Annotated in this window: 57 protein-coding genes (1 of these 57 running past the window's edge); 26 read left to right on the forward strand and 31 right to left on the reverse strand. The window is 59.4% G+C overall.

Going from position 1 to position 56,244, the window contains the following annotated elements; genetic code table 11:
• Together G494_RS0104155 and G494_RS0104160 are read left to right on the forward strand one after the other, a co-directional pair.
• Positions 1–608: the 3' portion of a pseudouridine synthase gene (locus tag G494_RS0104155; protein WP_028583523.1), read on the forward strand. It extends 133 nt beyond the left edge of the window; only the last 608 of its 741 coding nucleotides appear in the window; the start codon falls outside the window, past its left edge; the stop codon is at positions 606–608.
• A 103-nt stretch (positions 609–711) separates the two neighbouring features.
• A complete protein-coding gene (locus G494_RS0104160) occupies positions 712–996 on the forward strand; it encodes an HU family DNA-binding protein (protein WP_028583524.1) in 285 nt (94 codons plus the stop codon).
• Between the two features lie 15 nt (positions 997–1,011).
• On the opposite strand, the gene rimO is transcribed toward G494_RS0104160, so the two are convergent.
• The 7 genes from rimO to hemL all read right to left on the reverse strand — a co-directional run bounded on the left by rimO (position 1,012) and on the right by hemL (position 6,257).
• Positions 1,012–2,358: a 30S ribosomal protein S12 methylthiotransferase RimO gene (rimO, locus tag G494_RS0104165; RefSeq protein WP_028583525.1), complete on the reverse strand. Its 1,347-nt coding sequence runs from the start codon at positions 2,356–2,358 to the stop codon at positions 1,012–1,014.
• A complete protein-coding gene (locus G494_RS0104170; RefSeq protein WP_028583526.1) occupies positions 2,355–3,080 on the reverse strand; it encodes a nucleoside phosphorylase in 726 nt (241 codons plus the stop codon). The genes rimO and G494_RS0104170 overlap by 4 nt, the downstream gene beginning before the upstream one ends.
• 76 nt (positions 3,081–3,156) lie before the next feature.
• The gene (gene atpE / locus G494_RS0104175) at positions 3,157–3,414 is read right to left on the reverse strand and encodes an ATP synthase F0 subunit C (protein WP_035245358.1); all 258 of its coding nucleotides are present in this window, start codon (positions 3,412–3,414) and stop codon (positions 3,157–3,159) included.
• 65 nt (positions 3,415–3,479) lie between these two features.
• Complete coding sequence (gene atpB, locus G494_RS0104180; protein WP_028583528.1) at positions 3,480–4,202, reverse strand: F0F1 ATP synthase subunit A; 723 nt, start codon at positions 4,200–4,202, stop codon at positions 3,480–3,482.
• Positions 4,203–4,205: 3 nt separating this feature from the next.
• A complete protein-coding gene (locus G494_RS0104185; protein ID WP_208597629.1) occupies positions 4,206–4,610 on the reverse strand; it encodes an ATP synthase subunit I in 405 nt (134 codons plus the stop codon).
• A gap of 40 nt (positions 4,611–4,650) precedes the next feature.
• Positions 4,651–4,884 carry an AtpZ/AtpI family protein gene (locus G494_RS0104190; RefSeq protein ID WP_028583530.1) on the reverse strand — a complete coding sequence of 78 codons (234 nt, stop codon included), beginning with the start codon at positions 4,882–4,884 and terminating at the stop codon, positions 4,651–4,653.
• An 83-nt stretch (positions 4,885–4,967) separates the two neighbouring features.
• Positions 4,968–6,257: a glutamate-1-semialdehyde 2,1-aminomutase gene (gene hemL, locus G494_RS0104195; protein ID WP_028583531.1), complete on the reverse strand. Its 1,290-nt coding sequence runs from the start codon at positions 6,255–6,257 to the stop codon at positions 4,968–4,970.
• Between the two features lie 433 nt (positions 6,258–6,690).
• Here hemL and trxA point away from each other — a divergent pair, with 433 nt between their 5' ends.
• Positions 6,691–7,020 (forward strand): thioredoxin, encoded by a 330-nt coding sequence (gene trxA, locus G494_RS0104200; protein ID WP_028583532.1) that lies wholly within the window; start codon positions 6,691–6,693, stop codon positions 7,018–7,020.
• Positions 7,021–7,220: 200 nt separating this feature from the next.
• The gene (locus tag G494_RS21825) at positions 7,221–8,030 is read left to right on the forward strand and encodes an outer membrane protein assembly factor BamD (RefSeq protein WP_051305368.1); all 810 of its coding nucleotides are present in this window, start codon (positions 7,221–7,223) and stop codon (positions 8,028–8,030) included.
• Positions 8,031–8,117: 87 nt separating this feature from the next.
• Here G494_RS21825 and G494_RS0104210 read toward each other — a convergent pair whose 3' ends face one another.
• Positions 8,118–8,744, reverse strand: coding sequence for an AAA family ATPase (locus tag G494_RS0104210; protein ID WP_028583533.1), 627 nt, complete (start codon positions 8,742–8,744; stop codon positions 8,118–8,120).
• Entirely contained in the window at positions 8,731–9,753 is a 1,023-nt protein-coding gene (locus tag G494_RS0104215) for a hypothetical protein (RefSeq protein ID WP_028583534.1), read from the reverse strand. Before G494_RS0104215 ends, G494_RS0104210 begins: the two co-directional genes overlap by 14 nt.
• A 217-nt stretch (positions 9,754–9,970) precedes the next feature.
• On the opposite strand from G494_RS0104215, the gene larB reads away from it, so the two are divergent.
• The 5 genes from larB (at position 9,971) to G494_RS0104240 (ending at position 15,520) form a co-directional block, all read left to right on the forward strand.
• Entirely contained in the window at positions 9,971–10,726 is a 756-nt protein-coding gene (larB, locus tag G494_RS0104220) for a nickel pincer cofactor biosynthesis protein LarB (RefSeq protein WP_028583535.1), read from the forward strand.
• Positions 10,727–10,862: 136 nt separating this feature from the next.
• Positions 10,863–13,421, forward strand: a complete 2,559-nt coding sequence (locus G494_RS0104225; RefSeq protein WP_028583536.1) for a protein translocase subunit SecDF — start codon at positions 10,863–10,865, stop codon at positions 13,419–13,421.
• Positions 13,422–13,427: 6 nt separating this feature from the next.
• Complete coding sequence (locus G494_RS0104230; RefSeq protein WP_028583537.1) at positions 13,428–14,162, forward strand: YkgJ family cysteine cluster protein; 735 nt, start codon at positions 13,428–13,430, stop codon at positions 14,160–14,162.
• 34 nt (positions 14,163–14,196) lie between these two features.
• Complete coding sequence (locus G494_RS21830; RefSeq protein ID WP_051305369.1) at positions 14,197–14,889, forward strand: HD domain-containing protein; 693 nt, start codon at positions 14,197–14,199, stop codon at positions 14,887–14,889.
• Entirely contained in the window at positions 14,882–15,520 is a 639-nt protein-coding gene (locus tag G494_RS0104240; RefSeq protein WP_028583538.1) for an HAD family hydrolase, read from the forward strand. The genes G494_RS21830 and G494_RS0104240 overlap by 8 nt, the downstream gene beginning before the upstream one ends.
• A 90-nt stretch (positions 15,521–15,610) precedes the next feature.
• On the opposite strand, the gene G494_RS0104245 is transcribed toward G494_RS0104240, so the two are convergent.
• Positions 15,611–16,243 carry a DUF4388 domain-containing protein gene (locus G494_RS0104245; RefSeq protein ID WP_028583539.1) on the reverse strand — a complete coding sequence of 211 codons (633 nt, stop codon included), beginning with the start codon at positions 16,241–16,243 and terminating at the stop codon, positions 15,611–15,613.
• A gap of 225 nt (positions 16,244–16,468) precedes the next feature.
• On the opposite strand from G494_RS0104245, the gene G494_RS0104250 reads away from it, so the two are divergent.
• The gene (locus tag G494_RS0104250; protein WP_028583540.1) at positions 16,469–18,862 is read left to right on the forward strand and encodes a ubiquitin-conjugating enzyme E2; all 2,394 of its coding nucleotides are present in this window, start codon (positions 16,469–16,471) and stop codon (positions 18,860–18,862) included.
• A gap of 64 nt (positions 18,863–18,926) precedes the next feature.
• On the opposite strand, the gene G494_RS0104255 is transcribed toward G494_RS0104250, so the two are convergent.
• From G494_RS0104255 to dnaG, 11 genes are all read right to left on the reverse strand, one after another.
• Positions 18,927–19,898, reverse strand: coding sequence for a KpsF/GutQ family sugar-phosphate isomerase (locus G494_RS0104255; protein WP_028583541.1), 972 nt, complete (start codon positions 19,896–19,898; stop codon positions 18,927–18,929).
• Positions 19,895–20,902 (reverse strand): YhdH/YhfP family quinone oxidoreductase, encoded by a 1,008-nt coding sequence (locus tag G494_RS0104260; RefSeq protein WP_028583542.1) that lies wholly within the window; start codon positions 20,900–20,902, stop codon positions 19,895–19,897. Before G494_RS0104260 ends, G494_RS0104255 begins: the two co-directional genes overlap by 4 nt.
• Positions 20,903–20,916: 14 nt before the next feature.
• A complete protein-coding gene (locus tag G494_RS25090) occupies positions 20,917–21,666 on the reverse strand; it encodes a biotin--[acetyl-CoA-carboxylase] ligase (protein WP_051305370.1) in 750 nt (249 codons plus the stop codon).
• 119 nt (positions 21,667–21,785) lie between these two features.
• Positions 21,786–22,031: a dissimilatory sulfite reductase D family protein gene (locus tag G494_RS0104270; RefSeq protein ID WP_028583543.1), complete on the reverse strand. Its 246-nt coding sequence runs from the start codon at positions 22,029–22,031 to the stop codon at positions 21,786–21,788.
• Positions 22,032–22,105: 74 nt separating this feature from the next.
• Positions 22,106–23,245: a dissimilatory-type sulfite reductase subunit beta gene (gene dsrB, locus G494_RS0104275; protein ID WP_028583544.1), complete on the reverse strand. Its 1,140-nt coding sequence runs from the start codon at positions 23,243–23,245 to the stop codon at positions 22,106–22,108.
• 63 nt (positions 23,246–23,308) lie between these two features.
• Positions 23,309–24,595, reverse strand: coding sequence for a dissimilatory-type sulfite reductase subunit alpha (gene dsrA / locus G494_RS0104280; RefSeq protein WP_028583545.1), 1,287 nt, complete (start codon positions 24,593–24,595; stop codon positions 23,309–23,311).
• 209 nt (positions 24,596–24,804) lie between these two features.
• Positions 24,805–26,403, reverse strand: a complete 1,599-nt coding sequence (locus G494_RS0104285; protein ID WP_028583546.1) for a glucose-6-phosphate isomerase — start codon at positions 26,401–26,403, stop codon at positions 24,805–24,807.
• A gap of 22 nt (positions 26,404–26,425) precedes the next feature.
• The gene (gene rpe / locus G494_RS0104290) at positions 26,426–27,088 is read right to left on the reverse strand and encodes a ribulose-phosphate 3-epimerase (RefSeq protein WP_028583547.1); all 663 of its coding nucleotides are present in this window, start codon (positions 27,086–27,088) and stop codon (positions 26,426–26,428) included.
• 148 nt (positions 27,089–27,236) lie between these two features.
• Positions 27,237–28,376, reverse strand: a complete 1,140-nt coding sequence (gene dprA / locus G494_RS0104295) for a DNA-processing protein DprA (RefSeq protein WP_028583548.1) — start codon at positions 28,374–28,376, stop codon at positions 27,237–27,239.
• A gap of 4 nt (positions 28,377–28,380) precedes the next feature.
• The gene (locus tag G494_RS21840) at positions 28,381–29,982 is read right to left on the reverse strand and encodes a sigma-70 family RNA polymerase sigma factor (protein ID WP_084456381.1); all 1,602 of its coding nucleotides are present in this window, start codon (positions 29,980–29,982) and stop codon (positions 28,381–28,383) included.
• Between the two features lie 233 nt (positions 29,983–30,215).
• Positions 30,216–32,000, reverse strand: a complete 1,785-nt coding sequence (dnaG, locus tag G494_RS0104305) for a DNA primase (RefSeq protein WP_028583549.1) — start codon at positions 31,998–32,000, stop codon at positions 30,216–30,218.
• Between the two features lie 189 nt (positions 32,001–32,189).
• Here dnaG and G494_RS21845 point away from each other — a divergent pair, with 189 nt between their 5' ends.
• Both G494_RS21845 and G494_RS0104315 read left to right on the forward strand, forming a co-directional pair.
• A complete protein-coding gene (locus G494_RS21845; RefSeq protein WP_051305371.1) occupies positions 32,190–32,915 on the forward strand; it encodes a hypothetical protein in 726 nt (241 codons plus the stop codon).
• 6 nt (positions 32,916–32,921) lie between these two features.
• The gene (locus G494_RS0104315) at positions 32,922–33,875 is read left to right on the forward strand and encodes a calcium/sodium antiporter (RefSeq protein ID WP_035245363.1); all 954 of its coding nucleotides are present in this window, start codon (positions 32,922–32,924) and stop codon (positions 33,873–33,875) included.
• 75 nt (positions 33,876–33,950) lie between these two features.
• On the opposite strand, the gene G494_RS0104320 is transcribed toward G494_RS0104315, so the two are convergent.
• On the reverse strand, positions 33,951–35,393 hold the full coding sequence (locus G494_RS0104320; RefSeq protein WP_028583551.1) for a DNA integrity scanning protein DisA nucleotide-binding domain protein: 1,443 nt from the start codon (positions 35,391–35,393) through the stop codon (positions 33,951–33,953).
• 361 nt (positions 35,394–35,754) lie between these two features.
• On the opposite strand from G494_RS0104320, the gene G494_RS0104325 reads away from it, so the two are divergent.
• The 5 genes from G494_RS0104325 (at position 35,755) to G494_RS0104345 (ending at position 38,433) form a co-directional block, all read left to right on the forward strand.
• Complete coding sequence (locus G494_RS0104325) at positions 35,755–35,979, forward strand: hypothetical protein (RefSeq protein WP_028583552.1); 225 nt, start codon at positions 35,755–35,757, stop codon at positions 35,977–35,979.
• A 301-nt stretch (positions 35,980–36,280) separates the two neighbouring features.
• Positions 36,281–36,475: a hypothetical protein gene (locus tag G494_RS0104330; RefSeq protein ID WP_028583553.1), complete on the forward strand. Its 195-nt coding sequence runs from the start codon at positions 36,281–36,283 to the stop codon at positions 36,473–36,475.
• A gap of 62 nt (positions 36,476–36,537) precedes the next feature.
• Positions 36,538–37,296, forward strand: coding sequence for a DUF1538 domain-containing protein (locus G494_RS0104335; protein WP_051305372.1), 759 nt, complete (start codon positions 36,538–36,540; stop codon positions 37,294–37,296).
• 8 nt (positions 37,297–37,304) lie between these two features.
• A complete protein-coding gene (locus G494_RS21850) occupies positions 37,305–38,102 on the forward strand; it encodes a DUF1538 domain-containing protein (protein WP_051305373.1) in 798 nt (265 codons plus the stop codon).
• Positions 38,092–38,433, forward strand: coding sequence for a P-II family nitrogen regulator (locus G494_RS0104345; RefSeq protein ID WP_028583555.1), 342 nt, complete (start codon positions 38,092–38,094; stop codon positions 38,431–38,433). Before G494_RS21850 ends, G494_RS0104345 begins: the two co-directional genes overlap by 11 nt.
• Before the next feature lie 136 nt (positions 38,434–38,569).
• Here G494_RS0104345 and G494_RS0104350 read toward each other — a convergent pair whose 3' ends face one another.
• Positions 38,570–39,826: a uracil-xanthine permease family protein gene (locus G494_RS0104350; RefSeq protein ID WP_051305374.1), complete on the reverse strand. Its 1,257-nt coding sequence runs from the start codon at positions 39,824–39,826 to the stop codon at positions 38,570–38,572.
• Between the two features lie 108 nt (positions 39,827–39,934).
• Positions 39,935–40,561: a uracil phosphoribosyltransferase gene (upp, locus tag G494_RS0104355; protein WP_028583557.1), complete on the reverse strand. Its 627-nt coding sequence runs from the start codon at positions 40,559–40,561 to the stop codon at positions 39,935–39,937.
• Positions 40,562–41,007: 446 nt separating this feature from the next.
• On the opposite strand from upp, the gene G494_RS0104360 reads away from it, so the two are divergent.
• The 5 genes from G494_RS0104360 to G494_RS21860 are packed head-to-tail and all read left to right on the forward strand — an operon-like array spanning position 41,008 to position 46,100.
• A complete protein-coding gene (locus tag G494_RS0104360) occupies positions 41,008–43,584 on the forward strand; it encodes an ABC transporter ATP-binding protein/permease (RefSeq protein WP_028583558.1) in 2,577 nt (858 codons plus the stop codon).
• A complete protein-coding gene (locus tag G494_RS0104365) occupies positions 43,562–44,104 on the forward strand; it encodes a cyclic nucleotide-binding domain-containing protein (RefSeq protein ID WP_028583559.1) in 543 nt (180 codons plus the stop codon). Before G494_RS0104360 ends, G494_RS0104365 begins: the two co-directional genes overlap by 23 nt.
• The gene (locus G494_RS25095; protein ID WP_153305756.1) at positions 44,091–44,735 is read left to right on the forward strand and encodes a hypothetical protein; all 645 of its coding nucleotides are present in this window, start codon (positions 44,091–44,093) and stop codon (positions 44,733–44,735) included. Before G494_RS0104365 ends, G494_RS25095 begins: the two co-directional genes overlap by 14 nt.
• A 60-nt stretch (positions 44,736–44,795) precedes the next feature.
• Entirely contained in the window at positions 44,796–45,677 is an 882-nt protein-coding gene (locus G494_RS0104375) for a hypothetical protein (RefSeq protein ID WP_028583560.1), read from the forward strand.
• A gap of 24 nt (positions 45,678–45,701) precedes the next feature.
• Positions 45,702–46,100: a PqqD family protein gene (locus tag G494_RS21860; protein WP_028583561.1), complete on the forward strand. Its 399-nt coding sequence runs from the start codon at positions 45,702–45,704 to the stop codon at positions 46,098–46,100.
• A 26-nt stretch (positions 46,101–46,126) separates the two neighbouring features.
• Here G494_RS21860 and G494_RS25100 read toward each other — a convergent pair whose 3' ends face one another.
• The gene (locus G494_RS25100; RefSeq protein WP_153305757.1) at positions 46,127–46,966 is read right to left on the reverse strand and encodes a uracil-DNA glycosylase; all 840 of its coding nucleotides are present in this window, start codon (positions 46,964–46,966) and stop codon (positions 46,127–46,129) included.
• 77 nt (positions 46,967–47,043) lie between these two features.
• Here G494_RS25100 and G494_RS0104390 point away from each other — a divergent pair, with 77 nt between their 5' ends.
• A complete protein-coding gene (locus G494_RS0104390; RefSeq protein WP_028583563.1) occupies positions 47,044–47,259 on the forward strand; it encodes an FmdB family zinc ribbon protein in 216 nt (71 codons plus the stop codon).
• Positions 47,260–47,410: 151 nt separating this feature from the next.
• On the opposite strand, the gene G494_RS25105 is transcribed toward G494_RS0104390, so the two are convergent.
• Both G494_RS25105 and tatC read right to left on the reverse strand, forming a co-directional pair.
• Entirely contained in the window at positions 47,411–47,740 is a 330-nt protein-coding gene (locus G494_RS25105; protein WP_051305376.1) for an FtsB family cell division protein, read from the reverse strand.
• A gap of 90 nt (positions 47,741–47,830) precedes the next feature.
• On the reverse strand, positions 47,831–48,523 hold the full coding sequence (gene tatC, locus G494_RS21875) for a twin-arginine translocase subunit TatC (protein WP_232362479.1): 693 nt from the start codon (positions 48,521–48,523) through the stop codon (positions 47,831–47,833).
• 363 nt (positions 48,524–48,886) lie between these two features.
• Here tatC and serS point away from each other — a divergent pair, with 363 nt between their 5' ends.
• Positions 48,887–50,161 (forward strand): serine--tRNA ligase, encoded by a 1,275-nt coding sequence (gene serS, locus G494_RS0104405; protein WP_028583564.1) that lies wholly within the window; start codon positions 48,887–48,889, stop codon positions 50,159–50,161.
• A 19-nt stretch (positions 50,162–50,180) separates the two neighbouring features.
• Here serS and G494_RS0104410 read toward each other — a convergent pair whose 3' ends face one another.
• Complete coding sequence (locus G494_RS0104410) at positions 50,181–51,113, reverse strand: D-alanine--D-alanine ligase family protein (RefSeq protein WP_028583565.1); 933 nt, start codon at positions 51,111–51,113, stop codon at positions 50,181–50,183.
• Between the two features lie 473 nt (positions 51,114–51,586).
• Between G494_RS0104410 and rpsU the strand changes: the two genes are divergently transcribed.
• Positions 51,587–51,778: a 30S ribosomal protein S21 gene (gene rpsU / locus G494_RS0104420; protein WP_369125042.1), complete on the forward strand. Its 192-nt coding sequence runs from the start codon at positions 51,587–51,589 to the stop codon at positions 51,776–51,778.
• 54 nt (positions 51,779–51,832) lie between these two features.
• Complete coding sequence (xerD, locus tag G494_RS0104430) at positions 51,833–52,735, forward strand: site-specific tyrosine recombinase XerD (protein WP_028583568.1); 903 nt, start codon at positions 51,833–51,835, stop codon at positions 52,733–52,735.
• A gap of 34 nt (positions 52,736–52,769) precedes the next feature.
• On the opposite strand, the gene G494_RS0104435 is transcribed toward xerD, so the two are convergent.
• The 3 genes from G494_RS0104435 to pnp form a co-directional block, all read right to left on the reverse strand.
• Positions 52,770–53,543, reverse strand: coding sequence for an MBL fold metallo-hydrolase (locus G494_RS0104435; protein ID WP_028583569.1), 774 nt, complete (start codon positions 53,541–53,543; stop codon positions 52,770–52,772).
• Between the two features lie 12 nt (positions 53,544–53,555).
• Entirely contained in the window at positions 53,556–54,014 is a 459-nt protein-coding gene (gene dut, locus G494_RS0104440; protein WP_028583570.1) for a dUTP diphosphatase, read from the reverse strand.
• Between the two features lie 97 nt (positions 54,015–54,111).
• Positions 54,112–56,199, reverse strand: a complete 2,088-nt coding sequence (gene pnp / locus G494_RS0104445; protein ID WP_028583571.1) for a polyribonucleotide nucleotidyltransferase — start codon at positions 56,197–56,199, stop codon at positions 54,112–54,114.
• Positions 56,200–56,244 lie beyond the last annotated feature (45 nt).

Genomic DNA, 56,244 nt, shown 5'->3' on the forward strand with positions numbered 1-56,244 from the left:
AGCAGGATCAGGTCAGCTTTGACAACGCTCCGATCCGGCTGGAGGAGAAGCTCTATATCCTGCTCAACAAACCGGCCGGTTACGTCACCACCCTCTCCGACCCCCAGGGCCGCCCCATTGTCAGCGACCTCCTTCCCGGGATCAGCAGCCGACTCTTTCCGGTGGGCCGCCTGGATCTGGATACCGAAGGGGCCCTCCTGATGACCAACGACGGCCAACTGGGCAACTACGTGCTCCACCCCAGCTATGAGGTCAACAAGACCTACGAGGCCACGGTCAGGGGACTGCCTTCGCCGGCCACCCTGCGCCGCCTGGCTGCAGGTATTCGTCTTGAAGGAGGAATGACCTATCCGGCACAGTTACGCATTCTGAAACAATTCAAAGACCGCACCAGGGTGGAGATCATCATCCATGAGGGCAAGAAACGGCAGGTACGCAAGATGTTTCAGGCGGTGGGCCACCCGGTACTCGGACTGAAGCGCACCGCCTATGGCCGGCTCCGCCTGGGCAACCTGGCCAGCGGCAAATATCGTATTTTAACCAAAAATGACCTAAAAAAACTCTTTACAGGCAAAATTCCCTTTACAATCAAAAACATACCTGCTTAAATTTCTCTAAGCTATAACAAAACCAACCATTGTAGATTTTTCTCCCAGGCATTTGACCGGAGAGCTTTTTTCAGGGAACCACCTACCACATAGGGAGACAACAATGAATAAATCGGAACTCATAGAAGCCTTAGCCGAAGAGATGAACATACCCATCCGTGAGGCGGCATCGATTACCAATACCATCATCGACACCATGAGCGACGCCCTTGCCCGTGGCGAGTCCATTGAAATCCGCGGCTTTGGCAGCTTTGTGGTCAAGGAATATGAATCCTATACCGGCAGGAACCCAAAAACCGGGGAAAAGATCCAGGTCTCTCCCAAAAAGCTGCCGTTTTTCAAGGTGGGCAAGGATTTACGCGAACAGGTCAACAAGCATAAAGAGTAGACAGCCCCTGGCCGGTCAGGGGAGCTCAGCTGCGGAGACAACCTCCCCAACCAGATCGTAGGGATGTGCCTCGGTGATCCTGACCGGCACGATATCCCCGGGGTTGACCTGGCCACTGGTAATGTAGACACAGCCGTCAATATCCGGCGCCTGGAACCTGGTCCGTCCTTCCAGCAGCAGGTCACTCTCCCGGCTGAGCCCCTCCACCAGGACCTCTTCCACCCGGCCGACCAAACGTTGCTGTCGTTGCAGACTGATCTTTGCCTGTAGTTCCATCACCCTCTGATAGCGCACCTCCTTCTCCTCCTCCTCCACCTTGCCGTCCAGGCGGGCGGCAGCGCTGCCCTCCTCGTCCTGATACTGAAAGACGCCGACATGGTCAAACTGCCACCTGGCCAGGCACTCCAGCAGCAGCTCCACATCGGCCTCGGTCTCGCCGGGGAAACCCACCAGCATGGTGGTGCGCAGGGAGCACTCGGGCACCATGGTGCGGATCCGGGAGACCAGCTCATTCAACTCCCGGGTGGTATAGCGACGATTCATCCGCCTGAGCACCGGATCGCTGGCATGCTGGAAGGGGATATCCAGATAGGGGAGAATCCTGGGCTGCGCAGCCATCAATGCTAAGAGATCGTCCCCAAGGGAGGAGGGATAGAGGTAGAGCAGCCGAAACCAGGGGATGGAGGTCTCTTTCAGCAGGGCCTGGAGCAGGGTCACCAGGGAGGCCTCCTCGCCAAGGTCGTCCCCATAGGCGGTCAGATCCTGGGCAATCAGGGTCAGCTCCCGCACGCCCAGCTCCTCCAGGCGCATCGCCTCGGCCACCAGGTCGTTCACGCCCCTGCTGCGCAGCGGGCCCCGAATGGAGGGGATCATGCAGTAGCTACAGTGATTATCACAGCCCTCGGTGATCTTGAGGTAGGACCGGAACAGGGGGGTGGAGATCGTCCTGGGTACGGTGGCGTCCATGATATAAGAGGAGGGCCCGCTGGCAAGAGCCAGAGGCCTGCCCTGCTCATGGGCCCGCAGGTGTTCGACAATCAGGGGAAAATCATCGACCCCCAGGAAGAGATCCACCTCTGGCAGTTCCCGGGCGAGCTCGGCACCATAGCGCTGGACCATGCAGCCGGTGACCACCAACAGCTGTGCCGGCCGCTCTTCCTTGACCGCAGCCAGACGCAGGATCTCATCCACCGCCTCTTCCACAGCAGGCTGAATAAAGCCGCAGGTGTTGACCAGAACCAGATCCGCTGCTGCAGGTTCCTCCACCACCGTATACCCATCGGCCTCGAGCAGGGCCAGCATGATCTCGCTGTCCACCAGGTTTTTCGGACAACCGAGACTGACAAGATGCAGATGTTTCATGGATTGCATAATCCTCCGGAATCAAGCTCCTCACAGAGGAGGGATAACATTTTTTTTGAGGCAGATCGAAAGGACTTTCTGCCGACCAGGGAGCGCCACTGCTGATGATAGAGCTCATCGGAGACCATCATCACCGTGGCCAGGGCCGCCCCACGAAAAGCGGCCACCCCACTCAGGGCTGTATACTCCATATCCACGGCCAATGCTCCCTGTTCTTGATGGTGCGCCACCTTGCTCCTGGTCTCCCGGTAGAGGCCATCGGTGGTCCAGATGATCCCCTGGTGGAGGAGATGGCCGGAGCGTTCCAGGGCGGTGTTGAGCCGGTTCTGGAGTTGTTGATCCGGGGGGAATCCCGGATGGGGGGGATAGTGAGGACTGGTCCCCTCTTCACTGATACCGGAGTCTGCCACAAAGAGTCCCCCCCCCTTCAGAGAGGGAGCCAGGGCGCCGCACCAGCCGTAGAGGATGATCCGGCGAGCCCCCAGGGCGATCAGTTTCTCCAGACAGATCACCGCCATGGGCGCACCCACCGCCGGTCCGGCCAGAAAAAATGATGGCGAGGCAAAGAGTTTGGAGTGAAAGAGAAACTGCTGATTGAGATGGTATCGTTTCGCCAGGCCGGGAAAGGCCAGGCTGTCGGAGGGGCTAACGGCAAAGATGCCCGCCGGTGGCAGGGGGGATTCTCCCTTGCCCTGGCTGGGTTCGATAAGACAGGATTCCATGGAAAAATGGCAAAAAAAAAACTGCGGCACCCGGAGGTGCCGCAGCTGTACTTCCCTATCCGCGTGATCTGGAGGCTTACAGCCCCAGAGCCGCCTTGAAGGGGTTGGCGTAGAGCAGGATAAAGGCGATAACCAGGCCATAAATGGCGATGGACTCACAGAGAGCCATACCCAGGATCATGGTGGTGGTGATGGCACCTTTTGCTTCAGGGTTACGAGCAACACCGTCACAGGCGCCGCGCAGACCGTTACCCATACCGACACCGGCACCGTGACCAGCCAAACCAATACTGAGAGCAGCACCTATACAAATCAACGCGATACTAAGTTCCATTGTCACATTCCTCCATTAAAGATGATATATAATTGGCCTTCTTCGTTACTACGGTTACGTACTGATCAATGGGCGTGTTCCATGGCGCCGGCACAGTAGAGCACTGCCAGCAGCACAAAGACCACCGCCTGAATCACACTCACCAACACCCCGAGACAGAGAATCGGCAGAGGGGCAAAGTAGGCGCCGGCCAGCATGAAGAGTACGGCCAGGAGCACTTCCTTTGCAAAGATATTTCCAAAAAGACGCATGGAGAGCGAGATGAGTCGGGCAAAGTTACTGATGATCTCCAAGAGAAACATAAACGGTGCCAGGGCCTTGCTCGGTCCCATGAAATGCTTGTAATAGCTGAGTCCGTGGTATTTGAAGCCCAGCACGTGATGGGTAACCCAGACAATCAGGGTCATCCCCAGGGTGATGTTCAGATTTGAGGTGGGAGACATGAAACCGGGGATCAGGCCGATCATGTTGGCCAGGATGATGTAGAGAAAGAAGGTGGCCATCATCGGAAAGAGCATCTTGGCCCCGTCCTCGCCCAGGTTTTCGGTGAAAAAATCCATCAAACCGCCCACCATCACCTCCCAGAAATTCTGGCCGCTTCCCGGCACCATCTCCAGTTTGCCCATGGTCAACTTGGGCACGATGATCAGAAAGGCCATAACCAGCCAGGTATAGGTCATGTAGGGGGTACAGAGCTGCTCCAGCAGATTATGCCCGGTGACGGTATGCGGCACCGGCAGACCAAGTTTTTCCAGAATAATCGAAATGAATAGTATTGGATGTTCCATAACCTACACGCTCCTCAAACTTTGCACGGAATAAAATGATCTGCCCCTGCTCAACACAACCACAATCACACTGAGCATAACCGTTGCCAGGCCAAGACTTAGTCCAATCATATGGATCGAGAACTTGGAAACCAGCAAAATCAACAATAAGCCCAAGATAACCAAGCGGGCATAAAACTTTATAAAAAAGCGAATCTTTTCAGTCTGGGAAACGGCCGCAGCCGCTCCTCCAGCCTGGCTGACCTTGGTGAACAAGCCTTCCAGGTCCTTTTTCAACAGCAGAAAGCTGACATTGGCCAACACCCCGCCAGCCACGACAGACACCCCAAAGGAAGCACTGTACAGATACCAGCCGCCTCCGCTGAACAGGACCAGCAGCAACCAGCTGAAAGCGATGATGGAGCGCATGAGCAGGCGATCGCTATCCCTGCTCTGGTTCTCTGCCTTCTTACTCTTTTCCATTGGAAATCTTCTTGGTCAAGTCCCAGAGATTTTTAAATCCGGCCACAATCCCAACCCCAAGGAAGATAAAGGTCAGATAGGGGGTGGTCTTACCGGCAAAAACCTTATTATCCAAAAACCAACCGATCCCGAAACCGATGACAATGGAGAACACAAAGGTCATGCCGATCTGGCTGTACTCGGCAAGCTGTCTGATCATTTCTCGACGATCTTCCGACATCGGCTGAACCTCCTCAACCTGACAGGTTCCATAATTGCAGATACAGGTATCATGGGCAACGGTCAAAGGCAAGATTTTTTTATTCAAATCATCAATTTTTTGAATGACGATTCAGTCATCTTTAAAGCTTTTTCCAAATGAACACGGTCATGTGCTGCAGATATGAACGCGGCCTCGAACTGCGAAGGTGCCAGCCAGACCCCCTGTTCAAGCATGTTGCGATAGTGGGCGCCGTAGCGGTTGGTATCAGCCTCCATGGCGGATACAAAGTCGGTCACCGGCTTGGAGGTGAAGAAGAGGGTGGACATGGAGCCGATCCGGTTGACCACGACCTCCAGCGGCGAGGCAGCGATGATCTGCTCCAGCTGGCCGGCATACCAGTCGCTCTTCTCTTCCAGGGCCTGATAGAAGCCGGGACGACGGAGGATCTTGACCATGGCCAGACCGGCAGCCATGGCCAGGGGATTGCCGGAGAGGGTGCCGGCCTGGTAGACTGGTCCATCCGGGGCGATCTGGTCCATGATCTCCTGCTTGCCGCCATAGGCACCCACCGGCAGGCCACCGCCGATGATCTTGCCCAGGCAGGTGAGATCAGGGATGATCCCAAAACGTTCCTGGGCCCCACCCAGGGCCAGCCTGAAACCGGTGATGACCTCATCAAAGATCAGAACGATCCCCAGTTCCCGGGTCAGCTCCCGCAGCTTCTTTAAAAAACTCATCTCCGGGACCACCACCCCCATATTGCCGGCCACAGGCTCAAGGATCACGCAGGCGATATCCAACTGCGGATCCCGGAGGGTCTGCTCCAGGATCGCCTCATTATTATAGGGAATGGAGAGGGTATTCTTGACGATGTCCTCGGGAACCCCGGGGCTGCCCGGGATACCGAGGGTGATGACCCCGGATCCGGCCTTGACCAGGAAGGAATCGGCATGGCCGTGGTAGCAGCCGTCAAACTTGACCACCACGTTGCGACCGGTATAGCCCCTGGCCAGGCGAACGGCGCTCATGGTTGCCTCGGTTCCCGAGTTGACAAAGCGGATCTTTTCCAGGGAGGGGACCGAGTCACAGACCAGCTCGGCCAACTCTACCTCCAGGGGGGTGGGTGCGCCGAAGCTGGTGCCGTCCAGGGCAGTCTTGCGGATGGCCTCGATCACCTCAGGCTGGGCATGCCCGGTGATCATGGGGCCCCAGGAGCCGACAAAATCGATAAACTCATTCCCGTCCACATCGGTCACCGTGCAACCGGCGGCCTTCTGGATGAAGAGTGGGTCACAGCCCACGGATCGGCAGGCTCGAACCGGGGAGTTAACCCCCCCGGGGATGACCTGTTGAGCTTGGGGAAAGAGAATGGCGGAACGATCAGTAATCATGGATATTTACTCCGAAAGATGAATTAAAAAACAGCGTACCGTCTCTGCTCCGACTGTCGGCAAGAGACCCAGCCCGACCAGGAGGCGGTCTGGACGATAAACAGGGTCAGTACCCTTCTCACAGGCAGCTTCCATCAGCGGGCGGGCAGGAACAGCAGGGCTGCCGAGCCGGCAGGCAACCGCTGTTTCCCCTTGCAGCTCCCTGCTCTGCTGAAAAGCAGGGTCTAACATAGCACCCACCCTTTTTAGATGCAAAATGAAAACTTCTTTCCCGCCTTGACAGAGCAAGAAAGATGATAATTTTCTCTTGTCACCATTCAGTGCTCAAGGTAAAATGGCCGCAGACGTGGCTAACTTTCACATAACCATCGAGAATACCAATACTTTTCAGAACGACCTCACCTCTTGATGGACCCAACAAGGAGATAATACAATGGCAAGTGACAAGGTAATGCACGTATCAGACAGCGAATTTGACGCCAAGGTCGTTGGCAACGATCTTCCCTGTCTGGTGGACTTCTGGGCCCCCTGGTGTGGTCCCTGTAAGGCTATCGGACCGGTGATCGATGAGCTTGCCGATGAGTTTGACGGCAAGCTGGTCATTGCCAAGATGAATGTAGATGACAACCCTGCCACCCCCGGTAAATTCGGGATTCGGGCCATCCCTACCCTGATTCTCTTTAAGGGCGGTGAAGTCGTTGACCAGATCACCGGAGCCGTAGGCAAGAGTCAACTTCAGGACCTGATCAATAAAGCCGTTTAACCCTGAATGACTGAAAACGGTTCTCTGGCCGATGTGCAGAGAACCGTTTTTTTATGCACCGTCCTCCAGATCCCCGGGGAAGCATCCGGCAGCTGACCGCCTGGATGGCCCTCGGCCGTCGTGTCCTTTCAGCGGTCAACCTTCCCCTGGGCCACCTACAGCTTGTCCCCCCTTGACGGATCATGGTGACAGGAGATCCTATGAAGCACTACCCACACTCCCCCCCTGGCCTCACCAGTCTCGCCCTGATGCTCGTCCTGGCCTGCTCCCTTGCCGGCTGTTCCACCTTTGACGGTATGTTTGACAGCGTCACCTTTGGTGAGACCGAAGTGCTGAGCGGCTCCCCGGAATTCCTGATCAGCGAGGGGATGGAGGCCTACAACTCCGGCGACTATACCCAGGCGATCCGCGCCTTTGAACAGATCCTGGACGAACATCCCTTCAGCCAGCAGGCCATGCTGGCCGAGCTCAAGGCAGCCGATGCGCACTATTACAACGGCTCCTACCTGGAGGCAAAGCTGCTCTACCGGGAGTTTGAAGAGCGTCACCCCACCAACGAGGCCATCCCCTATATCATCTTTCAGATCGGCATGTGCGACTTCAGCCGTTCCGACCGGATAGACCGGGACATCACCGGTGCCCAGGATGCCATCAAGTCCTTTGCCAGGCTGGTGCGGACCTTTCCCGATTCGCCCTATACCAAGGAGGCCCAGGCCAGAATCCGGGCAGCCCGCGAATTCCTGGTTAACCACGAATACTATGTTGCGGTCTTTTACGTACGCACCGAAAAGTATGATCAGGCCATCCACCGCCTGCGCTACCTGCTCAAACTCTACCCCGACTCCACCATCGCCCCCACGGCCCGGAAGCTGTTGGCGCGACTCAAGGCCGGGGAGCCGCCCAGATGGGGACTGTCCAAGTGGTTGCCTGAGCTGGCCATGCCGGACTGGACCTTCTGGGAATCTGAGCAGCAGGGGCTTACCAAGGAGCCTGAGGAAGAGGGGAAGTAGCCCCTTCCCCCGGGCAAGGCCCGGCCCAGGGGTGCAGCAGCCCCTCTTCTCTACTCCCTGGCCAGGCTCCCTGACCGGGATTCTAGCTCATCCAGCCGAGAGATCAGCCAGGAGACTGGCCAGGCGAGCCTCCAACTCGGCCTCCACCCGGGCCAGCTCCTTATCCGTGTCCAGGGTGAGGTGGCAGCCATCCTCCCCTGCAGCCGGTCGCTCAAAGACGGCCAGCTGATGTTGATAGATCTCCCAGCGGCCGTCACTCACCGCCTGCTGCTCGGCGGCCCGCAACTCCAGGCGCCGCTTCACCTCCACCTCGCCACAGCGACAGTAGATGAACACCACCCTGGCCCCCTGCTGTCCGGCCATGTCCACCACCTCCTGACGGTCACGCCGCAGGCCGTAGGAGCCATCCAGCACCACTGCCGCCTGGCCGGCGGCAAGGTCCAGCCTGGCCTTCTCCACCAGGGTGGTATAGGTCTGCCTGGACAGGCCCGGCGAATAGATGCCCTGGCCGACATCTTCAGGACAGCGGTCCGTGGGCTCGAGCCCTGCCAGAATCTTACGTTCCCGGTCGGTGTTGTACCAGGAGAGCCCATGGCTCTGGGCATAGGCCCGGGCCAGGGTCGATTTGCCGGAAGCCGTCATCCCGAAAAATACCACCACCAGGGGGGGCAGGCTGCCCGGCTGCATGGCCGGGCCTGTCTCAGGCCTCTGCATAGCCTTGGGCCAGCTTGAAGTAACGAGCAGCACTCTTGAGGCAGTCGGAACGGACCGATTCGTCCACGGCCGGATCAGCAGCGGTAAACAGGCCGATTTTGCCGCGCACATAGGCCCGGTAGCACTGATAAAAGGGGATCATCCCGGCCAGGCCGGCATCTCCCGAGGCCTCGGAAAAACGGCGAACCAGGTAGCGGCTCAACTCAGCTAAGCCGTGGTAGTCCAGGTCCATGGCCAAAAAACCGATATCACTGGCCACATCACCGTAGCGGAAACGATCGTTGAACTCAATACAGTCATAGACATAGACCTGGTTGGCCAGGCAGATGTTGGCCGAGTAGAGGTCGCCGTGGCAGTCGCGGATATAGCCGCCGCTGATCCGCTCCTGAAAGCGATCCTCATCCGCCAGCACGGCCTGGGAGTAGCGGACAATGGTGTCAAACTGCTCCTGCTCAAGGGCGCCCTTGCCGATGAACGACCTGGTCTGCTCGAAATTTTCCAGGACATTGACCCCCACCGCTGCAGCGGTCCCGAACTCGGCCAGCTCTGCCCCACCGGCGGCAGCCTGGTAAAAGGGCACCAGGGTCTCCACCAGCTGATCGAGATGACGCCGCTCCAGGGCCCCGGCCTTGATCAGGTTGACCATCATCGCCTCCTCGGGCATCCGTACCATCTTGATCCCGTACTCGACGATCTCACCCTTGCCGTTGAGTTGATAATCACCAGCATCCAGGGTGAGGGTCACCAGCTCCAGATAGATCTCGGGACAGAGACGGCGATTGAGCAGCAGCTCCTGCTCACAGCAGCGCCTGCGCTTCTCCAGATCAGAAAAATCCAGAAAACCGAAGTTGACCGGCTTCTTGAACTTATAGACAAAGTCTCCAGCCAGAAACACATAGGAGATATGGGTCTGGACCAACCCGACCTCCTGGTCCGGGTTTACCGGGTGGGGATAGATGCCGGCTCGGCAGAGTGCTTGGACAAAGGCAGGGAGCGTACTTTGGGACATGGGGACCTCTTGGTGTAATGGTGTAATATGGGTAAGAACAGAAGAAATAGAGTAGTCTCTTAAAAAAAACGGTCTTGCAGCCTCTCGCTCATCAGCTGCACGCGCAAAAACAGCCACGGCTCAACCGCCCACTCTACCAAACCATGATCAAGGCGTAAACGGTTTACCCGACGACCTCTTCATGGTACATAGGGTCAACCCTTATCCCCCATCTGCCATGAATGAAACGCATCTACGAAAACTCCTTTCCAGCCTCCAGGACGGCACCGTTGAGCTGGAGCAGGTTCTGAACCAACTCCAACGCCTGCCCATCGAGGCGGTGAACCGTCACCAACTGGATCATCACCGCAGCCTCCGCACCGGTATCCCGGAGGTCATCTTCGGCCAGAACAAGAGCAGCCAACAACTGGTGGAGATCATCAAACGGATGCTGGAGCAACCGACCGTGGTTCTGGCCACCCGGGTCTCGGCAGAGAAGGCGGCCCAGGTACGGCAGCACTGTCCCCAGCTACGCTACCATCCCGAGGCCGGCATGCTCACGGCCAACGATCGCCATATCCCCGGAGACCAGGGACGCGGAACCGTGGTCATCACCACTGCCGGCTCCTCTGACCTGCCGGTTGCCGAAGAGGCCCGCCTCACCCTCCACTACCTGGGCCACCAGGTGGCCTGCATCCATGACGCCGGAGTCGCCGGCATCCATCGCATCCTCTCCCGGGTGAACACGCTCCAGGAGGCCACGGTGGTCATCGTCATCGCCGGCATGGAGGGGGCCCTGCCCTCGGTGGTGGCCGGGATCACCGCTGCCCCGGTCATCGGGGTACCGACCAGCGTGGGCTACGGCACCGGAGCCGGAGGCTACTCGGCCCTGCTGGGTATGCTCAACAGCTGCTCACCCGGATTGGCGGTGGTCAATATTGACAATGGTTTCGGGGCCGCCTGCATGGCTGCCGCCATCAATCGAAGCCGCTGAAGTCGGGTCCGGAGCTGTTCTTTTTCTCAGCGGAAAAGACCAACTGGCCATTGCATGATCACGACTATCGGCGTATAATCGATGGTTTTATGTGTCCTTACCCCCATACTCCTTTTTCAAACAAGGCATAATTTCAATGAATACCTCCCTGAAGCTGAAGATCGGGCTCCTCCTGACCCTGATACTTTTTTCCCTGATGACCCTGGCCCCCTCCTTTTATCCCAGCGCCCCGGAGTGGTGGAAAAAATATCTGGCCCCGGAAGGACTCAAGCTCGGACTGGACCTCCAGGGAGGCATGCATCTGGTCCTCCAGGTGGATCTGGACAAGGCCATTGAAAACTCCCTGGATCTCTCTGCCGCCGATTTCAAGGACGGCCTGGCCGAACAACAGATCTCAGCGGTGAGGATGAAGTCCGACAACCCGGCGCAGGTGATCTTCACCCTGCCCAACATCGGCGCGGTGGACACGGTCCAGGAGCTGGTTGCTGCAGATTTCCCCAATCTGGATGTGGAGGTGGTCGCCGAAGAGGGCAGCTTTCCCCGGATCAGCCTGCAGCTCAAGCCCGAAGAGATCGACTTCATCCGCAAGAATGCGGTCAACCAGTCCCTGGAGATCGTCAGGAACCGCATCGATCAGTTCGGGGTGACCGAACCGGTGATTCTCCGCCAGGGCGAAAACGAGATCGTCATCCAGCTTCCCGGGGTCAAGGATCCTGATCGGGCCATGGGCCTGATCGGCCAGACTGCCCAGCTGGAGTTCAAGCTGGTTGCCGATGCCCAGGGGGTGGATCTCAGCCGCCTGCTCAGTGATGCCCGGGCCGCCGGCCAGTGGAGCGAGGGTGAGAGCAGGAAAAAACTCAACCTGGCCCTCCAGGGACGCATTCCCCAGGGGACCGAGGTCTACTTTGAGCGACGGATCAACAACCAGACCAAGGTGGAAAGCCAGGTGCCCATCCTCCTGGAGAGCCAGGTGCTGATGACCGGGGAGATGGTCAAGAATGCCCAGGTCCGCATCGGCGGCAGCTTCAACGAGCCCTATGTCAGCCTGGACCTGACCGGCAGGGGCGGCAAACTCTTTGCCCATATCACTGAAAAGAACGTCAACCGCAGGCTGGCCATTGTCCTGGACGAGGTGGTTCGCTCGGCACCGGTGATCCGTGAACGGATCCTGGGCGGCAGCGCCCAGATCTCAGGCAGCTTTTCCCATGAGGAGGCCACAGACCTGGCCATCGTCCTCCGGGTAGGTGCCCTGCCCGCACCGGTGGAGATCATCCAGAACCTGACCGTCGGCGCCAGCCTGGGGCAGGACTCCATCAACAAGGGGCTGACCTCCGGCCTGTTCGGCGCCCTCCTGATCCTGGTCTTCATGGTGATCTACTACCGTCTCTCCGGGGTGATTGCCGACATATCCCTAACCCTGAACATCCTCTTCCTCTTCGTGGGCCTGGCCATGCTGGGTGCAACCCTGACCCTGCCGGGCATCGCCGGTATCATCCTCTCCATCGGGATGGCGGTGGATGCCAATGTCCTCATCTTCGAACGGATGCGCGAGGAGTTTGCCCTGGGCAAGTCGATCAAGTCCGGGGTGGATTCCGGTTTCAGCAAGGCCTTCTGGAGTATCGTCGACTCCCAGGTCACCACCCTGATCACCGCCCTGGCCCTGTTCATGTTCGGTACCGGCCCGATCAAAGGCTTCGCCGTTACCCTCTCCCTGGGTATTATCTTCAACCTCTTTGCCGTGCTCTTCTGCAGCCGCCTGATCTACGACAGCCTCTACACCGGTCGTCGCCTGAAGAAGCTGACCTTCATGCGTCTGATCAAGAAGCCCAACTTTGACTTCATGAAGGTCCGCAGACTGGCCTTTGTCTTTTCCACAGTCCTGGTGCTCATCGGCTGCGCAGCCTTTGTCCAGATCCTCCGCGGTCAGGCCAACCTGGGGGTAGACTTTTCCGGCGGTTCCCTGCTCCAGTACCATGCCCAGCAACCCTTCAGCCTGGAAGAGGTCCGCGGGGTGCTCAACAGCAACGGCTATCCTGACATCGACCTCCAGGAGGTCACCGGCGAGAATCGGTTGATCGTCAAGCTGAAGAAATCTGAAGAGACCGTCGCCAACCTGGGTGAGCAGCTCAGCGTCCTCCTGGACCGGGAGCAGAGCGACAAGGCCTTCCAGCTGGAGAGCCAGTCTGAGATCGGCTCCTCCATCTCTGCAGTGCTCCGCAACAAGGCCATCCAGGCCATCGCCATCTCCCTGATCGGGGTGCTGTTCTACCTGGCCATCCGCTTTGACTTCAGCTTCGGCCTGGCTGCCGCTGCAGCGACCTTCCACGATGTCCTGGCCGTACTCGGCCTCTGCTGGTTGATGAACATGGAGATCACCCTCCTGATCGTCACCTCCCTGCTCACCCTGGCCGGTTACTCCCTCAACGACTCGGTGGTGGTCTTTGACCGCATCCGCGAGAATCTGAAGAAGGAGGAAGAGCCCAGTTTCTACCAGCTCATCAACACCAGTATCAATCAGGTCCTCAGCCGTTCGGTGGTCACCTCCCTGACCACGGCCATGGTGCTGCTCTCCCTGCTGGTCCTGGGTGGCTCCAACATCCATGACTTTGCCCAGACCCTGCTCATCGGCGTGTTGATCGGAACCTACTCCTCCATCTTCATTGCCAGCCCACTTCTATCCCTGAAATCAAGGTAACAGACCGTGACTGATTCACTCACCAACCCATATCGCCCCATTAGCCCGGATGAAAAGTTCGCCTTCTGCTGTCATCCCGGTGTGCCCTGTTTCACCGAATGCTGCCGGGAACTGGATCTGGCCCTGACGCCCTACGATGTGCTCCGCCTGAAAAACGGACGCAAGACCCACTCCGGCCGCTTCCTGGAACAGTACGTGATCATCGAGTGGGACGAGCAGCAGCTCTTCCCCACCTGTTACCTCACCATGGTGGATGACGGCCGGGCCAGCTGTGTCTTTGTCAAGGAACAGGGCTGCAGCGTCTACCAGGATCGGCCCAGCAGCTGTCGGGCCTACCCGGTGGGTCGGGGGGCCGCTCGCAAGAGCGACGGCTCCATTGAGGAGTCCTTTGTCCTGCTGCGGGAACCCCACTGTCAGGGCTTTGCCGAACAGCAGCAGCAGGATGTAGGCAGCTACTTCACTGACCAGGAGCTGGCCAGCTATAACCGCTTTAACGACGCCCTGTTGGCACTGCTCCAGCACGAGCAGATCCAGCAGGGCTTTCGGCCCTCCAGGGAACAGCTCGACCAGTATATCCTGGCCCTCTACAACCTGGATATGTTCCGCCAGGAGATGGCCGACGGCCGCCTCTCCATGCAGCGCCCCCTGACCGCCTCCGAGCTCCAGGGGCTGGCCGGAGATGACGAGCAGCTGCTCCTGCTGGGGATCCAGTGGTTGATTCAGGAATTTTTCAGCGCCTGAAACAGCGCCTGGCCCGGAGGGAGTCCCCTGCACCATGAGTAAAGATCAACTGGAGCCGTACCTGGACCAGCTGCTGGCCATCAGCGGCCGTTACTGCCGCCGGGAGGGCGGTTCCCACGGCCCGGATCACAGTGAACGGGTCTTCCATTCCGCCATGGCCATGGGCCGGGCCCTGGAGGCCCGGCTGCTCATCCTGGGCACAGCAGCCCTGCTCCATGACATCGGCAGGAACGCGGAGAGCCGCAGCAGAGGCGCCGTCTGCCATGCCCGCCAGGGGGCCGTACTGGCCAGACCCATCCTGGAGGAGCTGGGGTACCAGCCAACAGATATCGAGGCCGTCTGCCACTGCATAGAGAGCCATCGTTTCCGTCGGGGCTCTCCACCGCAGAGCCTGGAGGCCCGAATCCTCTTTGATGCCGACAAACTGGACTCCATCGGGGCCATCGGCATCGGCCGGGCCTTTCTCTTTGCCGGTCAGATCGGGGCCTGCCTCCACAATCCGGAGACCAACCCGGAACAGACCAGCCCCTACTCAGCGGAAGACACCGCCTACCGTGAATTCCAGGTCAAGATGTCCCGGGTCAAGGATCAACTGCTCACCGGGCTGGGCCGGCAGTTGGCCCTGGAGCGTCATGCCTTTATGGAAACATTTTTTAGTCAACTCAATCAAGAAATATACGGCGTTGAAGCCAGCATCGCCGAATGTATGAGAAAAAAACATGCTTAAATTGGTCGTATTCGATTGTGACGGGGTCATGATCAACTCCAGAGAGGCCAACCGGGTCTACTACAACCACCTGCTCTCCACCTTCTCCTGCCCGCCCATGGATGAGGCAGAGGTGGACTATGTCCACATCCACAACGTGCTGGAATCGACCCAGCACATCTTCCGCCATCACCGGGAAAGGGTGGATCTGGCAGCTGTGGACCGCTACCGTGAAGAGTTGGACTATGCACCCTTTCTCCGTCATGCCGAGTTGGAACCGGATCTCCACGAGTTCCTGGCGTGGCTGAAGCCGGCCTACCGCACCGCCATCTCCACCGCCCGGATGAACACCATGGACCTGGTCATGGACATCTTTGAGCTCCGCCCCTGGTTTGATATGGTGGTCACGGCCAGCGATGTCCCCAACCCCAAACCCGCACCCGACGCCCTGGAAATGATCCTGAAACGGTTTCGACTCCAAGCGGAAGAGGTGATCTACATCGGTGACTCAGGGGTCGACCGGGACCACTGTGCTGCGGTGGGGATAGAGCTGATCGCCTTTAAGAATCCTGAGCTGGAGGCGCGATTTCATGTGGATGACTTCATGAGCATCACGACCCTCCCCCCTTTCTCTGCCCCCAGCCGGGGGTGAGCCGGGCTCCCTGCCGTGCCGATCGGACTTCTGAGCACATCAGACAGAGCCGCCGCAAAGCCCAAGCCTGCCCCCCTCTGAGGAGCGCGGCTAGCCGCGCTCCTCGTCCTGCCGCTTCAAACCCTCCATCAGGATCATCATAAAATCCCCGATCTCCCGGGCCCTCATCAGGGGCTCGGGGAGTCCGGGAACAAAGCGGAAGCGCCCTCTATCCAGGGAGAGGATGGCATAGATGGCCTCCTGATTATCCAGTTCAGCGAAGCGGGCCGCCAACAGCCCGCCCTCGCGAAAGGTGACCCGGGCCGGCCCCTTGCCGCTCTCCAGGATCAGACGACCGGTCTTTTGATGCATATGAAAGACCTGGAGTAACTCTGCAGGTGAAATCGCGGCTATATCGCCACTCATCACGGCCTCAGGTTCCTCTGCCCCAGCCACGGGCCGCTGCTGTCCAAGGTTGACGGCGTCTTCAGTGAGTTTGAACTTGATCAGGCCGGTGCAGCCGCCGCAGCTGAAGAGGCTCTCCTGATAGGGGGCAAAACCACTGGCCTGATGGGGGAGCAGGGTGACCAGTATTCCGGTCAGTTCCCGCAGGAGGATGAGACAGGAGGGGCGTCCCAGGGCCAGCTCAACCGCCTGATCACTGAGGATAAAGCCTTGGTTGCGGTCATAGAATGGGCAGTGGCGTTCTTCAACGATGACAAATTTGGCAGAGAAAGGTGGCATTACTCCCCGGGGATGCTAGAGATGAATTTGGCCTATTGTACACCCTCCAGACCCACACTCAAAGAAAAGTTCCCTGCCCAGTTGCCCATCTCCCCCTTTTTTCCGCCTCCCTGCTTAATGGCAGCTTGTTTCAGTTGGATAAATAATATAGTATAAGCGCTGGCTGAAAGAATATGTCAATCAAGCTGCTGCATTTACTTTCCTATAACGGTAACAGGTACTTCCATGACCAGCGGTTCTCAACAGTTTGGCGATGACTACGAACAGTTGCAAAGCGATCTCGAACTGTATCCGAAAATCACGATCACCGCTACCGAGGGGCAACCACCTGACAGTTACGAGATCGAATACGCCCTCAAGGGCTACACCAAGGAGGCGGACGGTAGCATCACGGTAAGCCGGCTTCATCGGATCCAGATCAGCCTGCCTTTCGGCTACCCCCATTTTGCGCCCACGGTCAAACCACTGACCCATATCTTTCATCCCGACGTTGACCCGGCAGCCATCCGCATTGCCGGGCAGTGGCAACAGAATCCCTCCCTGGCAGACCTGATTCTCCATATCGGCGAGATGATCAGCGGTAAGGTCTACAGCCTCACCGATCCATTCAACCAGGAGGCTGCCGACTGGTACCAACAGCACCAGCACGAACTCCCCCTGGACGCCCTGAGTATCGTCGACCTTGAGGAGTCCCCCCGGGACATCGACTCCCTGGTGGATGACACCTTTGCCGCCCTGGGCTTGGAGACCGATGATTTCCTGGAGCCTGCCAAAGAGGTCGACCCGGGCGATATTGCCCAGATCCAGACCCTGGTCCAGGAACAACGGCTGTCCACTGCCAGCCAGGCCCTGGCCGACCTGCCTGCAAGCGCCCAGCAGCCTGAACAAAAGGGGCTCCAGGAGAGTGTTGACAGGGGCCTGCAGAAGGCAGAGCAGCTCTACAGCCTGGCCCAACAGCTGGAAGATCTGGGCAAGCTGGATGAGGCCCTGGAGGTCATGGACAATCTCTATGCCCTGACCAGCGACTACCCAGGCAGCGAGGAACTTCTCTCCCGGCTGCAGCAAGCCCACGCCCTGGTTCCAGGAGCAAAGGGACAGGCGCCCAGCCAGGAGACTGCCCCTCCAGCCAAAAAAAAAGCAGCTACCACTCCGGCCCCGGCCAAAGCCGCAGCCGGCAGGGCAAAGAAAAAATCACGGCCCAGCCTGCACTTTAACATTCCACTCAAGTTCATCAGCATTGTGGCCATACTCCTGGCTGTCTGCATCGGGGTACTCAGCCTCTATTTTAAGGATCAGAATATCCTCAGCCGCTCCCAGGCCAACCTGCTGAAAAGCCAACTGCTGATCGACAAGAAACAGTTTGACCGCGCCCAGGAATCCCTGCTCTCTGCACAAAATATCCTCAGCAGGCTGACGGTGCTGCGTTTCAGGAAGGCAAAGCTTGAAGAAGAGATTGCCGGCCAGCTCTCCTCCCAGGAGTTGCAGCAGGGGCTGCAGGGTCGGGTGCTCTACCAGGGAAAATACATCCCCCTGAGCTCGGCCAAGGCCATGCGAGAGCTGGAGATTCTGATGGAACAGGGAAGGTATCTCAAAGACAAGAATAAACCTGCCGAGGCCCTGGTCATCTTTCGCCAGGGACTGCAGTATGCCGACGATCATGGTCTCAGCGAAAAGATGGTTGAGCTGGATGGGGTGATCAAGGGTCTGGAACTCCAACAGACCCTGGCCCTGGCCGAGCAGGCAGAGCTGGGGAAAAACTGGCAGGAGGCGGCCGAAACCTACCGCCAGGCCCTGGAACTCTCCGGCAGCCTCTCTGACCCTCAAACCGCCAGCACCATCACCTCAAGGCTGACCGCGGCATCCTTCCGCCATGAGTTTGACCAGTCTAAACAATCTTTTACCCAGGCAGAGTGGCAGCAGACCATCCAGAAGCTGCAACACGCCCAGAAACTCATCAACACCACCCCTGAGGTCGTCTCTGCCAAGGAACGGCAGGACCTCCACCGCCTCCTGGTCAATGCCCAGCTCTACGGTACCCTCTCGGCTGCCCGTGAGGCCTATGGACAAAAAGACTGGGACCTGGCCATAGCCAAGTACCGCGACTCTCTCGACCTGCTGAACAGACAGGGAGACAACTTTGGCGGCAGCCTGAAGGAATCGGTCAAAAAGATCAGAAAGACCATGCTGATGGTCCAGATTGCCAAGACCCAGGAGCAGGTGCTGTTGGCGGAAGGCAACGACAACCCCCTGGGAGCCCTGGAACATCGCAGGCAGATCAGGCAGCTGATCAGGACCAGCCCCTTTGGCACAGATCCCGAGGTGGTCGATGTTGACCAGCGGGTTGGCCAACAGATCGTCGGGTTGGAGGAAGAGCTCAGCCGTAAGCGCCAGATCGAGTGGCTGGAAGAGCATTTTGAGCAGATCTTCCGGGAAAACTATCCGACCTTCAAAGGGTCCGAGCTCCTCGCCCCCAAGGCCAGGGTGCTCCGGACCCTTGATGACAGCACCATCTTTACCATCACCTGTGTGGAAAAGAGTCAGGGCACCTCGTCACGCCTGGAACTCAATTACCGCTATGACCCGGCAACAGAGAGCTGGTCGGTCCATACCGGCCAGTGAGCCCCTGGAATTGCCCCAGGGGAGATGCTGCAGCCAGCCTCCCCCGGGTGAGCCGGCTGGAGAGCTAAATCAGGAACCTGAACTCGCCCTTGCCCAGGAGATCATGGAGGTGGAGAACGCCCTGAAGCCGGCCGGCCCCATCGACCACCGCCAGGACCGTGATCTCCCGACTCTGCATCAGGCTGAGGGCATCGGCTGCCATGGTTTCCCGGCCGATGGTCACCGGTCTGGTGGTCATGATGGTGGCCACGCCCTGGTCGGCACGCCCTCCGCTGGAGACCAACCTGCGGACATCGCCGTCGGTCACGATCCCACAGAGTCGGTCATCCCGGTCACAGACCACCACCGCCCCTAAATTCTTGCGGTTCAACTCGCTGATGGCAACTGCGGCGCTGACCCCTTCCCCGACTCTGGGCACCTGCTCTCCGCTCAACATCACCTCCTCCACCGCGACCTTGAGACGCTCGCCCAGGCTGCCGCCTGGGTGATTACGCCGAAAGTCCTCTTCCCGGAACTGCTTCTTCCGCAGCAGGGCCACAGCCAGGGCATCGCCAAGGGCCAGGGTGGCGGTGGTTGAGGTCGTCGGGGCCAGGCCCAACGGACAGGCCTCCCTGGGGATACCGATATCCAGGACCACGCTGCCGAACCTGGCCAGGGTAGATCCTTTGGCTCCTGTCATCGCGATGATATGGATGTTGCGCTCCCGCAGGCTGGCGAGCAGGCCGTTGAGTTCGGCGGTTTCCCCTGAGTAGGAGATGGCCAGCACCACGTCGGTAGGCGAGACCATTCCCAGGTCACCATGCATGGCCTCAACCGGGTGAAGAAAGAAAGAGGGGGTGCCGGTGGAGTTGAGGGTGGCAGAGATCTTCTGGCCGACGACTCCGGACTTACCTATGCCGGTGACCACCAGTCGGCTGGGACACTCCATGGCCAGGGTGATGGCCTGTTCAAACTCTGCACCCAGTCGATCGCGGACCGCGAGGATACCATCCGCCTCCAGGCTGAGGACCTCTTTTGCCTCTGCTACAATGCTCACGCGTCCTCCTCCATATCGACCACGGTTCGGCCAAAGCTCTTTCGTGCCAGCATCCGTTCTATCTCCTGATCCAAGGCGGAGAGGGGGACAACCCTGGATATCGTTGCCAGCTCATCGAGTTTCCACTCTGCTGACAGCTGCCGCCAGGTAGCCTGCCGCCGGGGCATGGGGCAGTTAGCGGAATAGATCCCGAGCAGATGGACCCCCCTGAGGATAAAGGGATAGACATTGAGGGGCAGATCTCCGGACAGGGCATTGCCGCAGGAGGCAACCACCCCGTCATAATCGGTCCCCTTGACGGCATTGGCAAGGATGGTTCCACCAACGGTATCGACGACTCCGGCCCAGCGTCCAGGCAGGAGCAGCTTCTCAGGCTCCTGGTCAAGCAATCCAGGCCCTGCAAAGGAGGTCACCCCCAGGGAACGCAGGAGGGGCTGCCGCTCCTTCTTGCCGGTCAGGGCATGGATCTCATAGCCCAGCTTGGCCAGGAGGAGGATGGCAATCAGGCCGACCCCACCGGTGGCGCCGGTGACCAGGACCTGACCCTTTTCAGGGAAGACCCCGTTGTTGCGCAGGCCGGCCACGCACTGGGCCGCGGTAAAGCCTGCCGTGCCCAGTTGCATGCATTCCAGGGCAGAGAGTCCCTGGGGCCTGGCAAGCACCCAGTCTGCACTCACCCGGATATATTGACCGAATCCCCCAGGGGTGTTCATTCCCAGGTCATAGCCGGTACAGAGGACCTCGCTGCCCGGGGCAAACTCTTTCCTGTTGCTCTCCACCACCGTGCCTACGGCATCAATTCCGGGGGTATGGGGATAGGAGCGGGTCACGCCCCTGTTTCCCGAAGCCGAGAGGGCGTCCTTGTAATTCAATGAGGAATAACGGACCTTGATGGTCAGGTCTCCCGGGGGGAGCTCGACGGTATTCCTGCTCTCCACGGCACGGGAAAAGCGCTGATCCGCCTCTTCGCGGACTATTAATGCCTGGTATGTTCTATTTTCCATGATATCTGTTTGGCTCAAAGGGGTGCAGAGAGCGGTCGCAGCCGGCCACCAAGGATCTGGTGGATCCGGCCACCCGGTTCCTCCAACTGATAACGACCATCATCGGCCAGGCCGTAGCCCAGGCCGGTGATGCAGACCGAACCGGCACAGTACTCCACCGGTCGCCTGTGAAGGTAATCATAAGTCCGCCATTGATCGAGTACCAAGGCGGGTGTTTTCTCCAGAAGAGAGATTTTTTCGATCAGCAGCGCAGAGATCCCGGTCAGCACCCTATCCAGGACAAAGATCACCCCGGATTCAGCGGCCAGGGAGGTTGCGATCTCCCTGAGCTCCAGGGGAAACTCTCCGCAACCCGTATTGACGTTGAGACCGATGCCGATGATCACGCAGGCCGGGCCATCACCTGGATCCACCGACTCGCAGAGGATCCCACCTACCTTTTTCCCCTGGAGGTAGATGTCGTTGGGCCATTTCAGCTGGACCTGAAAAGAGGTATCCTCGGCCGGGGCAGTGCCAAGGTATTCGGCCACCGCCACCCCGGCGGCCAGGGTGATCCGGGCGCGTCGCTCCGGCGCCAGTGCCGGCTGGAGGATCAGGGAGAAGTAGAGTCCCCCCGGCGGGGAGGCAAAGCAGCGCTCATACTGCCCCTTTCCCGCTGACTGGGTCGTGGCCACAATCAGCGCCGGGCCACGTTCGCCTGCGGCTATGCGCTCCTTGGCCCTGTCATTGGTCGAGGGGGTTGCGGATAATCGTTCGATCTGCACAGCTGGACCACCTCCATGGTCTTTACCGGGCCGACAGCAGCCCTGCCGGCGGTACTGCGGACAAAAAAAAAGCAGAGCCTCTGGGAAGCTCCGCTTTTCAATACTCGGGGAGAAAAAGACTAGTTGATGCCTTCAGACCCTTCTTCATCCTTGATGCGATCAGGACGAGCGTACATGGTGGTTGATCCTGAAGACCAGAACATCAATTCACCTTTCTTGACCAAATCATTGGCAACATTCTTGATTTGACGGGGTTTTGCATCAGGATCGCATTTGTAGAAATCCTTGATATAGAGCTGCGGTTTGGGAGATTTTGTTGCTTTCTCGATGATTGCAGCTTCCAGTTCTTCTAGACTGAGTGCCATGACACCCTCCTTCACTTGTATGAAAGTAAAAAAACGATCGGCCCTGGAGTCCAGAGCCGATCGCGTTAAAGTTATTACTTGGTATAGGCAGCCGTGTGGCTGGTATACTTGAACTGTGTGGTTGTTCTCCAGGTATCGTAGGCCAACCGGTAATCATCGATGGATTTCTCGGTAAACGGAATACCTGTCTTCTCAAAGAATTTTTCCCAACCGATCCGCTCTGCCCACTCACCGACACGCTCGTACTTCTTGGCGTCCTTGGCATAGGCTTCCAGGATCTCGCGGACAACCTTGACGGTCTCCGGCCAACGTGGGGTGGTGTTGGGCAGGAAGGGAACAACCAGCTTGGAGAACTTGGGAGCAGACTTCGCGTTGGAAACCTTACCACCAACCAGGATGGCGATACCGTCACCTTCCGGATCTGCCAGGGGCATGGCCGGACACATGGTGTAGCAGTTACCACAGAACATACAACGCTCTGCATTAACCTTAACGGTCTTGATCTCTTCGCCGTTCACCGTGGCCTTGGCAGGCTTAACCGCTCCCAGGGGACAGGAGGCGATGGCCAGGGGCAGCTCACAGACACCGCTGATCCGCTCGTTGTCGATCATGGGTGGTGTCCGGTGGATACCCAGGATAGCGATATCAGAGGCATGTACCGCACCACACATGTTCAGACAACAGGCCAGAGCGATACGTACCTGGGCAGGCAGGCTCATGGAACCGAAGTACTCGAACAGGTCATCCATAACCGCCTTAACCGGACCAGAGGCATCGGTGGCAGGGGTATGGCAGTGAATCCAGCCCTGGGTGTGAACGATGTTGGTCACACAGGCGCCGGTTCCGCCGATGGGGAACTTGTTGCCGTAGGTGGCGATGGTGGCCTTCAGTTCGGCAACCTTCTCCTCAGCGTCTACCATGAACTCGATGTTGTTCCTGGTGGTGAAGCGGACGTGACCGTCACAGTGCTTGTCAGCGATGTCACAGATGTCACGAACATAGTTGACCGTCACCAGACGAGGGGAACCACAACGTACGGTGAAGACCTTGGCGCCGTTCTCGGCGACATGTACCAGCACACCAGGCTCAATAATCTCGTGGTACAGCCAGGTCCCTTTGTTCTCTTTGATAACCGGAGGCAGCATGTCTCCGTAGTACCTTGGTCCCAAGTCGGTGATTCGACCTTCCATAGGATTTTTAGGATCGTAACCCATTGTATTGTCTCCTTATATATTACGTCTCAATTCGATTATAATCTCAGTAGCGACCAGCGACGATCACATGGCGTGACGTTTTCTGAACTCTTTGATGTCACGATCCCAGCCGCCGGGAACTTCTTCTTCCTTCCAGAAGACATATGGGTTGGAACGAGGCTCTTTCACATGCTGGGGCAGAGGCTCGATTTCCATGACGCTGAGGAAGGTAGGCAGGCCGATACGCTGCATGGTCTCACCCACACGCTCACGGTTCTTACCAACTTCCATCCACCAGTCCCATACCTTCTCGATCACATCGATGATGTCTTCGAAATCGTTTTCCTTCTTCACTTCGATGAAAGGAATAACCAGGGTGGAGAACTGAGCACCATCAAGAATCGGGGCCTTGGCGCCGATCAGGATGGAGGCACCCTGCTGAGCACCGGGACGCAGGGCACGAGGCATAACGTTGATGCAGTGCATACAACGGGTACATTCGGCGTCGTCGATCTTCAGTTCGTCGCCTTCCATCCACATACACTGGGTGGGGCAGAGGTCGATGACCTCAGCCTGGATGTCGAAAGCTCCCCAGTTGCCGCCCTTGTGGGCGCCACCGTTGGAGGGATACCCATCGGCGCCGTCTACGTAGGCCTTGACTGCAGCCTGGTCGATGCGGATGTTGTCCTTCCAGGTTCCGATAACGGAGAAGTCGGAACGGGCAACTGCGGCCACACAGTCGTTGGCACAGGCGGAGAACTTGAACTTGAACTTATACGGGAAGGCAGGACGATGGATCTCATCCTGATAATGCTGGGTCAGGTGATTACATACTTCCTGGGCATCGTAACAGGCCCACTCACAACGGGACTCACCGAGACAGCAGGAAGGGGTACGCAGGTTGGAACCGGAACCACCAAGATCCTGCTTGAGGTCATGGGTCAGGTCCCAGAACAGGGGCTCCAGGTTCTCGGTACGGGTACCGAGGAAGACCATATCACCGGTGGAACCATGCATGTTGGTTACACCAGAACCATACTTCTCCCAGAGATCCATCAGGGCACGCAGGTTCTCGGTGGAGTAGTAGAGGCCGGAGGGCTGAGCGATACGAACGGTGTGGAAGTGCTCAACACCGGGGAACTGCTTAGGAACATCTGAGTAGCGACCTACAATACCGCCACCATACCCGAAGACACCAACGATTCCGCCGTGCTTCCAGTGAGTAATCCTGTCTTTGTATGAAAGCTCAAGCTGACCAAGAATGTCCCAGCACTCCGGCTTTGTTTCAGCCTGCTGCTTGAGGTCGGTGACGAAACTCGGCCATGGACCTTTTTCCAGTTCGTCCAATAGAGGCGTTTCATGCTTTGCCATCAGTGTTCCTCCTAGATTATGTGGTTTGTTAATAACCTGTACGTAGTATTGATCTGATCAACAATTCGACGTTGATGCCAACGTGAGCGGACAATACAGTATTGAATGCTCATTCATCCAGCGACAATAAACGGACGATAAGTCTTTGTCAACCAAAAAGCGTAACCCATTGTTGCACCATCAAAAAAGCGGCAAATAATCCTAAGGGCTTAGCCGATTCCAGCGACCCTGAGCATGCTTTTTTCAAGGTTTTCCCCCTCGCTTTGGCCGCTTGGTTCAGCCAGGTGCGCGAGCAGTTTTTCCGCCAGAATCTTACCCAACTGGACCCCCTCCTGATCAAAGGAGTTAATGTTCCAGCAAAAGCCCTGAAAGGCGATCCGATGTTCATAGAGGGCCAAGAGGCCACCCATCACCTCGGGGGTGAGGCGATCGGCGATCAGGGTCATGGAGGGCCGGTTGCCGGCAAAGCGGCGGGCCGGATTGTCATTCCCGCGTCCGCTGGCCAGGGCCAGTGACTGGGCCAGCATATTGGCCAGCAGCTTCTGCTGGGAGTTGGTCCCCTTGACCTGGACATCCCGGCCGTACTGACTCGCTCTAAAGCCGATAAACTCGGCCGGGACGATCTCGGTCCCCTGATGAAGAAGCTGGTAAAAGGCATGCTGACCGTTGGTGCCGGGCTCCCCCCAGACAACGGGACCGGTCTTCCAGGAAACCGGATGCCCCTGGCAGGTGACCGCCTTGCCGTTACTCTCCATGTCACACTGCTGGAGGTGGGCCGGAAAACGGGCAAGGGCCTGGCTGTAGGGCAGAACCGCCACCGTGGGACAGGCGAGGAAGTTATGATTCCAGATGCCGATCAGGGCCATCAGCAGGGGGATGTTGGCCCGGATATCCCGCTCTTCAGCGGCCCGGTCCATGGCATTGGCACCCTTGAGAATCGCTCTAAAGGAATCCATCCCCAGGGCAAAGGCCAAGGTCACCCCGCCCACCATGGAGGTCGCGGAGTAGCGACCGCCGATGGAGTCATACATATAGAATGAGGCCAGGTAGCGGGAAGGGTCGTCCATGGGACTGCCCTTGCCGGTCACCGCTATCATCTGCCGGGCCGGGTCACAGCCGGCCGCCAGCAGGGCCTCCCGAACCAGCTGCTCGTTGGTCAGGGTCTCCAGGGTGGTGCCGCTTTTGGAGACCACGTTGAACAGGGTCCTTTCGAGGTCGAGCCCCCGGAGTACCCCGGCCACATCATCGGGATCCACGTTGGCGATAAAGCACGCCCTCCGACCGGGTAGGTTGAAGGCCTCCAGGGCCTGGTAGAGGGCCCGGGGGCCCAGGTCGGAACCGCCGATCCCCACCTGGACCATGGTGGTAAAGGGCTGTTGCCCCTGGCTGAGGATGGCCCCCTCCGAAAGTTCCCGCAGGAATCGCTCCAGTTTTGTCAACTCGGCCTTGGCCTGAGCCGTTGCCTCGGGGGCCCGGGCAGGGGTGGAGAAGATATCCCGACAGGCGGTATGCAGGACCTGACGCTCTTCACTGGGATAACCGTCGATTCGGTTGAGCACCGCCCCCTCCTGCATGGCCAGATACTTATCCACCAGGCCGGCCTCATCTGCCAGCTCCTGGAGGGAGTCCAGCACCTGGTCGTCCAGTCGCTGGGTGGCATAGAGGAGATCAAAGTATTCGTTCTGACAACAGTAACGCTTGAGTCGCTCTGGCGAAAGGCTCCCGGCAGCGCTCAGGTCATAGGGGCTAGCTGCCAGGCGAGTCAGGGTGTCGACAGCAGCCAGTTGGTTAAAATCGATAAACTCCATCTCTTCCTCCTGCTCTGATTGGTTAGACCGTGGCCGCCTCCTTCAACGCGGCAATGACCTTGGCATAGTCTGCTTGACCGTAGATCGCCGAGCCGGCCACAAAGATATTGGCGCCGGCCGCAGCCACCCGGGCGATGGTGTCCGGGGCCACCCCGCCATCGACCTCGATACCGGCCTCCGGGTTAACCTCGTCCAGCATGGCACGAAGTCGGGCGATCTTGTCCAGGCTGGACTCGATAAAGGACTGGCCGCCAAAACCCGGGTTGACACTCATCAGCATCACCAGGTCCACCTCGGCCAAGACATAGTCCAGGCTGGCAAGTGAGGTGGCCGGATTAAGCACGGCTCCGGCCTTCTTGCCAAGTTCCCTGATGGCGCCCAGGGTACGATGCAGATGGGGGCAGGTCTCTACGTGCACGGTCAGCCAGTCGGCACCGGCATCACTGAAGGCCTCAAGATACTGATCCGGATTGGAAATCATCAGGTGGACATCGATGGGCAGCTTGGTCAGCCCTCGCACCGCCTTGACCACCAGGGGCCCCATGGTAATGTTGGGCACAAAATGACCATCCATCACATCCACATGGATGACATCCGCACCAGCCGCCTCCACGGCCCGGACCTCCTCACCCAGGCGGCTGAAATCCGCGGAAAGAATGGAGGGGGCAATCATCAAAGACTTCATGGCAAATCCTTAAATAGTAAACAGTATAGTAAACAGTAACAGACGAAACTAAAACAAGATGACAAGGGATTACGCCCCTGGCATGAGCCAGGACGACCAGACCAAAGTACAATAAATGCGCCACAGAAGCACCGGAAAAAGGCCTGCCTCAGGGGATCTTTTCATACTGCTGCCCAGCCACCTGACGAATCCTCCCCTTGAGCTCCAACTGGAGAAGGAGCCCGTGGATCCGCTGCACAGGGATGGCGGTGACCCGCAGGAGGGTATCGATATCGACCGGGTAGACCTCCAGACAGGAGAGGATCCGCTCCTCCTGGAGAGGCTCTGCTTCGTCCTGATCCGCCGGAAGAGCATCCGCCGAAAGAGCCCTGGCCCCGGGCTCATGACCCTGGCCTGCCCCCAGCATCAACTCCGCAAGCACGTCTGCGGCCGTCTCCACCAGCTGGGCGCCCTGTTGAATCAGGGCATGACAGCCGCGGCTCTTGACGGAATCGACCCGACCCGGAACGGCAAAGACCTCCCGCCCCTGGTCCAGGGCCAGGCGGGCGGTGATCAGGGATCCGGATTTCGGAGTGGCCTCCACCACGACCACCCCTGCCGCCAGACCGCTGATGATCCGATTCCTGGCCGGAAAGCGGAAGCCTTCCGGCCGGGTACCCAGGGGGTATTCCGAGAGCAGCACCCCCTGCTCTGCAATCTCGGCAAAGAGGGGGGAATGGGTGTGCGGATAGACGACATCCAGCCCACAGCCAAACACCGCAGCCGTCCGTCCACCGGCATCCAGGGCACCCTGATGGGCTGCCGCATCGATGCCATAGGCCCCGCCGGAGACCACGGTCAGTCCCTGTCCGGCCAACTCACCCGCCAGGGTCGCACTGACCCGCCTGCCGTAGGCGGTGGCCGACCTGGAACCCACCAGGGCCACACTCGGGGCTGCCAGACAGCCGGGCTTGCCCCGGGCGTAGAGCAGCACCGGGGGATCAGGCAGGGTACGCAGGGACTGGGGATATTCGGGACTGGTCAGAGAGAGCAGGAAATCGTCTGTCTGTTTGAGCCGCTCAAGTTCGGCGGCTGCCCGCTGCCGGGCTGCAGCGCGATTGGCAGGGTCAATGAGGAGTCTGCGGGTGTGCGGCCCAAGGCCTGAAACGGCCTGGAGTTCGGCTCCTGCCTCAAGGACCTTCCGGGGCGTGCCGAAATGAAGGAGCAGCCTGTTGAGCAGGGCGCATCCGAGCCCAGGCAGGAAGGTCAGGGTCAACCACTCTTCTGCCTGGGCACAGATATTGTTCACAGCCCTAGTCGCTTATAAAGGACTGCAGATCGCCACTCCGGGACGGGTGGCGCAATTTTTTGATCGCCTGGGCCTCAATCTGGCGAATCCGCTCCCTGGTGACGGCAAAACACTGGCCCACCTCTTCCAGGGTATGGTCACAGCCGATCTCGATCCCGTAACGCATGCGCAGGACCTTCTCTTCCCTGGGGGTCAGGGAGCCCATGACCTTACAGAGGCAGCGCTTGAGGCTCTGGGTGATGGAATTTTCCTGGGGATCGGGATGGGCATGATCCTCGATGAAATCACTGAGCATGGCATCGTCCTCTTCACTCACCGGCGCGTCCAGGGAGATGGCATCCTTGGCAGTCTTGAGGGCGATGTTGACCTTATTGACGTCGGTACCCAGCTGCTCGGCCATCTCTTCCGGGGTGGGCTCCCTACTCTCCAACCGCTGAAAGTCTTTGGAGAAACGCAGCATCCGATTGATGGTCTCGATCATGTGCACCGGCAGACGGATGGTCCGTCCCTGGTCGGCGATGCCCCGGGTCACGGCCTGGCGGATCCACCAGGTGGCATAGGTGGAGAACTTGTAGCCGCGCTTGTAATCATACTTTTCCACGGCCTTCATCAGGCCGATGTTGCCCTCCTGGATCAGATCAGGCAGCTGCATTCCCCGGTTGAGAAATTTTTTAGAGACCGAGATCACCAGCCTGAGGTTGGAACGCACCAGGGCCTCCCTGGCCTGCTTGGCGGTTTCCCGCCCCAACTCGATATCCTGCTGCACCCCGACAAACTCCGGCCAGCTCAGACCTATGGTCTCTGCCAGCTCAAGGGTTACCCGTCGTTCGATCTCGGCAGGATTGACCGGCTCTTCCTCTGCAGCGACCGCCTGCTTTCTCCTGGCTGCCAGCAGTTCGCGCTGCTGGGCCAGCACCCGGACCTTGTTGAACTTCTGACTCAACTCCTTGACCGCGTCAGCCACCGACAGCAAGCCCTTGGAGCAGAGCCGGTAGTCCTGAAAGAGGTTGGAGATGGTCCAGCCCAGCTGGATGATTTCCGCAACGATGCGCTCCTCCTCCTCGGAGTTGCCGGCACACTGCTTCAGCTCACGAAAGAGCTCCCGCCGAATCGCATCGTGGCTGTTGGCAACTTCGACCTGATCAAGGAAGGAATCGCGTTTCTTTTTGAGGCGCTCGGCATCATTGTCAGAGACGCCTCTGATCACGGTATTGATCCGCAGGCTCCCGCGAAGGATTCCCTCTGCCAGATCATTGAGGGCCGTGATCCCCAGGGTCAGGCGCAGCACCGCATACTGGATCCGGGTCTCCCCCTCTTCCACCATCTTGGCCAGCTCTATCTCCTCCTCATGGCTGAGCAGGCGCTGGCTGCCCATCTCCCGGAGATAGATGTTCATGGGGTCGATACTGGTCCCCTGGTCCCGACGATCGCCACTGCGCCGATCCTCACCGCAACGTCGATCAACCCGGGTCCGTCGTTCCTTGCCCTTCTTGCCCTGCTGCTCTTTCTCGCGGCTCGCCCTGGCGATCCTGTTCCGCAGCGGGGAGACCGTGCCCTTTTTCACGACACCTCGTTCTTCTTCAAAACCGTCTTTCGCACTATCCACTATCTCTCCTCTGGATAACAGTCCACGTTATTGAAAAAGATTTCATGGTGCCCTGGCTAAAAAACGATAACAAAACAGGGGACATCGACAGGATAAAACGCTTATTCGCGAAGTTGTCTCGCGGTCACCAAACAACCCTGCCGTACGGACGTCTTTTCAGCCAACCACACCACACATCGTTGAACGCATTTCTGCAGCCTAACAGCTTTTATTATTTTTTCAACAGCTTATAATCAACAGCCTGTTCTTTTTTTACCGGCTATCATTTTCTGCTGCAAGAGCTCCATCAGCCTGGCCGTATCCCCCTGCCGACCGGCCTCCTCTATCTCTTCCTGCAGCCGCAGGCTCTGCTGCTGGATGGAGGCCCGCTCCAGCCAGAGCAGTAACTCCCGGCGCTGCCCCTCCGCCAGAGCACCTTCATCCGCCAGTCCTTCGCTGCCCTGCAGGGCAAGGAGCCGCGCCACATAGTGCCGTTCCGCCTGGTCAGGCAAGACCTCCATGATCTGCTCCGGCCCCTGCTCTCCCCGGGCGTTGAGCTCCAGGAGAAGATGAACCATCCGCAGGGCGGCCGGCTCCTGCAGCACCTCTTCCATGCCCGCGGCCCGGAGCTCTTCCAGATGCTCGGGGTAGAGAATCAGAAACTCGACCAGCTGACGCTCCTGGCGGGGCAAGCGTTCCAGGCTGCCCACCGGGGCCGCGGCCAGCGGTTGCTGCCGCAGCTGGGACGGGACGGCAAACTGGGCCGGTGCCACCCCCAGCTGCTCGCTGAAATGGGCCAGCATCAGTGACCTCTGGCCACCATCGCTGGCCTCCTCAATCAGGGGCTTGAGCTCTCCAATGATCTTGTTCTTGCCCCCCAGGGTCAGGCCATGCCGTTCCACCAGGGTGGTAAAGACAAATTCAGCCAGGGGCTGGGCTGCTGCGACCCGCTCCCTGATCGCCCCGGCCCCCTCACTGCGAACCAGGCTGTCGGGGTCATGCCCCTGGGGCAGGAGAGCGACCCTGCAGTCCAGCTGTTCGGCCAGGAAGAAGGGGACGCTGCGCATGGCCGCCTCCAGCCCTGCGGCATCGGCGTCAAAGAGGAGTACCACCTCCTGGCAGTAGCCGCGCAGGGAGTGGACATGATGACGGGTCAAGGAGGTTCCCAGGGGGGCGACCGCGGTATCGATCCCATGGATCGCCAGGGAGAGCAGGTCAAAATTGCCCTCCACCACCAGGGCGGTCCTGGCCTTACGGATCGCCTCCTTATGCTGATAGAGCCCAAAGAGCAGTCGACTCTTCTCAAAGATGGGGCTCTCCGGAGAGTTCATGTACTTAGGCTTACCCTCCCCCAGGATTCGGCCGCCAAAGGCGACCACCCGGCCGGTGAGGTCATAGATGGGAAACATGATCCGCGAACGAAAGCGATCGTAATGGCCTCCACGCTCCTTTTCCACGGCCAGTCCCGACCGGACCAGGGCCTGGATGGGCAGGGACTGTTTGAGGAGGCGGTCCGTGGCAAAGCTCCAGCCCCCCTCTTCAGGGGCAGGGGCATAGCCAAGCCGGTAGCGCTGGATAAACTCGGCAGACACCCCCCGCCCACGGAGATAGGTCTGGGCCTCCTCTGCGCCCCCCTCCCGGGCCAGGATGCCGGCATAGAGGTCGGCTGCCGCCTCGTTGGCCGAGTAGAGCTGCTCCCGCTCCCGGAACTGCTGCCTCTCCTGGGGACTCATCTCCCGTTCCGGTATCACGATCTGGTACTTATCGGCCAGGCTCTTCAGGGCCTCGGGAAAGCTGAGGTGATGGTACTGCATCATAAAGGAGAAGGCGTCCCCGGAGGCACCACAGCCAAAGCAGTAAAAAAACTGGCGCTGGGGATTTACCGAAAAGGAGGGGGTCTTCTCACCATGGAAGGGACAGAGACCGACATAGCGGCTGCCGGCCTTCTTCAGGGTGACGTAGTCGCCGATCACCTCAACAATATCCGCAGCCTCACGGACACTGTTTTTGATGGTCTCCCGGGAAGTATTATCAATCATGGCTATCAGTGGGGGAACGGGGGCATTTCCATGGTAAAATCTGTATCAGTGGGGTAGGATGGAGTTCATGATATCCGTTCTCCCGGTGGCTTCAGCTCTCCGCTCTCCCGCCGCTCCCATCGCCGCACTTCGGCGATGGTCCAGACTCAGCTCAGCAGACACTACTTTCTTCATCCCAGGAAAGCCACCATGAATGACATCGAGCAGGTCCTCTCCTATGAGATTAAAAAAGAGGTCGCAGACCGCTACTTTGGTTTTCGCAAACTGATCGAAGAGGACATCGAGGCCTACAACGACCAGCTGGCCCTCAGTTTTCGACACCTGGAGCATACCATCGGCATGCACCTGGTCCGCCTCTATATCCTTCTGGGCAGGCCTGAGTTGATCCATGATTTTTTTCAGATCACCGGTCTCCACGACGAGATCTTTTTTGATCCCTACCTGATGGAATCGGCGACCCTGAGGAAACGGCTCTTCCAGGAATACGCAACCAGCGGTTTCACCAAAAGACAACGCTTTCGTCGCCTCTTCCTCCGACTCTACCAGGAGTTGCACCAATACGTGGAGAGCTATCGCTTTACCGTGGAAAAGCTCATCAGCGAGCAGGACACCATTGCCGAAGAGATAAAACTGTTTTACCGTAACAACGACCTGGACGCGATCATGCGCTTTTTCAGGGGACTGAACCGGAGCGGCCATGAACAAGCCATCGCCCCGCTCGATCAGCCGGCCGGCAAAGAGGAGCAGCAACTCAGGGACAAGTTGAAGCTACGCCCACCGGCCAGCGTGGAATCGGCCCTGCCCATCCTCCCCGAGCTCCCGCCGCTGAAGACTATCAAACCTGCACTGCTCCCCCTCATCCAGCGGAGCTTCCAGCTCCACAGCGATGCAGCCATCCATCAATTCTGCCACTGATACACCATGGAGTCAACCGCACCTTTTTTCCTTGCCCTGCTCTGGGTCTTCATCGGCCTGCTCATGCTCATCGGAGGAGGGGAGGCCGTCATTTACGGGGCCACCCGCCTGGCCAGGCGGCTGGGAATCACCCCCTTTGTCATCGGCCTGACCGTGGTCGCCTTCGGCACCTCCATCCCGGAACTGTTCATCAGCCTGATCGCCTCCCTCCAGGGACACCCTGACATCATGATCGGCAACATCATAGGTTCCAACATCGCCAACGTCGGCCTCATCCTGGGCTGCTGTGCCATCCTGGCGCCCTTACGGCTGGAGCTCAAAGAGGTCTGGACCGAACTGCTGATCGTCATCGCGGCCAGTATCTTTGTCCTCCTCTGCAGCGGCTACGGCCGTTTTCCCCGGATCGTCGGCTTTGCCTTTGTACTCAGCCTGATCAGTTACACCTACCTTACCTATGCCAACCGGCGCAACGGAGACGGTGACGACCAGGCCCTCTCCGGGAGCGGGAACGGACGCCGGCAGCCTTTTCTCATTACCCTGGCCATCGTGACAGGCATCGCCCTGCTGGGCGTCGGCTCCACAATCTTCATCGACGGAGCTGTGAGCGTAGCCCGCCACTTCGGGATCAGCGAGCTGATCATCGGCCTGACCCTGACCGCGGTGGGCACCTCGCTGCCGGAGCTGGCTTCCAGCATTGCCGCCCTCCGTCAGCGGGAGAGCGGGATGTTGATCGGCAACGTCATCGGCTCCAACATGTTCAACCTGCTGATGGTCTTCGGCCTCACCGGGATGATCCACCCCTTTAGCCTGGATCCGGAGCTGCTCCGGCGCGACCTGCCCGTGATGTTCGCCTTCACCATCGTGCTCATCCCCATGCTCCGCCAGGACGGCACCACCAGGAGATGGCACGGCATCCTCCTCTGTTCTGCCTACGGACTCTACTGTTTCAGCCTGCTCTAGACTCGAACAGGCCCGGGCCCCTGGCAAAGACTCCAGCCCACGGGCTAGGGCCATGACCGGCCGACGGCTCAGCTCCTACAAGCCCACCCAGTAATCCAGACGATCCAGGGGAAAGACACAGTTATTCTCCATGGCCAGCTGACAGGTCCCCTGGACCTCCACCCCCTGATAGATCACCGAGACCGGTCGATCCGAGGAGACCACCACCACCACCAGGTTGGGGTGTTCGGCGGTAAAGCGCAGGGCCGAGTTGTAGCGTGCCCCCCGGGCAAGATCTTCACCGGCAAAGGCGCGGCCGTCCAGGAGGCAGGCAAAACCATGGAGATGCTGGTCTGCATTGATATGAAGGGCGCCATCTACCTTGGCCAGGGATTTGGCCAGATTCAGGGTATGGGGTTTGCGCAGATCCAGGGCCGGAGAGAGCTGCTGGCCGGAGATCTTCACCGGCTCCTGGTTCAGGTCCAGCACCACCGTACAGCCATGCTTATGGAGCTGGGCATGATGCACCAGACTGACCACGATCTTGAACAGGAAGTAACAGACCGACTTGTCCAGTGCAGACTCAAGCAGCAGTTCCTCCAGCTGGACCAGCTTGGCCTGAAAGGTGGTCGAGCTGAAGCGACCGTCGGCAAAGCTGCAGACCGGAGACTTGTTCACCTTGAGAAAGCCGTGCCGACCCCGAAAATCGGCCCGGATGGAAAAGGGCGGCAGGGTGGCATCACAAATCCCCAGGATAGAGCGGCCGTCGCTGACCAGCCTCCGGCTGGAGTTCTCCACCGAAAGCAGTAACTTGCGCACATGTTTATTGTTGGCCAGCTGGGGCCGGATCTGTTCCTGGAACTTGACCAGGAAGTGGAGTGCATCCACCATGGAGGGGTCGACGATCAGCAACTGGCCCTGGGGCCAGAACCCCTCTTCCCGGGTTTCCGAAATCCTGAGCACCGCGTCCAGGACCGGATAGACCCGGATCAGGGAATCCCAGCCCAGGCGAAGGTTCATCTCGTCGACGATATGATCCCGCACCGCATGGCTGGCATACTCCCTGAGGAAATAACCCGAGATCCCGGTGTAGAGATCTTTCTCGTTGGCCAGGTCATGGGAAAAACGCCAGATGGCGTGCTCCAGCCAACGCTCGGAGGGACCGGTGGAACAGAGATCCGGGTGATGTTCGGTGAACCAGCGCTGGAAAAAGACCGAGCCCGAGTAGCCGCCATAGGAGAGCAAGCCGGCCAGGCCGAGATCCTTGACCGAATAGATCTCGGCAAAACGACGTTTATCCCTGGGGACCGTCACCTGCTCACGCCACTCTTCACTCTCCAGATAGAGGGCCTTGAACACCGGTTCGTGTCCCTTGAGCAGCTGCTGGGGGTCACAGAGCAGCAGGGGGTCCTCTGGGCCCAGGCAAAAAATCACCGCAGCACGACTGGGTCCGGAGAAGTGGGTCAGACCATCACTGAGACCGTTGAGGATGTCACTGACGCATCGCCTGAGAAAAGAGTGTTGGATTATATCGGCCATGGATTACGAGGGGCTCTCCGGTTCCGCTTGAAAGGAAAAAAAGGGGAGGGGCACCAAGGCGCCTGCCTACGACTCAAGGCTCAAGCAAAGGGGGCACCGCCTGTCAACCAGGATAACAAATCGGCTTTTACCACGTCAAGCTGATAATTCCCTGTCCCCGAAACCTGACGGCAGCAAGGGCTGCATTCCACCCCGCCGGTTGACAGGCAGGGAGACGTGCCCATAATATCCCTATGGGAGGGAACAGCCAGGAGCAGGCTGCTTCGCCCCGATCAGGGCAGCGTCAACGGCAGGCTCCCTGCCCCCCTTCCCCCACAGCAACCTGATCCATAAGCAACCTGATCCATAATGGAGGCCCAAAATGCCTTATAGTTGTAATACCTGCGGTGCAGTGGCAGAGAGCCCCGGGCACCTGTGCAACCCCTGCGGTGACACCGAAAGCTGTAGCTTCTGCGGTGCAGCCGAGGTCGATGCCCGCCATATCTGCCGGGACAAGCTGAGCGCCATGCAGTTCACCTGCGGCGGCTGCGGCCGAGTGGCCATGGAGGCCAAGAACCTCTGTAAACCCGAACCCATCAACCCATAAGCCTACCTTGAGAGGAGAGATTTTCCAAGGTGACTGCAATCCCCAGCCGGAGCCGGCCAGGCCCCTGTCCCGGCCGGCTCCGGCCCCTCCCAGGGGTGCCGGCCATGACCGAATCCAGGCTCCCCACCTCTCATCGATAAAAAAAAGCTGGACAAAGCAAACCGTTCCTCTATCATCTGGGGGAGATGAAACGGAAGCTGGCCAAGGTCCCCCTGGGTGAGCCTCTGCCGGCCCCCCTGGCTGTAACCTGTCCCTTGAGTCGCTCCCTGCTCACTCAAACCACCACCCCAAGAGTCTCATCATGGAAGAACGTATCGCCCAAGAACTGGTTGCCATCCTCAAGGCCCAAGAGGTCTCGGACTATGACAATGCCTTTGAACGTGCCTTTGAGCTCACCAAGGCCTATGCCGGCTCGGCCAATGCCCAGCCCTCGGCCATCCCCTCGGTCTTTGAGAAGCTCTTTGAGCTCTTTGTAAGCGGCACCACCAAAGCCTGAGCCATGCAGATGAATATCCGAACCAGGCCCCCCTGCTGTTCAGCTCAAGCTGGAGCTCGTCCATGAACAGAAGCGGCCAACTCAGCGCCTTCATCCGTGCCGTCCTGAGCAGACAGTGGCAGGCCCTGGTCGATCTCCTACCGATCATCGGGGTGGTCCTCTTCTTTCAGCTGCTGGTCTTCCGCCAGCCCCTGCCCCAGCTCGATCAGCTCCTCATCGGGGCCCTGTTTACGGTGGTCGGCCTCAGCCTCTTTACCCAGGGGTTGGAGTCGGGCCTCTTTCCCATGGGCGAGACCATGGCCCACCACCTGGCAGCCAAGGGCAGCCTCAGCGCCCTGCTCAGCTTTGCCTTTTTACTGGGCTTCACCACCACCATTGCCGAACCGGCGCTGATCGCGGTCAGCCGGGAGGCAGCCGAGATCGCGGCCCAGGGGCAGCTGATCGCCTCCGAGCCGGCAGTCCTGAACCGCTATGCCCTGGGCCTGCGGCTCTCCGTGGCCCTCTCCGTGGGCCTTGCCATCCTGGTGGGGGTGCTGCGCATCCTCAAGGGCTGGCCCCTTCACTACCTGATCATCGGCGGTTACCTGCTGGTGATGCTGATGACCACCGTGGCCCCGAAAGAGATCATCGGCATCGCCTATGACACCGGCGGGGTGACCACCTCCACCATCACCGTGCCTCTGGTGGCGGCCCTGGGGGTAGGCCTGGCCTCGATCATCAAGGGCCGCAATCCCCTGACCGACGGCTTCGGCCTGATCGCCCTGGCCTCCCTGCTGCCCATGATCTTTGTCATGGCCTATGGCCTGCTGATCTTTTCCTGAGGACGCCCATGGCCCTGCTCAACGAACTCTCCGCCAACCTGCTCTCCACCTGTCGTGACATCCTCCCCATCCTGGTGCTGATCTTCGGCTATCAGCTGCTGGTGGTCAAACAGCCCTTGCCCAATCTCAAGAAACTGGTCCCCGGGATCATCTATGTCATCCTCGGCCTGGCCCTGTTTCTGACCGGCCTGGAGATGGCCCTGTTCCCCCTTGGCGAGATCATGGCCCGCCAGCTCTCCAGCCCCCGGCTCATCGCCGCCGGCGACACCCTGCCGGCTGTCAGCCACTGGTACCACTACCTCCAGGTCTACCTCTTTGCCGCCATGATCGGCTTTGCGACCACCATTGCCGAACCCTCCCTGCTGGCCGTGGCCATCAAGGCCAGGGAGGTTTCCGGCGGGACCATCAGCCCGAACAAACTGCGGGTCACCGTGGCCCTGGGAGTCGCCGCAGGCATCAGCCTGGGGACCTTCCGGATCGTTTCCGGCACCCCGCTCACCCTCTACATCCTCTGCGGCTACCTCATGGTTACTGCCCAGACCTTTTTTGCCCCTAAAAGCATCATCCCCCTGGCCTATGACTCCGGGGGGGTGACCACCTCCACCGTGACCGTGCCCATTGTCACGGCCCTGGGCCTGGGTCTGTCGGCGGCCATCCCCGGCCGCAACCCGGCTATCGACGGTTTTGGCCTGATCGCCTTTGCCAGCCTCTTTCCCATCATTGCCGTGCTGGGCTACGGCCAGTATGCCCACTGGCTCAACAGCAGAACACCAAAACACAACCCAAGGAACGAGCATGGACTTTAAGCTTATCATCACCTCGGTCAAACAGGAGTATACCGATACGGTGGTGGATGCGGCCAAGGCCGCAGGCGCCACCGGCGCAACCATTATCCACGCCAGGGGCACAGGAATCCGGGAGGCAAAGACCTTTTTCGGCCTTTCCCTGGAGGCCCAGACCGACATCATCCTCTTTCTCACCGCCCAGAGCTGCGTGAGCAAGATCCTAGCGGCCATCAACCGGGCAGGAGAGTTCCACAAACCAGGCACAGGCATCGCCTTTGTCCTGCCGGTGGAACAGACCATCGGCCTGGAGAGTCAGATGGAACGGTTCGAGGAGGAACAACAGAGCCACTGAGCCTGCTCCCCTGAAAAAGGGGAGCAGTGAACAGGGGAGAGCAGCCATGCGGGGGAACGGGAGGGGAGCTGGGCAGACCCTCCGCTCCATTGCCGGGCGGAAGGCACGGCGAGGTGTTTTTTTTGGGGGAGGAGAGTCAGGAAGCCTTACGAATCGAAACCTCCCTGTTGGGCAGTACCAGGTGGAGAAAGACCCCGACCAGGGCTGAGAGGCCGATCCCCTGCACCATGAAGCCCTTGAAACCCAGGGCCATGTCACCGATGCCGAAGACCAGGATCAGGCTGACGATCACCAGGTTGCGGGGCTGGACCAGATCCACCGCCTCACGGATCAGGGTGTTCATGCCGATGGCGGCAATGGTACCAAAGAGCAGGGTCATGATCCCGCCCATGACCGGGGTGGGGATGGTGCCCAAAAGCGCGCCCAGGGTGCCGGAGAAGGAGAGGACAATGGCCACAGCCGCGGCCCAGGTCATCACCGCCGGGTTAAAGGCACGGGTCAGGGTCACGGCTCCGGTCACCTCGGAATAGGTGGTGTTGGGAGGCCCGCCCAGCATGGCGGCCAGGGAGGTGGCGACCCCATCGCCCATCAGGGTCCGATGAAGCCCTGGTTTTTCCAGAAAATTCTTGCCTGTGACATTACTGATGGCCAGCATGTCGCCGATATGCTCAATGGCCGGGGCAATGGCCACCGGGACAATAAAGAAAACCGCCTGCCAGTTCCACTGGGGAAAGACAAAGGAGGGAACCGCAAACAGCGGCGCCTCCAGGACAGGGGCAAAGTTCACCATCCCCAGGGGCAGGGCAACCAGGTAGCCGGCGCAGATGCCCAGGAGAATCGAGATCAGGCGGATCATGCCCTTGCCCGTGAGCACGGCAATGATCGTTACCAGCAGCGAGACCATGGCCACGCCCAGGGCCTGTCCCTGGGGGAAGAGGACGGCCGCGCCGTCACCGGTCTTTCCCAGGGCCATGAACACCGCCACAGGGGCCAGGTTCAAGCCGATGACCATGATCACCGGCCCCACCACCACCGGCGGCAGGACCCGCTTGACGATCCCTCTGCCCCGGAAACGGATGAGCAGGGCGAGCAGCATGTAGACTATCCCGGCGGCCAGGAGGCCGCTCATGGTGCCGGCAATGCCCCAGGTCTGCACCCCATAGATGATCGGGGCGATAAAGGCAAAGGAGGAGGCCAGGAAGATAGGCACCTGCCGCTTGGTGATCAGCTGAAAGAGCAGGGTCCCTGCACCGGCGGTAAAGAGGGCCACGTTGGGGTTCAAGCCGGTCAATATCGGCACCAGGACCAGGGCCCCAAAGGCCACAAACAACATCTGCAGGCCAACCAGCACCTGCTTGGCACATCCCATGGCTTCTTTCTCAATGGCGGTCATACGTTTCCTCATATCTCCTTAAATTATGGCTCTGCCGACACTGCCTGCCGTCAAGCCGGCGCCCCTACAAGGTCTTCCGGGGGCCCTCCCCCCTGACTGTTCTGACTGTTATTTGGTGCCGAACAACTTATCTCCGGCATCACCCAGGCCAGGGATAATATAGCCGTTATCATCCAGCCGACGGTCAACACCGGCCACATAGATATCCACATCCGGATGGGCTGCCTCCAGCTTGGCGATTCCTTCGGGGGCTGCCACCAGGAAGATCCCGATGATCTCCTTGCAGCCGGCCTCTTTCAACATGTCGATGGTGGCGATCAAGGTGCCTCCGGTGGCCAGCATGGGGTCGATGATCATGGCCTTGCGCTGATCAATATCCTGGACCAGTTTTTCAAAGTAGGTCACCGGCTGGAGGGTCTCTTCATCGCGGTAGAGGCCGACCACCGAGACCTTGGCGTTGGGTACGGCCTTGAGCACGCCGTCCATCATCCCCAGGCCGGCCCGGAGGATGGGGACGATGGTAATCTTCTTGCCCTTGATCCGGTCCACCTCCACGCTCCCGGACCAGCACTCGATGGCTACCTGCTCGGCAGGCAGATCCCTGGTTGCCTCGTAGGTCAGGAGCATCCCCACCTCTGAGGCGAGCTCTCGAAAATCTTTGGTGGAGATATTTTTTTCCCGTAAATGTCCAAGCTTATGACGTACCAAGGGGTGGGTGATCTCATGAACGGCCATGGGCGGCTCCTTCTCTGGCTAAAGTAACAGGGTATCTTGAATAATCAGGTATTGTGTTCACGATCAAGACATGCGAAAAAAAATGACCGCAGCTCTATAAACGATACTCCGAGAATATTTTTTTTAAGCATAACGCAGAGATTGGGCAAAAGAACAACTCTTCAGGGTGACCAACGGTGATGCGTGTCTCGATGGTGAATATATAGGTGGTGTGTTTGTAGCATGGAACAGGGGATCTATCCAGACCAAAAACAGACCCAATTAACCGTTTTTTCACCATCCTTACCGCCCTCCCCACACCTTTGACTGTCATATTGACTCCTTGGCCCTTCCCGAAGCGGCATGATCTTCGCCAAAGAATCAGCTTGCAATTCCAGCCCTTACCTGGGAGAATTCAACCACACCGGTTTTCCTCCAGGCCCCCTCTGCCCCAGACCACCGTTGCCATGCGCCCATCTTCCTCTGCCCAGTCCGTCAAGATCACCAAACGACCGCTGTTCTACTGGATCCTCCGGCGTCACAGGAGCCTGCAGGGTGTCCTCTTGGTGATCATCGCAGCCAGTCTCTTTTTCCGGGTCTTTCCCCTGGAGATGCAGAAGCGCATCATCAACCAGGCCATCTCCTTAAAGAAGATTGAACTCCTCTACCTCTACTGCGGCCTCTACATGGGCTCGGTCCTGCTGGCCGGTCTGAGTAAATATGCCATCAACACCCTCCAGACCCTGATCGGTCAGAAGATCCTGGTGGAGATGCGCCAGGAGCTCTACCATCATATCCTCCAGTTGCCTCTCCAGTTCTACCGGAAGATGCAGCCCGGCACCGTGGTCTCGGCCATGACCGCAGAACTCAACGCCATCGGGCTCTTCCTGGGCGGTGCCCTGACCATTCCCCTGACCAGCATCCTCAGCTTTGCGGTCTTTCTGGGCTTCATGTTTCACCTCAGCCCCCTGCTGGCCGTGCTCTCGGTGACGATCTACCCCTTTGAGCTGATCGTGATCCCCCTGCTCCAGAAGCGCTACAACCACTACAACAGGAAACGGATCCTCACCACCAGGGCCATGTCCAACGTGGTCAACGAGGCCATCTCCGGCCTCCACGAGATCCATGCCAACGGCAGCTACCACCTGGAAGAGCGACGGATGGCCAAGCTGGTCCACAACCTCTACCGCCAGCTCAACGGCCTGTTCATCGTCAAGTACGGGATCAAGTTTGCCAACAACCTCTTCCAGTCCATCGGCCCCTTTATCCTCTTTCTGGTCGGCGGCTACCTGGCCATCCACGGCCAGTTTACCCTGGGTGCCCTGGTGGCCTTTCTCTCGGCCTACGAGAAGGTTTATGATCCCTGGAAAGAGATGCTGGAATACTACCAGTCCTACCAGGACAGCAGGGTCCGCTACAGCCAGATCATGTCCATCTTTGACCATGAGATCGAGCACCCCATGCTTCCCGAGGGCCGGGCGCCCCTGGATTTCAGCGGCAGGATCGAGTTGAAGAATGCCGGCTTCTCGGTGGAGAGCGGCCTCAAGCTGCTCAACGACATCAGCCTGGCCATCAAAGCCAACGAACAGGTGGCCCTGGTGGGTTTCTCCGGTTCCGGTAAATCCACCCTGGCCCTGCTCATTGCCCAACTCTACAGCGTCAACCATGGCCTGATCCTCTTGGACGACCTGGACATCACCACCCTGAGCAAGTCGGATATCAGCAAAAATATCACCATGATCGCCCAGCGACCTTTCATCTTCACCGGCACCATCCGGGAGAACCTGCTCTATGGAGCCCAGGCCGGGGAGAGCGAGGGGGAACCGGTTCCGGAGCGCAGGCAGCTGCTGGAGGCCGTCCGTGACGTGGGCCTGAGCGAGGATATCGTTCGCTTTGGCCTGAACACCGTTATCCCGGAAGAGCGCGTTGCCCCCCTGAGAAACCAGCTGCTGCGGATGCGACAGATCATCAACGCAGAGCTGAGGGAGTCCTTCTCCAAGGTGGTCGAACCCTACGATATCAACACCTTTCTGACCTACTCCAGCCTGCGGGACAACCTGATCTTCGGTGAAAGCCTCAACCACAGCTACGCCATAGAGCGGCTGGCCGCCAATCAACCATACCGCCGCTTTCTCAGCGAACATCAGCTGGAGCAGCCCCTGCTGGAACTGGGCTTCAGGATCGCCCAGGCCACCGTAGAGATGCTCAGGGATCTGGGTGACGATGACTTCTTTTTCCAGGGCAGCCCCATGGAGCCCGCCGACCTGGAAGGGTATCAGGAGTTGCTGATCGCAGCCAAGGACGCCGTGCCCCAGAAAAAAGGGGACCAGAACCGCCTGCTTGAGCTGGCCTTCCGCTATATCCCGGCCCGCCATAAGATCACCTCCATCAGTCAGGACCTGAAAGATGCCATCCTGGCCGCCAGACACGCTTTTCTCCGGGATATCATCGGCCTGGATATGGAGGCCTGTGTGCAGTCCACCCGCTCCCTGATGGAGCAGGGCACCATCATCCCCCTGCCCCACTATGAGCAGCTGCGCGACTTTATCGCCTACTGCCCTTCGGAGTACCTCTACAGCCACTCCCTCAGAGACAACATCCTCTTTGGCGCGCCCAAGGGACAGCTGCGTGATCATCAGCACCTGCTTGACCTGGCCACCCAGGCCTTTGAGCGCGAGGGGCTGCTCGACGAGATCCTTGACATCGGCCTGGACTTTGAGGTAGGCAGCCAGGGGGACCGCCTCTCGGGAGGCCAGAAGCAGAAGCTGGCCATTGCCAGGGCCTTTTTAAAGCAGTCCAACCTGCTGATCCTGGATGAGGCCACCGCCAGCCTGGACAACACCTCCCAGGCCCGGATCCAGCGCATCCTGGAAGAGCGCTTCCGCAACAAGAAGACCATCATCTCGGTCATCCATCGGTTGGACCTCACCCCCGGGTACGACCGGATATTCGTCCTCAAGGCCGGCTCCCTCATCGAACAGGGGACCTACGAAGAACTGATGAACCTACGAGGAGCCTTTTATGAGCTCACCCAAGCACACTGATAATCCCTCCGGCCCTGGCCATTGCCGGATCCAGGAGGCCCTGGCCCAACTCCAGCAGCTGCCCCTGTTTCGGGAGACCCCACTTGAAATCCTCAAGCTCTATGCCTACCTTTGTACACAGGAACACTATGGTCCGGGCGAGTCCATCCTCTGCCAGGGGCAAGCAGCTGAAAGAATGTACCTCATCACCGCAGGATCCGTAACCATCTGCACCGAACATCAGGGCAAGCACTACCTTGTTCAACAGTTATCAGCCACGGAACTCAACTATTTCGGCGAGTTGGCCCTGTTAGCCAAGTTTGAGTGGTTTTTCTCGGCCTGGGCCGACAGCGAGGTGACCCTGTTGAGTATGTCCAGGGAGGCCTTTCAAAAGGTCCTGGAGCGCTTTCCCCATATCTACAGCAAGGCCGTGGAAAAGATAGTCACCCTCCGCATCGACCGCTTGGTGGACCAGACCCACCAACTCCTGGATCGGCCGAACCAGAATCCCCTGGAGGAGTGCCCCCATGGTCAACGCTAACCAGATTCAGCCACCAGCTTCGTCCCACTGCTCACACCAGAGGTCCATCGGTATGTACTCCCTGCTCGCCCTGTTCTTCGCCCTCCTGCTCAGCTGCTCCACGACCCCGCTCTCCGCCACCGTCCTCGTCCCCAAGGAGATCGGCGGTTTCAGACTGGGCACCTCCATAGATGACTATGAGTTAACCAGCTATCGTAACTTTCTCAAACAGGTGGTGGTGGAAGACATCGGCGGCTTTCGCAAGGGGATCATCGAGTACGGAGTCTGCGAGCGGCCGGGAAAGATTGTCCGGATCAAGTTGAAATATGCCGACTCCAGTGAAGGCTTTTACCGGGAACTGCTGAAGCGTTATAAAAAACAGCTGGGCGAGCCGAGCCGTTATACCGGAGATGCCTTTGGCATCCTCAAGGCCTGGAAATGGCACTTTATCGATCAGAACGGCGAGCGGGTCTCCCTGACCCTGCAGTACAACCAGAAAAACCTGGACGAGAGCCTGGGCAGCGTGGTCAAGCTGGCCATGCCTGAACGGATCATCGCGGAACGCAAATGCTTCAACAGGATCTGTGCCACCAGAGAACCGCTCCCCCCGACGCCAAAGGGGCAGCTCTGGGAAGAGATGATCCCTCGCTAGTCCCGACTCCAGCAGCTTCCATGCGCCTTGCCGACTCGTTCCCAAGCCTCTGCAGCCCCGATGCATCCTGCTGAATTGTCCCGCCAGACCGTGGCCTGGAACGGCATCAGCCTCCAGGTGCCGACCTCCTGGTACCCGACGGTGGTGCTCGACCGCTACCTCCTGTTTGCAGAGGAGAGCGGCCCGGTGTGTGGACTGAAATGGCAGGCCACCAGGGGTCGTTTTTCCCCCGACTCGCTGTGCAAAAAGCTGGGCCGGCGGATGCCGAGCGCCCGTTTTCAGCCCTGGCAACCACCACCATCCTGGGAGAGGCCACTGGCCCCCTGCCCCTGGTACGGCTTCCAGTGGCAGGGGGAGCAGGTGGAGCTGGGGGAGCGGCAGAGAGGCCGCGGCATCCTCCTCTACCTGCCCAAAGAACAACGAACCGTCGCCCTGCAGTGGCCCAACTTCCGGGACGAGAGGGAGCAGCTCTACCTCCAGCTGCTCTTAAGCCTGCGCCATCATCACGACCAGGCGTACATCCCCTGGCAGCTCTTCGATATCAGCGCCCGCCTGCCGGCAGCAGCACGTCTCCGGGAACACAGCTTCCTGCCCGGCCGCTACAGCCTGGCCTTTACCCTGGCAAGTGAGCGCCTGGCCCTGCTCCGCTTCAAACCGGCCGCAGAACTCCTCCGCAACAGCGGGCTCGGCGAATTCGGCACCTTCCTGGCCGGCCCGGCCCAGCTGCTGCCGGTCACGGATCCTGCAAGGGCCAGATGGGTCTACAGCGCCGGCGGCGCCCAGGCTTGGCTCCGCCGGCTCAGGCGTCAGCCCACCGGGATCGCCCTCCAACTCCGCCATTACCCGGAGCATAACCTCATCCTCGGAGTCCATGTCCAGGGCAGCTCTGCTAAAGCCGCCGCCCTGCTGGACTCCGTCCTCAACCACTATCACCCCGGCTGATCCCAGCACAGCCGTACGAACCCTATGATCTTTCCAGGAAAAAAGCCCCCAGCGACGACCAGCCCAGCCCTCAACAGGCAACAGGCCCTGGCCTGCATCCCCATCCGCAACCCCGGTGCCGAGGAAGAGCCGGGGGCAGACGGCATCCTCCTGATCTACCCGGTGGAGGTCAAACCCTTGTTTCGCGGCCTGATGCGCAGGCTCACCGGCCGGGACACCAGCAGCATCCGAAGAAAGCTGCAACTGGATCATATGGGAAGCGGGGTCTGGGGCTTAATCGACAACCAGCGGAGCAGCAGGGAGATCATCCGCCTCTTTCAAGGCCAGCACCAACTGGAGGAGCGGGAGGCCGAGATTGCGGTGAGCAGCTTTCTCAAGGAGCTGGGGAAACGGGGGTTGATCGCCATGGCTGCAGGAAGCTGAAGCCATGGGCCCCTTACTCAGGTTACTCAGGAACCGAGGAAACGCTGCTGCAGCTGCTGCAGATCCTTCCAGGTGGCCCGTTTCATTTCCCCGTGGGCCAGGAGAAATCGGGGGTGATAGGTGACCATCACCTCCACGGGATACTCCTCGTAGTAGCGGTAGCGATGAAAGACGCCCCGTAAGCGGACCACCGAACCAGCACGGCCCAGGACCACCCCTGCACTGAGATCTCCCATGGCACAGATGACCCTTGGCTTGACTGCAGCGATCTCACGGGCCAGGAAGGTTGTACAGCGCCCAGCGCACTGGCTCAGCTGCTTCCGGTCAAGGGGCTGGGGGCATTTGATGCAGTTGGTTACATAGACCTCATCCCGGTCCAGCCCCAGGGCTCCGATCATCTTGACCAGCATCTGGTCTTCGGCCCGACCGAACAGTCGGTCCTGCTCCTGGATGGTGCAGTAGTCACCGATGATCATCAGCCGGATCCTCTTCTCACCCACCAGGGGCGCACTGGCCTGACAGCCGGCTCCGGCCGGGCCACAGCTGGTGCAGCCGTCGATCTGTTGGTAGAGTGCAACCAGCGCATCCTTTGCCGGCAGTGGCTGTACCGCCGGGGGACTCTGTTGCGGCCGGGGTGCGGGAGAACGACGCCTGGACACCCCTGCCGGCTTGGGGGGTGCAGCTGTGCGCAGACGCAGAGCAGGAGGGAGCCCCTCCTGTTGCGGATAGACGCTTATCCCCAGCTGTCGATGGAACTTGAGCATGGTCCGCAGCTCCGCTGCCAACCCGGCCAGGTCCTGCCACGAACAGCAGTCCGTCCCCTGGGAAAGGTGGCCCTGCCCTGTACGCTTCTTTTCAGATGACAAACCCTACTCCAATGGTTACCAATTCAGTATATTATTCCCATGCTCATATGCCCCAACCCGATCAACAAGGAGGAAACATGCCTATCTTTGAATACCAGTGCAGGGACTGTAAACATCAGTTCGAGCTGCTGGTGACCTCATCCCAGCAGGGGGAGCCCATCCAGTGTCCCCAGTGCAAGAGTACGGACGTCACCAAGAATATCTCGGCCTCCACCATCCGGGTCGGCCTGGCCGCCTCGACCGTCCGGCCGGGACCTTCTGGAGGCTGTTCCTCCCCATCCGGATTTTCCTGAGCATAGCTCTTTGGGCCCGTGGGGCTCAAGATTGACCTTGAAGCCGAGGCAGGCTGCAGCCACAGCGCTCAGCCGCCCGGCTGAACAGCAGGGTCTCTGCGCATCGGGGATGGGGCTGCCCATCCGAATCCGGAGCCGAAGCCGCTGCTCTCTATTTCCGCCGCTTGGCCGGGGGGTTAAAGTCAAAGACCTCTTCATTGGGCTTCAGCAGGCCATACTTTTCCCGCGCCAACTGTTCTATATATGCCTCGTCGCCCTTCAGTCGCTCAATCTCCGCAGCCAGCCTGGCCTTGTCCTCCTGAAGCCGAACATTCTCCTCCTCCAGCTCCGTGGCATGCTGCTGCAGCCGGCGGAGCTGGAACAAGCCTCTCCCCGGTAAAAAAAGCAGTGCCAGCACGGTGCCCATGCCGATCAAGACTCCCAAGCGCCAGAGCAGCCTTCGCCGCCGGCTGGCCGACTTTTGGCCCTTGCGTTCATCCATAGCCTAACCCGATCTCTCCCCTGCCCCTGTTATTCTCTACCGACTGCTCCCTGCAGCGACTCACTCTCCCTGCCCCCAGCCACCGGCCGCTCAGCTGCCGGGCCGGGACGGCCCAATCCCCAGGACCCGGATGATCAGGATCCCGAACTCATAGAGCAGGTAGAGCGGCCCACCCATCAGGGCCATGTTGACCAGATCAGGGGTCGGGGTCAACAGGGCTGCCAGGATGGCGATCCCCAGAATGGCAAAGCGCCGATTCTTTTCAAAGGCACGCCTGGAGATGAGCCCGACCTGGGCGCTGAAGATCATAAAGACCGGCAGCTCGAAAATCAGGCCAAAGGCGAGCACAAAGACGGTGACAAAGGTGACGAACTTGCCGATGGAGATAACCGCCTTCAGTTCCTCGGACTGGAATCCGAGCAGGAACTGAACGCCAAAGGGAAGGGTTACCAGGTAGCAGAAGACGGTACCGCTGTAAAAGAGCAGACAGGTGGCAGCCACGTACCAGAAGAGCCGTCTGCCCTCCACCTGAAAGGGCTTGCCCATGGCCTTCCAGAGGACGTAGGTCAAGAGCGGCATCAGGGTATAGAGCGCCCCAAAAAAAGAGACCTTGACGTGGGCCAGGAAGGGGCCGGCAACGGAGAAGAAATAGAGCTGCTCCTTGAGGTGCTGCTGAAAGAGCGCAATCAGCCCGCCGGACCCTGGAAAGAGGACCACGCTCATCACGACGATACTTATCCCTAAGAGCTTGATCGACTTCCTCAACTCCGAGAGAAATACCACAAGATTGTTCCTGATCTTCACCTTGGTCCCCTGTACGGACTCCCGCGGCCGGACCGGCGGTCCTCCGGTCGTGGCCCTGTGCGCTACTCACCGTTGGCTGAAAGAACGGCTCTCCAGGAAGTAGGCGAGCAGAACCAGACTGCCTGGGCAGGCTGGTTCTGCTCGCGCCGGTATCTCCCCTTGCCGTTGCTGCTGTCTAGGTTGAAAAAAATAGCAAAACCCGGGAAGAAAGGCAATCTAATACCCGTTGCGTTTCCAGAAGAGCCGTGATAAACAGGAAGGTTATTCTGGGTATTTCCGGCCGCCAAGGCCCCAAAGACCCGGCTCAGACCCTGTTATAAACACCTGCTTTATTGAGATACCATGCTTGAGCTACGCTTTATCAGAGAACACCTGGACCTTGTCCGCGAAAAAAGTCTGCTCCGGGGCGTTGACCCGGCGCTCTTTACGCGTTTTTCCACCATCGACAACCAACGGCTGGCCATCCTGGGAGAGGTTGAGGCCCTAAAGAATCGGCGCAATGTCGTTTCCAAGGAGATCGCTCCCCTCAAGCAGGCAGGTGAACATGCCCAGGCCGAGCCGCTGATCCTGGAGATGCGTGAGGTCGGTGAACAGATCAAGGGCCTGGATGAGCAGCTCAACGGGATCGAGAGCCAGCTCAACGAACTGGTCCTCTCCATCCCCAACCTCTGTGATGATGCCGTTCCACCGGGCAAGGATGACAGCGACAACCAGGAGATCAAGACCTGGGGGACCATTCCCAGCTTTTCCTTCACCCCCAAGCCCCACTGGGAGATCGGCGAGGCCCTGGGCATCCTGGACTTTGAGACCTCGGCCAAACTGGCCGGAGCACGTTTTTCCCTGCTCAAGGACTTCGGTTCCCGCCTCTCCAGGGCGCTGACCAACTTCTTTCTCGATCTCCATACCCAGAAGCATGGCTACACCGAGGTACTGCCGCCCTTCATGGTCAACAGTGCCACCATGACCGGTACCGGCCAACTGCCCAAGTTCAAGGAAGACCTGTTCAAGATCCAGGACTGGGATCTCTGGTTGATCCCCACCGCCGAGGTGCCGGTCACCAACATCCATGCCGGAGAGACCCTGAGAGAGGAGCAGCTCCCCCTCTACTACACGGCCTACACCCCCTGCTTCCGCTCCGAGGCAGGCTCCTACGGTAAAGATACCCGCGGCCTCATCCGCCAACACCAGTTTGAGAAGGTTGAGCTGGTCAAGCTGACCACCCCGGAGCAGTCTGAACAGGAACTGGAACGGCTCTTGACCGAGGCAGAGACCGTACTCCAGCTGCTGGAGCTCCCCTACCGGGTGGTGAACCTCTGCGCCGGAGATCTGGGCTTTTCCGCGACCAAGACCTATGATATCGAGGTCTGGCTGCCGGGACAAGACACCTATCGGGAGATCTCTTCCTGCTCCAACTTCCTCGATTTCCAGGCCCGGCGCGCCGGCATCCGTTACCGGCCCGACGGGTCCAAGAAGAGTCGGCTGGTACACACCCTCAACGGCTCCGGCCTTGCCGTGGGCAGGACCCTGTTGGCCATTCTGGAGAATTACCAGCAGGAGGATGGCAGCGTGGCCATCCCCGAGGTCCTGGCGCCCTACTTCACCAACCGCTTTTCCTGAACAGCTCCCCCTCCCCGACTCAGCTCTCCTCCAGGGCCAGCTCGATCAGCCGGTCCAGGAGACGGGGAAAGGGCAGCCCTGCGGCCGCGGCGGCCTGGGGCAGCAGGCTGGTCGGGGTCATTCCCGGGATGGTGTTGGTCTCCAGCAGGAAGAGCTCTCCCTCCCGGACGAGCATATCGGTACGACTGTAGCCCTTAAGCTGCAGGCAGCGATGGGCCCGGAGGGCATACTCCTGGGCCAGCTGGACGATGGCCGCATCCACCTTTGCCGGACAGATCTCGGTGCTGGCTCCGGGCACATACTTGGCCTCATAATCAAAAAAATCAAAGCGACTGTCCGGGATGATCTCCACCAGCGGCAGGGCCATGAGCTCGTCGTTGCCGATGACCCCGACCGTGATCTCCCGCCCCTTGATATACTCCTCCACCATGACCTCATCGTCATGCTGAAAGGCCAGGGCCAGGGCCGTGGTCAGTTCTTCGGGCTCCCGGACAATGGTCATGCCTATGGAGGAGCCCTGCTTCACCGGCTTCACCACCAGGGGCAGCCTCAAGGCCTCCAACAGGGGCCCCGGGGCTTCCAGATGCGCGGCCGTGGCCAGCTGCCACTGGGCAACCGGCAGTCCCTCCTGACGATAGAGGGTCTTGGCCAGGTGCTTATGCATGGCCAGGGCGCTGCCCAGCACCCCTGCGCCCTGATAGGGAATCCCCAACAACTCCAGCAGTCCCTGGATGGTCCCATCCTCACCCCACAGTCCATGGAGGAGCACAAAGGCCACGTCGATGCTCTCTGCATCCTGGGCCAGGGCGACCAGATCCGTGGCCGGGTCATAGCGCACCAACTCGTAACGTTCTCGATCCAGGGCCTCCTCGACCCCGGCTGCACCTTTCAATGAGACCTCGCGTTCAGCGGATTTACCGCCGGCAATGAGTGCCAACCGAATTTTTGCCATTGCATACCTCCTCTCTCTTCGCATCCTTGGCGTTGCAGGATTTCCTGATTATCTGGATTGGCCAGGCAGCTCGGGCCCGGGCAGGCGAGTTCCCTCCGTCTTCCGAGCAGAGATCTGGAGAAATGCTCGGGACAAAACCGGCGGAAGAGGCAGCAGGGTCGAGGCGCTCAAGCGGGCACGCCACCCTTCCTGCCAACGGCCCCGAACTGGAACATGACCTGGACACAGTGTACCATATCTTCAAGGAAATGCATGCATCCAGACCGGGTGCTTCACTTTTCTGGGGGCAGGGCCGCGCTCCCTGGCCGAAGACCATGGGGGAGGCCTGGGAGCGTGACTGTTCCCTCTCAGGGGAAAACTTGGAGACCACGCCCAGTAATTCTGTTGACACCTGTCCCAATTTTGGGTAAATTTTAAATTTTAGGCCTTTTTTACCCATAAGCCCCTCTCTATAAGGATGTGAAACAACCATGATTGAAGTAGAAGTCAAAGGTGACCTTGAATACGCGATTCGACAGTTGAAGAAAAAGCTGCAGATTGACGGCATCAAACGCGAGTTAAAACGTCGGGAGTTCTACGAGAAGCCCAGCGTGAAGAAGCGTCGGAAGGCTGCAGAGGCGCTGCGCAAGCTGCGTAAGTTCAACCGGATGAAAAACCGAGGCTAGCCAAATGTCCTGGCAGCCGCGTCAGGACATTTCCTTCACCTTCCAGCGAATCCCCTGCACCCCGACCGACTCCAGGCTGCTGTTGAGGCATTTCTCCGGCACCTGACCATCCATCGCAGGTTGGCCCTGAACACGGTTCAATCCTACCGCTCCGACCTGGAGATCTTCCTTGCCTTTCTGCACAGGCAGCAGGTCCACAGGCTGGAAGAGATCAGCAGAACGCATCTCCAAGATTTCTTCCAGCACTGTCACCGCCAACAGATCAGTTCCCGCTCCAATGGCCGGCGACTGGCTGCCCTCCAGGCCTTCTTTGGCCACGCCCTTGCCCAGGGACTGCTCCAGGAAAACCCGGCCGCAGATATCGATCCCCCCAAGACCGGCAGGCACCTGCCCAGGGTCCTGAGCCTTCAAGAGGTGGAGTTGCTGCTCCATCCCCCGGAACAACGCACGCCGCTCAACCTCCGCAACCATGCCATGCTCCACCTGCTCTATGCCACCGGCATCAGGGTCTCGGAGCTCGTCTCCACCCCCCTGACCAACTGCAACCTGAGCAGCGGGCACCTGCGCGTCCTGGGCAAGGGCAGCAAGGAACGGATCATCCCCTTTGCCGCAAGCTCCGGCGAACGGGTCCAGGATTACCTCAACCATGGCCGTCCGGCCATCCTCAAGGGCCGCTCCACTCCTGTCCTCTTTCCCTCCAACCGCGGCAGGGCCATGAGCAGGAACCGCTTCTGGCAGATTATCCGTAAGGTAGCCCAGGCCCGCGGTCTCTACATTGAGATCAGTCCCCACATGCTGCGTCACTCCTTTGCAACCCACCTCCTGGCGGGCGGCGCAGATCTGCGGGCGGTCCAGATGATGCTGGGACATGCCGATATCAGCACCACCCAGACCTACACCCAGGTTGAAACCAGCCGACTCAAGGCGGTGCACAGCCGCTTTCACCCCAGGGGATAATCCTCCAGCAGGCAGCCCCAGGCCCAAGCCTGGGCTACTCTGCCACCCTGATCACCGAGGTGGGGCCGCCCTGGACCGCCAACTCCACCTCCAAGCTGGAATGCACCTGGAGATGACGACGCACCTCGGCACTGACCCTGTCCACATGGTTATTGGTCTCACTGATATGGGCCAGGACCAGACGTTGCAGGCACTGGCCTGCCAACTCGGCGGCAAAACGGACGGCCTCACTGTTGGCCAGGTGGCCGCTGTGGGATTGGATCCGCTGCTGGAGAGAGAGGGGATAGGGACCGTTGCGCAGCATCTCCGGATCATGGTTGGCCTCCAGGACCAAGGTGGAACAGCTGCGGAGGTGGTGGTGGATCAGTTTGGTGAGGCGACCGGTATCTGTACAGTAGCCCAGACGCTGCCGGCCGCTGGAGACAACAAATCCCACCGGATCGGCGCAGTCATGGGAGACGGCAAAGGGGTGCACCCGGAGATCGGCAAGGGCAAAGGGATCGCCGGTGGAAAAGGCCCGCAGCCGATCGACCCTGCCCAGCTTATCCTCGGCAGCCTGGTAGGTGAGTTCGTTGAGGTAGACTGTCAGGCCGTAACGCCTGGCCAACACGCCGACCCCGGCAATATGATCATGGTGCTCATGGGTCACCAGGATGCTGTCCAGGCTCTCCGGCGCACAGCCAACCAGGGCAAGCCTGCGCTCCACCTCTTTGCCGGAAAAGCCGGCATCGATGAGCAGCCGGCTGGAGCCCGCTGTCACCAGGGTACAGTTACCCTTACTGCCGCTGCCGAGAACGCAGACCTTCACCCGCGGGTCCTGTCAACGCAGGCCGGTGTGGCCGAAGCCACCGGCACCACGATCGGTCTCATCCAGCTCTGCGACCACCTCCAGGCAGGCCTGAACGACCGGCGCCAGAATCAGCTGGGCGATGCGATCGCCCCGCTGGATGGTAAAGGGCTCTGCTGAGAGGTTGACCAGGGCAACCTTGACCTCGCCCCGGTAATCGGCGTCAATGGTCCCCGGTCCATTGATCACGGTGATCCCGTGCTTGACGGCCAGTCCCGAACGTGGACGCACCTGGACCTCGTAACCGGCCGGGATGGCCAGGGCAAAGCCGCAGGGGACCAGGGTCCGCTCCCCCGGCCCGATGGTCAGGGGGCTGGCAATGACAGCCCCGACATCCATACCAGCCGCCAGGGCCGTTTCATAGCCTGGAATGGCGATATCTTTTTGCGCCTGCTCACAGAGCCAGCTCAAACCTACCTTCACCTGCTTCATGGTCATACTCCTCTTACCCTCTTCCAGGATAGCTCAAAAAAAAGGGCCGACTTCCCCCGGGGGAAGCCAGCCCATCAAAGCGCAGCTTTGCTGACCGCTATTCTTCGCCTTCCGCCAGGGCAGCCTTACGGCTGAGGCGAATCCGGCCACGGTTATCGATCTCAATAACCTTGACCTTGACCATGTCACCCTCCTTGAGGACATCGGTAACCTTTTCGACCCGGCTGTGCTTGAGCTCGGAGATATGGACCATGCCGTCGGTTCCGGGCAGGATCTGGACAAAGGCGCCAAAGTCCTTAATGGTGCGCACCTCACCCTCGTAGATCGTACCTACCTCAGGCACGGCGGTCATCGCCTCGATCCGCTGGACCAGGGCCTTGGCAGAGTCGTTGTTGGAGCTGAAGATCTTGATCATCCCGCTGTCTTCCACATCGATCTTGGAGTCATACTCAGCGGTCAACTCGCGGATGATCTTACCGCCCGGGCCGATGATATCGCGAATCTTATCCGGATGGATCTGGATGGTCACATATTTGGGGGCATGCTCAGAGACGCCGTCGCGCGGTGCCTCGATGGCCTCTTTCATCTTGCCAAGGATGTGAATCCGTCCATCCTTGGCCTGGGTCAGGGCCTTACCCATGATCTCGCGGTCAACGCCGTCGATCTTGATATCCATCTGCAGTCCGGTGATGCCGTTGGCGGTACCAACCACCTTGAAGTCCATGTCGCCCAGATGATCCTCGTCACCGAGGATATCGGTCAGGACCACCACCTTCTCACCCTCCTTGATCAGGCCCATGGCCACACCGGATACCGGTGACTGGACAGGTACGCCGGCATCCATCAGGGCCAGGCTGGCGCCGCAGACCGTGGCCATGGAGGAGGAGCCGTTGGACTCGAGGACCTCAGAGACCACCCGCATGGTATAGGGGAAGGCCTCGCCCTCTGGGAGGACGGCCTCTACCCCACGCCGGGCCAGGGTGCCGTGGCCGATATCGCGACGACTTGGACCGCGGAGAAAACGAACCTCACCCACGCAGAAGGGGGGAAAGTTATAGTGGAGCATGAAGCGGCGATAGACATCTCCGCCCAGCCCTTCCAGATGCTGTTCATCGCGCTCGCTTCCCAGGGTGGAAATCACCATGGCCTGGGTCTCACCGCGGGTGAACAGGGCAGAGCCGTGGGCCCTGGGCAGGATGCCGACCTCGCAGGAGATGGGACGCACCTCTTCAAAGGAACGGCCATCCAGACGCTCTCCCTGGGAGACGATCCGCTCACGCATAACCCGCTTCTTATAGCCACTGAGCAGTTCGAAGACCTCCTTCTCCTCTTCGTAGATCTCGCTGTCCAGGGCCTCAATCACCTCCTGCTTGAGCTGGTCATAACGGTCGCCTCTGGCCATCTTATCGGCGGTGGTCACCACCTCTGCCATGCCGGCGGCAGCGGCAGCCTCAACGGCCGCACGCAGGGATTCGTTGACCTGCGGAGCAACCACCTCACGCTTGGCCTTACCCACCTGCTGCTGCATATCCAGCTGCAACTGGATCAGGGGCTGAATGTTCTCGTGGGCAAAGAAGATCGCCTCCAGGACCACATCTTCACTCAACTCCCCGGTCTTGCCTTCAACCATGACCACGGCAGACTGGGTACCGGCCACCACCAGGTTCATGGCAGACTGCTCCAGCTGGCTCTGGTTGGGGTTGAGGACATACTGGCCGTCGATGTACCCCACCCGGGCTCCGGCCACAGGACCGGCAAAGGGGATATCGGAGATCATCAGGGCGGCGGATGCCCCGTTCAAGGCCAGGATATCAGGATTGACATCCTGGTCGGCAGAGAAGACGGTGGTGATCAACTGGGTTTCCGACATGTAGCCATCGGCAAAGAGCGGCCGCAGGGGCCGATCGATCAGACGACAGGTCAGGACCTCTTTCTCGCTGGGACGACCGATCTCCCGCCGAAAGTAGCTGCCCGGAATCCGGCCGGCGGCATACATCCGCTCCTGGTACTCGATGGTCAGGGGCAGAAAGCCCATGTCTTTGGATTTTTTCTCGGCAACCACGGTAACCAGAATCTTGGTATCCCCACTGCACACCACCACCGAACCACTGGTCTGACGGGCAAGTTTTCCGGTCTCAAAGGTGATCGTCCGACCACCGATCTCTGCTTCCATTACGTTATACATAGTGTTTCCTACTCCGGTATCACCGGAATCAATAAGGTCTTGTCT

This window comes from Desulfogranum mediterraneum DSM 13871, from assembly GCF_000429965.1.
Classification (GTDB): domain Bacteria; phylum Desulfobacterota; class Desulfobulbia; order Desulfobulbales; family Desulfobulbaceae; genus Desulfogranum; species Desulfogranum mediterraneum.

Excerpts from the sequence above, each read along its gene's own strand:
- G494_RS0104240 (WP_028583538.1), top strand. The coding sequence starts at position 14,882 with ATGCTTAAATTGGTCGTATTCGATTGTGACGGGGTCATGATCAACTCC.
- G494_RS0104325 (WP_028583552.1), top strand. The coding sequence starts at position 35,755 with ATGCCTTATAGTTGTAATACCTGCGGTGCAGTGGCAGAGAGCCCCGGG.
- G494_RS0104250 (WP_028583540.1), top strand. The coding sequence starts at position 16,469 with ATGACCAGCGGTTCTCAACAGTTTGGCGATGACTACGAACAGTTGCAA.
- G494_RS21825 (WP_051305368.1), top strand. The coding sequence starts at position 7,221 with ATGAAGCACTACCCACACTCCCCCCCTGGCCTCACCAGTCTCGCCCTG.
- G494_RS0104330 (WP_028583553.1), top strand. The coding sequence starts at position 36,281 with ATGGAAGAACGTATCGCCCAAGAACTGGTTGCCATCCTCAAGGCCCAA.
- G494_RS21845 (WP_051305371.1), top strand. The coding sequence starts at position 32,190 with ATGAATGACATCGAGCAGGTCCTCTCCTATGAGATTAAAAAAGAGGTC.
- G494_RS0104365 (WP_028583559.1), top strand. The coding sequence starts at position 43,562 with ATGAGCTCACCCAAGCACACTGATAATCCCTCCGGCCCTGGCCATTGC.
- G494_RS0104335 (WP_051305372.1), top strand. The coding sequence starts at position 36,538 with ATGAACAGAAGCGGCCAACTCAGCGCCTTCATCCGTGCCGTCCTGAGC.
- G494_RS0104345 (WP_028583555.1), top strand. The coding sequence starts at position 38,092 with ATGGACTTTAAGCTTATCATCACCTCGGTCAAACAGGAGTATACCGAT.
- G494_RS0104245 (WP_028583539.1), bottom strand. The coding sequence starts at position 16,243 with ATGCCACCTTTCTCTGCCAAATTTGTCATCGTTGAAGAACGCCACTGC.
- G494_RS0104360 (WP_028583558.1), top strand. The coding sequence starts at position 41,008 with ATGCGCCCATCTTCCTCTGCCCAGTCCGTCAAGATCACCAAACGACCG.
- serS (WP_028583564.1), top strand. The coding sequence starts at position 48,887 with ATGCTTGAGCTACGCTTTATCAGAGAACACCTGGACCTTGTCCGCGAA.
- G494_RS0104225 (WP_028583536.1), top strand. The coding sequence starts at position 10,863 with ATGAATACCTCCCTGAAGCTGAAGATCGGGCTCCTCCTGACCCTGATA.
- hemL (WP_028583531.1), bottom strand. The coding sequence starts at position 6,257 with ATGATTACTGATCGTTCCGCCATTCTCTTTCCCCAAGCTCAACAGGTC.
- G494_RS21860 (WP_028583561.1), top strand. The coding sequence starts at position 45,702 with ATGATCTTTCCAGGAAAAAAGCCCCCAGCGACGACCAGCCCAGCCCTC.
- G494_RS0104270 (WP_028583543.1), bottom strand. The coding sequence starts at position 22,031 with ATGGCACTCAGTCTAGAAGAACTGGAAGCTGCAATCATCGAGAAAGCA.
- G494_RS0104190 (WP_028583530.1), bottom strand. The coding sequence starts at position 4,884 with ATGTCGGAAGATCGTCGAGAAATGATCAGACAGCTTGCCGAGTACAGC.
- G494_RS25105 (WP_051305376.1), bottom strand. The coding sequence starts at position 47,740 with ATGGATGAACGCAAGGGCCAAAAGTCGGCCAGCCGGCGGCGAAGGCTG.
- G494_RS0104350 (WP_051305374.1), bottom strand. The coding sequence starts at position 39,826 with ATGACCGCCATTGAGAAAGAAGCCATGGGATGTGCCAAGCAGGTGCTG.
- dnaG (WP_028583549.1), bottom strand. The coding sequence starts at position 32,000 with ATGATTGATAATACTTCCCGGGAGACCATCAAAAACAGTGTCCGTGAG.
- rpe (WP_028583547.1), bottom strand. The coding sequence starts at position 27,088 with ATGAAGTCTTTGATGATTGCCCCCTCCATTCTTTCCGCGGATTTCAGC.
- G494_RS21850 (WP_051305373.1), top strand. The coding sequence starts at position 37,305 with ATGGCCCTGCTCAACGAACTCTCCGCCAACCTGCTCTCCACCTGTCGT.
- G494_RS0104260 (WP_028583542.1), bottom strand. The coding sequence starts at position 20,902 with ATGGAAAATAGAACATACCAGGCATTAATAGTCCGCGAAGAGGCGGAT.
- G494_RS21830 (WP_051305369.1), top strand. The coding sequence starts at position 14,197 with ATGAGTAAAGATCAACTGGAGCCGTACCTGGACCAGCTGCTGGCCATC.
- rimO (WP_028583525.1), bottom strand. The coding sequence starts at position 2,358 with ATGAAACATCTGCATCTTGTCAGTCTCGGTTGTCCGAAAAACCTGGTG.
- G494_RS0104375 (WP_028583560.1), top strand. The coding sequence starts at position 44,796 with ATGCATCCTGCTGAATTGTCCCGCCAGACCGTGGCCTGGAACGGCATC.
- dsrA (WP_028583545.1), bottom strand. The coding sequence starts at position 24,595 with ATGGCAAAGCATGAAACGCCTCTATTGGACGAACTGGAAAAAGGTCCA.
- atpE (WP_035245358.1), bottom strand. The coding sequence starts at position 3,414 with ATGGAACTTAGTATCGCGTTGATTTGTATAGGTGCTGCTCTCAGTATT.
- G494_RS0104390 (WP_028583563.1), top strand. The coding sequence starts at position 47,044 with ATGCCTATCTTTGAATACCAGTGCAGGGACTGTAAACATCAGTTCGAG.
- upp (WP_028583557.1), bottom strand. The coding sequence starts at position 40,561 with ATGGCCGTTCATGAGATCACCCACCCCTTGGTACGTCATAAGCTTGGA.
- G494_RS25095 (WP_153305756.1), top strand. The coding sequence starts at position 44,091 with ATGGTCAACGCTAACCAGATTCAGCCACCAGCTTCGTCCCACTGCTCA.
- dut (WP_028583570.1), bottom strand. The coding sequence starts at position 54,014 with ATGAAGCAGGTGAAGGTAGGTTTGAGCTGGCTCTGTGAGCAGGCGCAA.
- G494_RS0104320 (WP_028583551.1), bottom strand. The coding sequence starts at position 35,393 with ATGGCCGATATAATCCAACACTCTTTTCTCAGGCGATGCGTCAGTGAC.
- G494_RS0104210 (WP_028583533.1), bottom strand. The coding sequence starts at position 8,744 with ATGCAGAGGCCTGAGACAGGCCCGGCCATGCAGCCGGGCAGCCTGCCC.
- G494_RS0104215 (WP_028583534.1), bottom strand. The coding sequence starts at position 9,753 with ATGTCCCAAAGTACGCTCCCTGCCTTTGTCCAAGCACTCTGCCGAGCC.
- G494_RS0104170 (WP_028583526.1), bottom strand. The coding sequence starts at position 3,080 with ATGGAATCCTGTCTTATCGAACCCAGCCAGGGCAAGGGAGAATCCCCC.
- G494_RS0104410 (WP_028583565.1), bottom strand. The coding sequence starts at position 51,113 with ATGGCAAAAATTCGGTTGGCACTCATTGCCGGCGGTAAATCCGCTGAA.
- G494_RS0104160 (WP_028583524.1), top strand. The coding sequence starts at position 712 with ATGAATAAATCGGAACTCATAGAAGCCTTAGCCGAAGAGATGAACATA.
- G494_RS0104185 (WP_208597629.1), bottom strand. The coding sequence starts at position 4,610 with ATGCGCTCCATCATCGCTTTCAGCTGGTTGCTGCTGGTCCTGTTCAGC.
- G494_RS0104285 (WP_028583546.1), bottom strand. The coding sequence starts at position 26,403 with ATGGAGTTTATCGATTTTAACCAACTGGCTGCTGTCGACACCCTGACT.
- dsrB (WP_028583544.1), bottom strand. The coding sequence starts at position 23,245 with ATGGGTTACGATCCTAAAAATCCTATGGAAGGTCGAATCACCGACTTG.
- trxA (WP_028583532.1), top strand. The coding sequence starts at position 6,691 with ATGGCAAGTGACAAGGTAATGCACGTATCAGACAGCGAATTTGACGCC.
- pnp (WP_028583571.1), bottom strand. The coding sequence starts at position 56,199 with ATGTATAACGTAATGGAAGCAGAGATCGGTGGTCGGACGATCACCTTT.
- atpB (WP_028583528.1), bottom strand. The coding sequence starts at position 4,202 with ATGGAACATCCAATACTATTCATTTCGATTATTCTGGAAAAACTTGGT.
- larB (WP_028583535.1), top strand. The coding sequence starts at position 9,971 with ATGAATGAAACGCATCTACGAAAACTCCTTTCCAGCCTCCAGGACGGC.
- G494_RS0104315 (WP_035245363.1), top strand. The coding sequence starts at position 32,922 with ATGGAGTCAACCGCACCTTTTTTCCTTGCCCTGCTCTGGGTCTTCATC.